This window comes from Nocardioides sp. ChNu-99, assembly GCF_029493445.1.
Lineage (GTDB): Bacteria > Actinomycetota > Actinomycetes > Propionibacteriales > Nocardioidaceae > Nocardioides.
Genome location: NZ_JAHWBL010000010.1, coordinates 1 through 57,671, shown reverse-complemented (window position 1 = coordinate 57,671; position 57,671 = coordinate 1). Strand labels below are relative to the sequence as shown.

At 74.3% G+C, this 57,671-nt stretch carries 50 protein-coding genes and 1 tRNA gene (1 of these 51 running past the window's edge); 29 read left to right on the top strand and 22 right to left on the bottom strand.

Annotation, left to right across the window (positions count from 1 at the left end; translation table 11 throughout):
- Both KK617_RS05610 and pyk read left to right on the top strand, forming a co-directional pair.
- Positions 1-799 carry the 3' portion of a glutamate synthase subunit beta gene (locus tag KK617_RS05610; protein ID WP_277498627.1) on the top strand. It extends 668 nt beyond the left edge of the window, so the window shows 799 of its 1,467 coding nt (coding positions 669-1,467); its start codon lies beyond the left edge, outside the window; the stop codon is at positions 797-799.
- Between the two features lie 130 nt (positions 800-929).
- The gene (gene pyk / locus KK617_RS05605) at positions 930-2,384 is read left to right on the top strand and encodes a pyruvate kinase (protein WP_277498626.1); all 1,455 of its coding nucleotides are present in this window, start codon (positions 930-932) and stop codon (positions 2,382-2,384) included.
- A gap of 72 nt (positions 2,385-2,456) precedes the next feature.
- Here the strand turns inward: pyk and KK617_RS05600 are convergent, their stop codons facing one another.
- Together KK617_RS05600 and KK617_RS05595 are read right to left on the bottom strand one after the other, a co-directional pair.
- Entirely contained in the window at positions 2,457-3,233 is a 777-nt protein-coding gene (locus KK617_RS05600; protein WP_277498625.1) for a helix-turn-helix domain-containing protein, read from the bottom strand.
- Positions 3,234-3,281: 48 nt separating this feature from the next.
- Positions 3,282-3,367 (bottom strand) — tRNA-Leu (locus KK617_RS05595).
- A gap of 92 nt (positions 3,368-3,459) precedes the next feature.
- On the opposite strand from KK617_RS05595, the gene KK617_RS05590 reads away from it, so the two are divergent.
- From KK617_RS05590 to KK617_RS05570, 5 genes are all read left to right on the top strand, one after another.
- Positions 3,460-4,068: a response regulator gene (locus tag KK617_RS05590; protein ID WP_277498623.1), complete on the top strand. Its 609-nt coding sequence runs from the start codon at positions 3,460-3,462 to the stop codon at positions 4,066-4,068.
- A gap of 169 nt (positions 4,069-4,237) precedes the next feature.
- Positions 4,238-5,584 carry a hypothetical protein gene (locus tag KK617_RS05585; RefSeq protein WP_277498622.1) on the top strand — a complete coding sequence of 449 codons (1,347 nt, stop codon included), beginning with the start codon at positions 4,238-4,240 and terminating at the stop codon, positions 5,582-5,584.
- A 55-nt stretch (positions 5,585-5,639) separates the two neighbouring features.
- Positions 5,640-6,926, top strand: a complete 1,287-nt coding sequence (locus KK617_RS05580; protein ID WP_277498621.1) for a DUF4190 domain-containing protein — start codon at positions 5,640-5,642, stop codon at positions 6,924-6,926.
- Entirely contained in the window at positions 6,916-7,851 is a 936-nt protein-coding gene (locus KK617_RS05575) for an ABC transporter ATP-binding protein (RefSeq protein WP_277498620.1), read from the top strand. The genes KK617_RS05580 and KK617_RS05575 overlap by 11 nt, the downstream gene beginning before the upstream one ends.
- A complete protein-coding gene (locus KK617_RS05570) occupies positions 7,851-8,654 on the top strand; it encodes an ABC transporter ATP-binding protein (protein WP_277498618.1) in 804 nt (267 codons plus the stop codon). The genes KK617_RS05575 and KK617_RS05570 overlap by 1 nt, the downstream gene beginning before the upstream one ends.
- Positions 8,655-9,288: 634 nt before the next feature.
- On the opposite strand, the gene KK617_RS05565 is transcribed toward KK617_RS05570, so the two are convergent.
- Together KK617_RS05565 and KK617_RS05560 are read right to left on the bottom strand one after the other, a co-directional pair.
- Positions 9,289-10,590: an ABC transporter substrate-binding protein gene (locus KK617_RS05565; RefSeq protein ID WP_277498617.1), complete on the bottom strand. Its 1,302-nt coding sequence runs from the start codon at positions 10,588-10,590 to the stop codon at positions 9,289-9,291.
- A 217-nt stretch (positions 10,591-10,807) separates the two neighbouring features.
- Positions 10,808-11,581, bottom strand: a complete 774-nt coding sequence (locus KK617_RS05560; protein WP_277498616.1) for a DUF554 domain-containing protein — start codon at positions 11,579-11,581, stop codon at positions 10,808-10,810.
- 203 nt (positions 11,582-11,784) lie between these two features.
- Between KK617_RS05560 and KK617_RS05555 the strand changes: the two genes are divergently transcribed.
- Complete coding sequence (locus tag KK617_RS05555) at positions 11,785-12,354, top strand: GNAT family N-acetyltransferase (protein WP_277498615.1); 570 nt, start codon at positions 11,785-11,787, stop codon at positions 12,352-12,354.
- Between the two features lie 63 nt (positions 12,355-12,417).
- Here the strand turns inward: KK617_RS05555 and KK617_RS05550 are convergent, their stop codons facing one another.
- Entirely contained in the window at positions 12,418-12,864 is a 447-nt protein-coding gene (locus KK617_RS05550; protein ID WP_277498614.1) for a hotdog fold thioesterase, read from the bottom strand.
- Positions 12,865-12,959: 95 nt separating this feature from the next.
- On the opposite strand from KK617_RS05550, the gene polA reads away from it, so the two are divergent.
- Positions 12,960-15,662: a DNA polymerase I gene (polA, locus tag KK617_RS05545; protein ID WP_277498653.1), complete on the top strand. Its 2,703-nt coding sequence runs from the start codon at positions 12,960-12,962 to the stop codon at positions 15,660-15,662.
- Here the strand turns inward: polA and KK617_RS05540 are convergent.
- Positions 15,600-16,922: a polysaccharide biosynthesis protein gene (locus KK617_RS05540; protein ID WP_277498613.1), complete on the bottom strand. Its 1,323-nt coding sequence runs from the start codon at positions 16,920-16,922 to the stop codon at positions 15,600-15,602. The genes polA and KK617_RS05540 overlap by 63 nt on opposite strands.
- Positions 16,923-16,960: 38 nt before the next feature.
- Here KK617_RS05540 and KK617_RS05535 point away from each other — a divergent pair, with 38 nt between their 5' ends.
- Together KK617_RS05535 and KK617_RS05530 are read left to right on the top strand one after the other, a co-directional pair.
- On the top strand, positions 16,961-18,778 hold the full coding sequence (locus KK617_RS05535; RefSeq protein WP_277498612.1) for a hypothetical protein: 1,818 nt from the start codon (positions 16,961-16,963) through the stop codon (positions 18,776-18,778).
- Between the two features lie 72 nt (positions 18,779-18,850).
- On the top strand, positions 18,851-19,015 hold the full coding sequence (locus KK617_RS05530; protein ID WP_277498611.1) for a hypothetical protein: 165 nt from the start codon (positions 18,851-18,853) through the stop codon (positions 19,013-19,015).
- On the opposite strand, the gene KK617_RS05525 is transcribed toward KK617_RS05530, so the two are convergent.
- Positions 18,993-20,111 (bottom strand): glycosyltransferase family 4 protein, encoded by a 1,119-nt coding sequence (locus KK617_RS05525; protein WP_277498609.1) that lies wholly within the window; start codon positions 20,109-20,111, stop codon positions 18,993-18,995. The genes KK617_RS05530 and KK617_RS05525 overlap by 23 nt on opposite strands.
- Before the next feature lie 97 nt (positions 20,112-20,208).
- Here KK617_RS05525 and KK617_RS05520 point away from each other — a divergent pair, with 97 nt between their 5' ends.
- Together KK617_RS05520 and KK617_RS05515 are read left to right on the top strand one after the other, a co-directional pair.
- Complete coding sequence (locus tag KK617_RS05520; RefSeq protein WP_277498608.1) at positions 20,209-20,958, top strand: class I SAM-dependent methyltransferase; 750 nt, start codon at positions 20,209-20,211, stop codon at positions 20,956-20,958.
- A complete protein-coding gene (locus KK617_RS05515) occupies positions 20,955-25,172 on the top strand; it encodes an alpha-(1->3)-arabinofuranosyltransferase (protein WP_277498607.1) in 4,218 nt (1,405 codons plus the stop codon). Before KK617_RS05520 ends, KK617_RS05515 begins: the two co-directional genes overlap by 4 nt.
- Here KK617_RS05515 and KK617_RS05510 read toward each other — a convergent pair.
- Positions 25,153-26,367: an acyltransferase gene (locus KK617_RS05510; RefSeq protein WP_277498606.1), complete on the bottom strand. Its 1,215-nt coding sequence runs from the start codon at positions 26,365-26,367 to the stop codon at positions 25,153-25,155. The two genes, KK617_RS05515 and KK617_RS05510, sit on opposite strands and share 20 nt — an antisense overlap.
- A gap of 14 nt (positions 26,368-26,381) precedes the next feature.
- Positions 26,382-28,229 (bottom strand): hypothetical protein, encoded by a 1,848-nt coding sequence (locus KK617_RS05505; RefSeq protein ID WP_277498605.1) that lies wholly within the window; start codon positions 28,227-28,229, stop codon positions 26,382-26,384.
- Positions 28,230-28,346: 117 nt separating this feature from the next.
- Here KK617_RS05505 and KK617_RS05500 point away from each other — a divergent pair, with 117 nt between their 5' ends.
- A complete protein-coding gene (locus tag KK617_RS05500; protein ID WP_277498604.1) occupies positions 28,347-29,309 on the top strand; it encodes a DUF3068 domain-containing protein in 963 nt (320 codons plus the stop codon).
- 82 nt (positions 29,310-29,391) lie between these two features.
- Here KK617_RS05500 and KK617_RS05495 read toward each other — a convergent pair whose 3' ends face one another.
- On the bottom strand, positions 29,392-30,237 hold the full coding sequence (locus tag KK617_RS05495; RefSeq protein ID WP_277498603.1) for a class I SAM-dependent methyltransferase: 846 nt from the start codon (positions 30,235-30,237) through the stop codon (positions 29,392-29,394).
- A gap of 232 nt (positions 30,238-30,469) precedes the next feature.
- Here KK617_RS05495 and rpsA point away from each other — a divergent pair, with 232 nt between their 5' ends.
- Positions 30,470-31,948: a 30S ribosomal protein S1 gene (gene rpsA, locus KK617_RS05490; protein WP_277498602.1), complete on the top strand. Its 1,479-nt coding sequence runs from the start codon at positions 30,470-30,472 to the stop codon at positions 31,946-31,948.
- A gap of 116 nt (positions 31,949-32,064) precedes the next feature.
- Here rpsA and KK617_RS05485 read toward each other — a convergent pair whose 3' ends face one another.
- Positions 32,065-32,208: a hypothetical protein gene (locus tag KK617_RS05485; RefSeq protein WP_277498601.1), complete on the bottom strand. Its 144-nt coding sequence runs from the start codon at positions 32,206-32,208 to the stop codon at positions 32,065-32,067.
- Positions 32,209-32,302: 94 nt separating this feature from the next.
- On the opposite strand from KK617_RS05485, the gene KK617_RS05480 reads away from it, so the two are divergent.
- Positions 32,303-33,277 (top strand): helix-turn-helix domain-containing protein, encoded by a 975-nt coding sequence (locus tag KK617_RS05480; RefSeq protein WP_277498600.1) that lies wholly within the window; start codon positions 32,303-32,305, stop codon positions 33,275-33,277.
- A gap of 3 nt (positions 33,278-33,280) precedes the next feature.
- Here the strand turns inward: KK617_RS05480 and KK617_RS05475 are convergent, their stop codons facing one another.
- Entirely contained in the window at positions 33,281-34,018 is a 738-nt protein-coding gene (locus KK617_RS05475; protein ID WP_277498599.1) for a TetR/AcrR family transcriptional regulator, read from the bottom strand.
- Between the two features lie 138 nt (positions 34,019-34,156).
- On the opposite strand from KK617_RS05475, the gene KK617_RS05470 reads away from it, so the two are divergent.
- Genes KK617_RS05470 through coaE form a run of 3 tightly spaced genes read left to right on the top strand, consistent with a single transcriptional unit; the run spans position 34,157 to position 36,369 of the window.
- A complete protein-coding gene (locus tag KK617_RS05470) occupies positions 34,157-35,086 on the top strand; it encodes an NAD-dependent epimerase/dehydratase family protein (RefSeq protein WP_277498598.1) in 930 nt (309 codons plus the stop codon).
- Positions 35,087-35,096: 10 nt separating this feature from the next.
- Entirely contained in the window at positions 35,097-35,762 is a 666-nt protein-coding gene (locus tag KK617_RS05465; protein ID WP_277498597.1) for an SIMPL domain-containing protein, read from the top strand.
- A 10-nt stretch (positions 35,763-35,772) separates the two neighbouring features.
- Positions 35,773-36,369, top strand: a complete 597-nt coding sequence (coaE, locus tag KK617_RS05460) for a dephospho-CoA kinase (protein WP_277498596.1) — start codon at positions 35,773-35,775, stop codon at positions 36,367-36,369.
- Positions 36,370-36,393: 24 nt separating this feature from the next.
- Here the strand turns inward: coaE and KK617_RS05455 are convergent, their stop codons facing one another.
- The 3 genes from KK617_RS05455 to KK617_RS05445 form a co-directional block, all read right to left on the bottom strand.
- Complete coding sequence (locus tag KK617_RS05455; protein WP_277498595.1) at positions 36,394-37,365, bottom strand: sigma-70 family RNA polymerase sigma factor; 972 nt, start codon at positions 37,363-37,365, stop codon at positions 36,394-36,396.
- A 194-nt stretch (positions 37,366-37,559) separates the two neighbouring features.
- The gene (locus KK617_RS05450) at positions 37,560-39,737 is read right to left on the bottom strand and encodes a S9 family peptidase (RefSeq protein WP_277498594.1); all 2,178 of its coding nucleotides are present in this window, start codon (positions 39,735-39,737) and stop codon (positions 37,560-37,562) included.
- Between the two features lie 10 nt (positions 39,738-39,747).
- Positions 39,748-41,253, bottom strand: a complete 1,506-nt coding sequence (locus tag KK617_RS05445; protein ID WP_277498593.1) for a DNA polymerase IV — start codon at positions 41,251-41,253, stop codon at positions 39,748-39,750.
- A 109-nt stretch (positions 41,254-41,362) separates the two neighbouring features.
- On the opposite strand from KK617_RS05445, the gene KK617_RS05440 reads away from it, so the two are divergent.
- Both KK617_RS05440 and KK617_RS05435 read left to right on the top strand, forming a co-directional pair.
- Positions 41,363-42,421 carry a DUF4192 domain-containing protein gene (locus KK617_RS05440; protein ID WP_277498592.1) on the top strand — a complete coding sequence of 353 codons (1,059 nt, stop codon included), beginning with the start codon at positions 41,363-41,365 and terminating at the stop codon, positions 42,419-42,421.
- A 41-nt stretch (positions 42,422-42,462) separates the two neighbouring features.
- The gene (locus KK617_RS05435) at positions 42,463-43,950 is read left to right on the top strand and encodes a glutamate--cysteine ligase (RefSeq protein ID WP_277498591.1); all 1,488 of its coding nucleotides are present in this window, start codon (positions 42,463-42,465) and stop codon (positions 43,948-43,950) included.
- A gap of 24 nt (positions 43,951-43,974) precedes the next feature.
- Here the strand turns inward: KK617_RS05435 and KK617_RS05430 are convergent, their stop codons facing one another.
- Positions 43,975-44,418: a hypothetical protein gene (locus KK617_RS05430; protein ID WP_277498590.1), complete on the bottom strand. Its 444-nt coding sequence runs from the start codon at positions 44,416-44,418 to the stop codon at positions 43,975-43,977.
- Positions 44,419-44,559: 141 nt separating this feature from the next.
- On the opposite strand from KK617_RS05430, the gene KK617_RS05425 reads away from it, so the two are divergent.
- From KK617_RS05425 to KK617_RS05400, 6 genes are all read left to right on the top strand, one after another.
- A complete protein-coding gene (locus tag KK617_RS05425) occupies positions 44,560-44,943 on the top strand; it encodes a universal stress protein (RefSeq protein WP_277498589.1) in 384 nt (127 codons plus the stop codon).
- Between the two features lie 47 nt (positions 44,944-44,990).
- Entirely contained in the window at positions 44,991-45,551 is a 561-nt protein-coding gene (locus KK617_RS05420) for an HhH-GPD-type base excision DNA repair protein (protein WP_277498588.1), read from the top strand.
- A gap of 52 nt (positions 45,552-45,603) precedes the next feature.
- Positions 45,604-47,205, top strand: coding sequence for a RecQ family ATP-dependent DNA helicase (locus KK617_RS05415; RefSeq protein ID WP_277498587.1), 1,602 nt, complete (start codon positions 45,604-45,606; stop codon positions 47,203-47,205).
- A 99-nt stretch (positions 47,206-47,304) separates the two neighbouring features.
- Positions 47,305-47,766, top strand: coding sequence for a PGPGW domain-containing protein (locus KK617_RS05410; RefSeq protein ID WP_277498586.1), 462 nt, complete (start codon positions 47,305-47,307; stop codon positions 47,764-47,766).
- A 39-nt stretch (positions 47,767-47,805) separates the two neighbouring features.
- Complete coding sequence (locus KK617_RS05405; RefSeq protein ID WP_277498585.1) at positions 47,806-48,222, top strand: YjbQ family protein; 417 nt, start codon at positions 47,806-47,808, stop codon at positions 48,220-48,222.
- 316 nt (positions 48,223-48,538) lie between these two features.
- Positions 48,539-49,921, top strand: coding sequence for an RNA polymerase sigma factor (locus KK617_RS05400; protein WP_277498652.1), 1,383 nt, complete (start codon positions 48,539-48,541; stop codon positions 49,919-49,921).
- A 96-nt stretch (positions 49,922-50,017) separates the two neighbouring features.
- On the opposite strand, the gene KK617_RS05395 is transcribed toward KK617_RS05400, so the two are convergent.
- From KK617_RS05395 to KK617_RS05385, 3 genes are all read right to left on the bottom strand, one after another.
- Positions 50,018-50,485 (bottom strand): hypothetical protein, encoded by a 468-nt coding sequence (locus tag KK617_RS05395; RefSeq protein WP_277498583.1) that lies wholly within the window; start codon positions 50,483-50,485, stop codon positions 50,018-50,020.
- A 27-nt stretch (positions 50,486-50,512) separates the two neighbouring features.
- Positions 50,513-50,986: a DUF456 domain-containing protein gene (locus tag KK617_RS05390; RefSeq protein ID WP_277498582.1), complete on the bottom strand. Its 474-nt coding sequence runs from the start codon at positions 50,984-50,986 to the stop codon at positions 50,513-50,515.
- Positions 50,987-51,096: 110 nt separating this feature from the next.
- Entirely contained in the window at positions 51,097-51,345 is a 249-nt protein-coding gene (locus tag KK617_RS05385; RefSeq protein WP_277498581.1) for a hypothetical protein, read from the bottom strand.
- Positions 51,346-51,670: 325 nt separating this feature from the next.
- Here KK617_RS05385 and KK617_RS05380 point away from each other — a divergent pair, with 325 nt between their 5' ends.
- Together KK617_RS05380 and KK617_RS05375 are read left to right on the top strand one after the other, a co-directional pair.
- On the top strand, positions 51,671-53,791 hold the full coding sequence (locus tag KK617_RS05380) for a DNA topoisomerase IV subunit B (protein ID WP_277498580.1): 2,121 nt from the start codon (positions 51,671-51,673) through the stop codon (positions 53,789-53,791).
- Between the two features lie 107 nt (positions 53,792-53,898).
- Positions 53,899-54,369 carry a hypothetical protein gene (locus tag KK617_RS05375; protein ID WP_277498579.1) on the top strand — a complete coding sequence of 157 codons (471 nt, stop codon included), beginning with the start codon at positions 53,899-53,901 and terminating at the stop codon, positions 54,367-54,369.
- 2 nt (positions 54,370-54,371) lie between these two features.
- On the opposite strand, the gene KK617_RS05370 is transcribed toward KK617_RS05375, so the two are convergent.
- The 3 genes from KK617_RS05370 to KK617_RS05360 all read right to left on the bottom strand — a co-directional run bounded on the left by KK617_RS05370 (position 54,372) and on the right by KK617_RS05360 (position 57,488).
- Complete coding sequence (locus KK617_RS05370; protein WP_277498578.1) at positions 54,372-54,866, bottom strand: carbonic anhydrase; 495 nt, start codon at positions 54,864-54,866, stop codon at positions 54,372-54,374.
- Between the two features lie 61 nt (positions 54,867-54,927).
- Positions 54,928-56,721, bottom strand: coding sequence for an MFS transporter (locus KK617_RS05365; RefSeq protein WP_277498577.1), 1,794 nt, complete (start codon positions 56,719-56,721; stop codon positions 54,928-54,930).
- Positions 56,718-57,488 (bottom strand): LppX_LprAFG lipoprotein, encoded by a 771-nt coding sequence (locus KK617_RS05360; RefSeq protein ID WP_277498576.1) that lies wholly within the window; start codon positions 57,486-57,488, stop codon positions 56,718-56,720. The genes KK617_RS05365 and KK617_RS05360 overlap by 4 nt, the downstream gene beginning before the upstream one ends.
- Between the last annotated feature and the right edge of the window lie 183 nt (positions 57,489-57,671).

Below are 57,671 nucleotides of genomic sequence, written 5' to 3'. Positions count from 1 at the left end.
CGTGACCGGTGACGACCTGCGGGCCCGCTACGACGCCGTCGTGCTGGCCACCGGGTCGACGATCCCGCGCGACCTGCCGGTCCCGGGGCGCGAGCTCGGCGGCATCCACCAGGCGATGGACTTCCTGCCGCAGGCCAACCGGGTCGCGGTCGGGGAGACCGTCGAGGGCCAGGTGCGCGCCGACGGCAAGAACGTCGTCATCATCGGCGGCGGCGACACGGGCGCGGACTGCCTCGGAACGTCCATCCGCCAGGGCGCCGCGTCCATCACGCAGCTCGAGATCATGCCGCAGCCGGGCGGCGACCGCCCGAGCGCGCAGCCGTGGCCGACGTATCCCGCGCTCTTCCGTGTCTCCTCGGCCCACGAGGAGGGCGGCGACCGGGTCTACGGCGTCTCCACCAAGGAGTTCCGCGGCGACGAGGACGGCAACGTACGTGCGCTCCTGCTCGTCGACGTCCGCTTCGAGGACGGCCGGTTCGTCGAGGTCGAGGGCTCCGAGCGAGAGATCCCTGCCGAGCTGGTGCTCTTTGCGATGGGCTTCACCGGACCGGAGACCGACTCGGTCGTCGCGCAGCTCGGGCTGGAGCTCGACGAGCGGCGCAACGTGAAGCGGGACCCGACGTACCGGACCTCGGTCGAGGGCGTGTTCGCGGCCGGTGACGCCGGCCGCGGCCAGTCACTCATCGTCTGGGCGATCGCCGAGGGGCGTGCGGCCGCGGCGGCGGTGGACGAGTACCTGACGGGCTCGACGTCGCTCCCGGCGCCCATCAAGTCGACGGAGCGACCGCTGGTCGTGTGAGCGAGCGCTGCACCCGCCCACGGGGCCGGGACCCCCTCCGGGGTCCCGGCCCCGTTGCGTTGCTGTGAAGTTCATTTGAACGATCCAGACCAGTGTCACCCGTGCGGGTGGTCGGCAGTACCGTTGCCTCGTGCGCAGAGCCAAGATCGTTTGTACGTTGGGTCCCGCGACCTCCTCCGCCCGCCGTGTCCAGGAGCTGGTGTACGCCGGCATGGACGTGGCGCGCCTGAACATGAGCCACGGTGCCTACGCGGATCACGAGCAGGTCTACCAGCACGTCCGCCAGGCGTCCGACGCCAGCGGCCGGGGGGTGGGCATCCTCGCCGACCTGCAGGGTCCGAAGATCCGCCTGGAGACGTTTTCCGACGGCCCGGTGCTGCTGCGCCGCGGTCAGAGCTGGACGATCACCACCCGCGACGTCGACGGCGACGCCTCGATCTGCGGCACGACGTACAAGGGTCTGCCCGGCGACGTGAAGCCGGGTGACGCGCTCCTCATCGACGACGGCAAGGTCCGCATGCGGGTCGTGTCGACCACCGAGACCGACGTCGAGGTCGAGGTGCTGGTCGGCGGCCGGGTCTCGAACCACAAGGGCATCAACCTGCCCGGCGTGGCCGTCTCGGTGCCGGCGCTGTCGGAGAAGGACGTGGCGGACCTGCGCTGGGCGCTGCGGATCGGCGTGGACATGGTGGCGCTCAGCTTCGTGCGCTCCGCCGCGGACGCCGAGGACGTGCGCGCGATCATGGCCGAGGAGGGGCGCAGCGTCCCCATCATCGCCAAGATCGAGAAGCCGCAGGCGATCGACAACCTCGAGGAGATCATCGACGCGTTCGACGCCTTCATGGTGGCGCGCGGCGACCTCGGCGTGGAGTGCCCGCTGGAGGACGTGCCGTTCCACCAGAAGCGGATCGTCGACCTGGCCCGCCGCAACGCCAAGCCCGTCATCGTGGCGACGCAGATGCTCGAGTCGATGATCGGCGCCCCGGCCCCGACGCGTGCCGAGGCCTCCGACGTCGCCAACGCCGTGCTCGACGGCGCGGACGCCGTCATGCTGTCGGGGGAGACGAGCGTGGGGGAGTACCCCGTGACCGCCGTCGAGACCATGGCCCGCATCATCGAGAGCGCCGACCGCCACGCGGCCGCCGACATCCGCGCCATCGACTGGGACCCCCACACCAAGGGCGGCATCATCGCGCTCGCCGCGGCGCAGGTCGCGGAGCGCGTCGGCGCGAAGTACCTCGTGGCGTTCACGCAGAGCGGCGACTCGGCCCGGCGCCTGGCCCGCTACCGCGGTCCCATCCCCATCCTGGCGTTCACCCCGCTCGCGTCGACCCGCTCGCAGCTGGCCGCGACCTGGGGCGTGGAGACGTTCAAGACCGCGCAGGTCGAGCACACCGACGAGATGGTGCGGCAGGTCGACGAGGCGCTGCTGCGCATCGAGCGCGTCAAGGAGGGCGACCTGGTCGTCATCATCGCCGGCGCCCCGCCCGGCATCCCCGGCTCGACCAACGCGCTGCGCGTGCACCAGATGGGCGACGCGATCAACGAGGTCGCTCCGGCGTACCGCCGGTCCGCGCCCGCCTGATCCTCCACGCTCCCAGCGCGACGCAGCACGGCCCCGGGTGGTCCCCGGGGCCGTGCTGCGTCGCGGGTGCGCTCAGGCCTTCGGCCCGACGAGGTCGTCGAGGCGGGCGACGGCCTCGCGGCGGGACACGCTGATCGTGCGGGGCCCGGACGCCCGCCAGTCCACACCCACGAGGTCCAGCGCCCAGCAGCAGAGCGCGCGGATGTCGGCCGACGCGTTGACGAACTGCCAGCGCGGGTAGTCGTAGCGGCGCTGCTCGCCGGCCACGACCCGGGCCGCCCAGTTGCGCACCCGCGCGCCGTCGGAGTGCAGCAGACCCCGCAGGAAGTCGCTCGGGTGGCGCTCGACGACCTCCCGCTGCCACGCCTCGAGCACGATCGGGCGCTCGTGCTTCCGCCCCGGACCGTGCTGGGGGAGCAGGCAGGGCCAGTGCTTCCACGAGACGGTGGTGATGACCGACCCCGGTCGGTCCCGGGTGTGGGGTCGGCTCCCGGGCTTGACGGCCCGCATCAGGTCCTGGATCCGCGCGTTCGCGACCGGGTAGCTGAGGTCGTTGATCACGTGGAGCGCGTACACGTCGCGGCGTCCCCGGGAGACGTGACCGTCGCCGAGGTACCACCCCAACAGCTCGGCGTACGCAGCGCCGTCCAGCGGGACGGCGTCGCACCGCGGACACCGGGCGGTGAGGTGGGTCTGGCCGCGGGGACGCCCTTGCTCGAGGTAGAGGCGCCGCCACCGGCGGATCGTCCCCGGCGCCACGCCGTGCTTGCGCGCGTTCGCCGCGTCCGGGACTCCCGCGCGCATCGCTGCCAGCGCGGAGGCGACGGTGTCGGTCGGGCGAACGTGCACGGCACGAGTGTGTAGGCGACCGCCGACCGTCCGGGAGCGGGTGTCGCCTGGTGCCGGGTGTGGGACTCGAACCCACACGCCCTCTCGGACAATGGTGTTTGAGACCATCGCGTCTGCCGTTCCGCCAACCCGGCCAGGCAGACGCAGACCCTACCGCAGCGTGAGCCCCGCCTCTCCGCGAGACGTACGGTCTCGGACGCCGCTGCCGAGGGCTAGCCTTCACCCCGTGACCGATCAAGCCCCGGGTGCCCGCCGACGCGTCGTGATCGCCGAGGACGAGGCGCTCATCCGCATGGACCTCGCCGAGATGCTGGCCGACGAGGGGTACGAGGTCGTCGGCGAGGCCGGCGACGGGCAGAAGGCGATCGAGCTCGCCGAGGAGCTGCGCCCCGACCTGGTCGTGCTCGACGTCAAGATGCCCGTCCTCGACGGCATCGCGGCGGCGGAGCGGATCGCCGCGCAGCGCATCGCCCCGGTCGTCATCCTCACGGCGTTCTCCCAGCGGGAGCTCGTGGAGCGGGCGCGCGACGCCGGGGCGATGGCGTACCTCGTGAAGCCGTTCTCGGCCACCGACCTGGTGCCGGCGATCGAGATGGCCGTCAGCCGCTTCGCCGAGCTCAGCCAGCTCGAACAGGAGGTCGGCGACCTCACGGAGCGGCTCGAGACCCGCAAGGCCGTCGACCGCGCCAAGGGCGTGCTGCAGAAGGACCTCGGGCTCTCGGAGCCGGACGCGTTCCGGTGGATCCAGAAGACGGCGATGGACCTGCGCCTGTCGATGCGGCAGGTGGCCGAGGGCGTCGTCGCGCACGGCCCGGGGGCGTCCGGCACCGCGTAGCGGGCCCGCGGTGGCCGCGTCCGCCGTACCGATCACGGTCGGAGACTGAACTGTTACCTCCGGGGGTCCCAAACCCGCGTTGAGGCGTCGTCGGCGCCGTTAGGGTGTCCCGACCGACGAGCGCGCAGCGCGCTCCAACGACAGGAGTCACCGCGTGCGAATGCGTTTCATGGCGCTTCTCGCCCTGCTCGTGGTGCTGATGCTTCCGCTCAGCGCCGCCCATGCCGCCGAGGAGACGGACGCACCCACGCCGTCCCCCGGTGCCGGCGCCACGAGCGAGCCCGGATCCGTCGAGACCACGGCCCCGGCGGCCCAGCCGCCGGCCGACGGTCCGTACGTGCGGGTGCGCCTGCTCGACGAGGCCGCCGACGAGCCGGTCGCCGGGGTGACGCTGACGGTGGAGTCGGAGGGCGGCGAGGAGATCGGGTCGGCGCAGACCGACCCCGACGGCGTCGTCATCGTGCCGATCCCCGAGCTGGGCACCTACACCGTCACGCTCGACGAGGACTCCCTGCCCGACGGCATCGAGCTGGGCGACGACACGAAGTCCGAGATCACCATCATCGCCCGCATCAACGGCGCCAACGGCGGCCTGTTCCCGATCGGCGTGCAGGAGGTCGAGTCGGTCTCGTTCGCGGACCGGCTCACGACCAGCCTCGTCTCGGGCGTGAAGTTCGGGCTCATCGTGGCGCTGGCCGCCCTGGGCCTCTCGCTGATCTTCGGCACCACGGGTCTGACGAACTTCGCGCACGGTGAGCTCATCACGTTCGGGGCGCTCGCGACGTACGTCGCCAACCGCGGCCTCGGCATGCCGGTCGTGCTGGCCGGCGTGGTCGCGGTGGTCGTCTCCGCGGCGTTCGGCTGGGCGCAGGACCGGGGCCTGTGGCGCCCGCTGCGACGGCGGGGGACCGGTCTCATCGCCATGATGATCGTGTCCATCGGCCTCAGCCTGCTGCTGCGCAACCTCTACCAGTACTCGATCGGCAGCTCGCGCAAGTCGCTGAGCGAGTACGTGAGCCAGGCGCGCACCGACTACGGCATCGTCAGCCTGGCCGACAAGGAGATCGCGATCATCGGGATCTCGGTCGTCACCATCGTGGTCGTCTGCATCGCCCTGATGCGCACCCGGATGGGCAAGGCCATGCGGGCGGTCTCCGACAACCCCGCGCTGTCGGCGTCCTCGGGCCTCAAGGTCGACCGGGTCATCAGCTCGGTCTGGGTGCTCGGCACCGCCCTGACGGGCCTCGCCGGCGTGCTCCTCGCGATCAACAGCCAGATCAACTTCCTCATGGGCTTCAAGCTGCTGCTGCTGGTGTTCGCGGCGGTCACCCTCGGCGGCCTCGGCACCATCTGGGGCGCGCTGTTCGGCTCGATGGTCATCGGCATCATGGTCGAGGTCGGCCCGCTGTTCGGGGTGCCGTCGTCGATCAAGGAGGTCGGCGCGCTCGTCGTCCTCATCCTCGTCCTGCTGATCCGGCCGCAGGGCATCCTCGGTCGCCGCGAGCGGATCGGGTGACGGCCATGTCCACCTCGACCGTCCCCTCGCCCGCCGCCCACGATCGGAGCAACGCATGAGCGACACCTCGACCACGGCGAAGCCCGCTGCCCCGGTCGTGGCGCAGCAGAACAACCGCGGCGCCGTGACCTCCGTGGTCCTCGGCATCCTCGGCATCACCCTGGCCTTCGGCTTCACCTCGCCCTTCGCCTGGCTCGCCGGCCGCAAGGCCGTGCGCGAGATCGAGGCGTCCGACGGCAGGCAGGGCGGTCGCGGCCTCGCGATCGCCGGCCAGGTCCTCGGCGTCATCGGCACCGTCTACCTCGTGCTCTGGCTGATCATCGGCTTCACCGCCGGGATCTCCGACGTCGAGCTGACCGGGGTGTTCCGCACGGCCCTCAACCAGGCGTTCGGCCCCAACGCGATCGTCTACGCGCTCGCGGCCATCGGCCTCAACGTCCACTTCGGCTACACGGGCCTGCTGAACTTCGGCCAGGCCGGCTTCATGGCCGTGGGTGCCTACGGCCTCGCGGTCAGCGTCGTGACGTGGGACCTGCCGTTCTGGATGGGCGTCCTCATCGCCCTGCTCGCGCCCGTGGCCCTCGCGATCGTGCTCGGCCTGCCGACACTGAGGTTGCGGGCCGACTACCTCGCCATCGCCACCATCGCGACCGCCGAGATCCTGCGGCTCGTGTTCGGCGCGGTCGAGACCAAGGACGTGTTCGGCGGCTCGAACGGCCTCAACGGCTTCGCCGGCACCTACCAGGACATGAACCCGTTCAGCGAGCGGCTCGACCTCGGCATCGTCTCGTTCAGCGCCCGCGACCTGTGGTCCATGGTCGTCGGCTGGACGCTCGTCGCCCTGTGCTGCCTCCTCGTGTGGGCGCTCATGCGCAGCCCCTGGGGCCGCGTGCTCCGCTCCATCCGCGAGGACGAGGAGGCCGTGCGCTCGCTCGGCAAGAACGTCTTCGCCTACAAGATGCAGGCGCTGGTCCTCGGTGGCGTCTTCGGTGGTCTGGCGGGTCTCTTCCTGGCCCTCAAGCAGGCCTCGGTCGTGCCGAGCGACTACTCCACCAACATGACGTTCCTGGCGTTCACCGCGCTGCTGATCGGCGGGGCCGCGCGCGTGCTCGGCCCGGTCGTCGGCGCGATGATCCTCTGGTTCCTCATCGCCGGTCTCGGCGACTTCTTCGACCAGGCGACGTCGGGCCCCAGCCCGCTCATGCCGGACTGGTTCATGGACAACACCCAGGCGAGCCTCGTGCGCTTCATCGCGACGGGCCTCGGACTCATGCTGCTGATGATCTTCCGTCCCCAGGGGATCTTCGGTGACCGAAGGGAGATCGCGATCGATGGCCGCTGAACTCGCCAGCACCTCCGTCCAGCCGCGCCCGCGCCCCGACCTGTCGGGCGTCGGCAGCGAGCCGGGCTCGCCCAAGCCGGACCCGATCATCGTCGGGGACAGCATCACGCGTCAGTTCGGCGGCCTGAAGGCCGTCGACGTCGACCACATCGAGATCCAGCGCGGCGCGATCACGGCCCTCATCGGGCCCAACGGCGCGGGCAAGACGACGCTGTTCAACCTGCTCACCGGCTTCGACGTGCCCGACGAGGGCAAGTGGAGCTTCAACGGGCGCTCCCTGCAGCGCGTGGCGCCGTACAAGGTCGCGCGGCTCGGGATGGTGCGCACCTTCCAGCTCACGAAGGTGCTCGCCAAGCTGACCGTTATCGAGAACATGCGCCTCGGCGCGACGGGCCAGCGCGGTGAGCGCATGTGGCAGGCGGCGTTCCCCTTCCTGTGGAAGAAGCAGGAGGCGGAGAACACGGTGCGGGCCGACGACCTGCTGCGCCGGTTCAAGCTCGACGCCAAGCGCGAGGACTTCGCGGGCTCGCTCTCGGGCGGCCAGCGCAAGCTGCTCGAGATGGCCCGCGCCCTCATGGTCGACCCCGAGCTGATCATGCTCGACGAGCCCATGGCCGGCGTGAACCCGGCCCTCAAGCAGTCGCTGCTCGGCCACGTGAAGTCGCTGCGCGACGAGGGCCGCACCGTGCTGTTCGTCGAGCACGACATGGACATGGTCCGCGACATCTCCGACTGGGTCATCGTCATGGCGCAGGGCCGGATCGTCGCCGAGGGCACGCCCGACCGGGTCATGCAGAACCAGGCCGTGATCGACGCCTACCTCGGCGCCCACCACGACACCGACCTCAGCGAGATGGACGAGGCCGCGCTCGAGGCCGAGGCCAACGCGGAGATCGAGGCCGTCAACGAGGAGGAGAAGCACTGATGAGCGCTGCGACCACGACGCCGGAGCGCGAGGCGCACCTCGCCGCGGCGGGCGACGCGATCCTCCGCGCCGACGACCTCACCGGCGGCTACCTGCCGGGCGTCAACATCCTCAACGGGGCCGACCTCTACTGCAACAAGGGCGAGCTCGTCGGCATCATCGGCCCGAACGGCGCCGGCAAGTCGACGCTGCTCAAGGCGCTCTTCGGCCTGGTCAACGTGCGCAGCGGTTCCGTCACCCTCGAGGGCCGCGACATCACCAACAAGCGCGCCGACCAGCTCGTCACGGCGGGCATCGGCTTCGTCCCGCAGACGAACAACGTGTTCCCCAGCCTGACCATCGAGGAGAACCTCGAGATGGGCTGCTACCAGGCGCCGAAGAAGTTCACCGAGCGCTTCGACTTCGTGACCGACATCTTCCCGCGCCTCGGCGAGCGCCGGAAGCAGCGCGCCGGCTCCCTGTCGGGTGGCGAGCGCCAGATGGTGGCCATGGGCCGCGCGCTCATGATGGCCCCGTCGGTGCTGCTGCTCGACGAGCCGTCGGCCGGCCTCTCGCCGGTGCTGCAGGACGAGGTGTTCGTGCAGACGCGCAACATCAACCGCGCCGGCGTCTCCGTGATCATGGTCGAGCAGAACGCCCGCCGCTGCCTGCAGATCTGCGACCGCGGCTACGTGCTCGACCACGGCCGCAACGCCTACACGGGCACGGGCCGCTCGCTCGCGAACGACCCGAAGGTCATCCAGCTCTACCTGGGCACGCTCGGCGCCGCCGAGACGAAGGACGAGGGCACCACCCCCGCCTGACGCGACCCCGCACGACGAGGGCCCCGGACCGCACCAGCGGACCGGGGCCCTCCGTCGTACCTGGAGGTGGGGGAGCGGGTGTGGGGGCGCGGGGGTGGGGCGGCGGCGGGGGTAGGGCGGCGGCGGGGGAGCGCGCGGGGTGCGCGGGACGTCATGCGCATCGTGCGCCCTGGCCCACCCTCCGCATGACGTACGGCGTACGACGCCGCTGCAGGTCACGCGGCGTCGCGCTGGGTGCCGGGACGTCATGCAGACCGTGCGCCCGGGCCCACCCTCCGCATGACGCACGGCGCGGGCTGTCGGGTCGCGGGGTGGGCGCGAGACGTCATGCCGACCGTGCGCCCGGGCCCACCCTCCGCATGACGCACGGCGCGGGCTGTCGGGTCGCGGGGTGGGCGCGAGACGTCATGCCGACCGTGCGCCCGGGCCCACCCTCCGCATGACGTACGGCGCGGGGCGCCGCCGCGGGGCACGCGGCGTCTCGCCGGGCGCCGGGACGTCATGCGGACCGTGCGCCCGGGCCCACGCTCCGCAGGACGCACGGCGCGGGGCCTGCGGGCGCAGACGCAGAACGGGCCCGGGACCAGCTGGTCCCGGGCCCGCTCAGGGGTGTGGTGCGTGGTGTCGAACCGGCTCAGATCTCGCCGGCGATGTAGTCGACGGGGGCGTTGCGGTTCTCGGCGTCGTACTCGTAGATGCCGATCGAGGCAGCGGTCGGGCTGCCCGTCTCACCGAGCTCGATGGGGCCGGAGGCACCGTCGTAGTCGATGTCCTCGCCGGACGCGAGGAGCTCGGCGCACTCGGCGAAGGTCATGCACTTCGTGCCCTCCTTCGTCACGTCGACGAGCGCGTCGGCGATGGCCTCACCGGCGTCGCTCTCCGCGGCGATGGCGGCGAGCGCCGAGGTGATGACCGCGTCGTAGGACTCGGCGGCGTACGCGAACGACGTCAGCTCCGGGTCGATCGCCAGCAGGCGCTCCTGGAACTCGCCCGCGGTGTCCGCGCCGGGGATGGTGCCCTTCGTGCCGGTGAGCACGCCCGGGGGGAGCGACGGGTCGGAGTCGGCGGAGTAGTCGGCCGTGTTGCCGTCGACGAAGTACGTCGGCAGGTCCTGCGGGCCGGCGCCGGCGGTGATCAGCTGCGGGATGATCGTGGCCGTCTCCTCGAAGCCGATGAGCAGGAGCGCGTCGCCGCCGGCGGCCGCGATCTCCTCGACCTGCGAGTCGAACGACTGGGCGTTCTCGCCGTAGAACACGGTCGCGGCGACGGAGCTGCCGGCGTTCTCGAGGTTGGTCTGGACCTGCTCGGCCAGCGTCTCGCCGTACGCGTCCTGGCGGGCCAGGATCGCGACGTTCGAGCGGCCGTCCTCGATGAGGAGGTTGGCCATGACCGCACCCTGGAGGATGTCGGAGGGGGCGGTGCGGAAGTAGAGGTCCGGCTCCGCGTAGTCGCCCTCGTCGAAGTCGGTCGAGGTGTTGGCCGGGGAGTACATGACCGCGCCGGCGTCCATGATCTGGTCGATGACCGTCATGGAGACGCCCGAGGAGGCCGCACCCACGATGACGTCGGAGTTGGCCGACAGCAGCGAGTCGACCTCGGCGGGCGCGATGCCCGAGTCGGCGTCGCCCGAGTCGCCGCGGACGTGCACGACGTCCTGGCCGAGCACGCCGCCGGCCTCGTTGATCTCCTGGACAGCCAGGTCGACGCCGGCGAACTCCGGCGGGCCGAGGAACGCGAGGCTGCCGGTCTCGGGCAGCAGGGACCCGAAGGTCAGGGTGCCGTCGCCCTCGGCGGCGGGCGACTCCGAGGAGTTGTCCCCGCCGTTCGAGCTGCCCTCGTCGGCGTTCTCCTCGTCGCTGCCGCCGCATGCGGACAGGGCGAGCACGCCGGCGGACACGACCGCGGCGAGGCGGAAGGTGGTGGACCTGCTCTTCATCAATCCTCCGTGGATTCTCGGGATCCGCCCGGCGGGAACCGCCGGGGTCTGGAGGGAAGGTAGCCCTCGGCACCGGCCCGCGGGGGGGAGTCCGCGACGTCCCGTCATTTGTGGCCGTTTCGTGACCATCCGGCGGCCTGCGGGCGACGAAGCGGACCAGACCGGCCGGCCGGGCGGCGGCAGGAAGGGCGGACCGGTACGGCGGACCGGTACGGCGTCAGCGCAGCCGCACGACCAGCTCGACCAGGGCGGGGGCCACCACGAGCGCGGGCAGCAGCGAGGCCACCGCGACCTGCTTGACGTCGAGCAGGCGCAGGGCGACGCCGATGAGCAGCACCCCGCCCACCGCGCCGAGGGCCGCCACGTGCGCGGCGGGCAGGACGTCGCCGGCGACCACGCCGACGAGCGTCAGGCCGCCCTGGACGACGAGGACGGTGAGGGCGCTGGCCGCGACGCCCCAGCCGAACGTCGCCGCGAACGCGATCGCGGCGAACCCGTCCAGGACGGCCTTGAGGTAGAGCTGGTCCGCGCCGGCCCCGAGCCCGTCGTTGAGGGAGCCGAGCACGGTGAGCGGCCCCGTGCAGAACAGGATCGAGGCGGCGACGAACCCCGCCGCGAACCGGTCCGCGTCCTCCGGGGCGTCGGCAGGCCCGCCGGCCGGGGGAGCGGTACGACGGGTGAGCCGGCGCTGCGCGAGGTGGCCGAGCGCCAGGAGGCGGCCGTCGAGGTCGAGCGCCGCCCCGACGATCCCGCCCACGAGGACGGCGCCGAGCACGACGAGCATCGGCGCACCGCTGCCCGTGGCCGCGCTCAGGTCGGGGTCGAGCACGTCGACGGCGGCCGTCCCCGCGACCAGCAGCGTGACCAGCCCGAGACCGTCGGTGACCACGCGGCGTACCCGCTCGGGGAGGCGGTGGCCCAGGGCGACGCCGATACCCGACCCCACGAGGACCGTGACGATGTTGACCGCCGTGCCGCTGCCGGTGAACACGGCGCCTCCTCCGGGATGGGACCGTGGGCGGTCCGTGGGGGTTCCTGCGTCTGACCGGCCGCCCTGACGGGCGGCCACGGGCGAGCGTAGGGTGGCCCCGGCGTCCGGCTCGCGACGGGTGCCGCGCGAGGATGCGCGCACGTCACCGCCCGCGCCGCGGGCCGGATCGCTGGGAGGCACTGGATGGCTTGGGTGATCGCGTGATGGCCGCACCGCTCCTGCTCCGCGCCGCCGGTCCGGACGACGTGCCGCTCCTGCTCGAGCTGTGGGGCGACGCCGTGCGGCCCGAGGACGGCCAGGTCGACCTCGGCGAGGTGGTCGAGCGTTCCCTGGCGGGCGGTCCCACCCGCGTCGTGGTGGCCGAGCACGACGGCGACTTCGCCGGTGCCGTGCTGCTGCAGCTGACGACCATCTCGCCGCTCAACCTCACGCCGGTCGTGCACATCGTGTCGCCGACGGTGCGCGAGGAGTTCCGCCGCCGCGGGGTCGGCCGCTCGCTCATCGAGGCCGGGGTCGCGTTCGCGGAGGAGAACGACGTCCCGCAGGTCTCGACCGCCTCGCTCAGCACCTCCCGCGACGCGAACCGCTTCATGGCCCGCCTCGGGCTCGCCACGCGCGCCTCGCTGCGCCTCGCGCCGACCACGGCGGTGCGCGCCCGCATCAACGCGATGCGCCCCACGATGACCCGGCCCGCCGGGCGTCAGCAGCTGACGCACGTGCTCGCCGCCCGGCGCTCCGCGCGCCGTCAGGCCCCCACGCCGCGCGCCGGCTGACCGGGCCGCCGGACAGGACCGGCGGACAGGACCGGCGGCCGGGGGGCTCCCGCCGTACCCGGGTCAGTGACCGAGCCGGTCGGCCGGGATCAGCGCGCAGGTGATGCGCGCCGTGCAGACCCGGCGGTCGCGCTCGTCGGTGACGACGACCTCGAAGCAGGTGGACGTGCGCCCCAGGTGGGCGGGCGTCGCGACGGCGGTGACGGTGCCGCTGCTGGCCGAGCGGTGGTGCGTGGCGTTGATGTCGACGCCGACGGCCAGGCGGTCGGGGTAGGCGTGCAGCGCGGAGCCGATGGAGCCGAGCGTCTCGGCGAGCACGACCGACGCGCCGCCGTGCAGCAGGCCGTAGGGCTGCGTGTTCCCCTCGACCGGCATGGTGGCGACGATGCGGTCGGCGGCGACCTCCACCAGCTCGATGCCCATCTTCTCGTTGAGGCTCCCCATGCCGTGCGGCATGGCGGCGAGGATGTCCTCGGCGGGCGTGGCGGGGGTCGTGGCGTCGTCGCTCATGGGTTCATCATGCCGGTGCTCCGGCGCCCGCCCGCGTGGGGTGGTCGGCGCGCGGCGGTAGGGTCGCGGGCGTGCCCGAGCCGAGCAGCGCCCCCGTGTCCGCGTCCGCCACGACCGCCGGCGGCGGGCGCAGGCGCCTGCTGCTGCTGGACGGCCACTCGCTCGCCTACCGCGCGTTCTTCGCGCTGCCGGTGGAGAACTTCTCGACGACCACGGGGCAGCACACGAACGCCGTCTACGGCTTCACCTCGATGCTCGTCAACGTGCTGCGCGACGAGCAGCCGACGCACGTGGGCGTCGCGTTCGACCTGTCCCGCCAGACGTTCCGCCTGGAGCAGTACGCGGAGTACAAGGCGAAGCGCAACAAGACGCCGGGGGAGTTCTCCAGCCAGCTGCCCCTCATCCAGCAGGTGCTGGGGGCGATGGGCATCCGGTTTGCGACCAAGGAGGGCTACGAGGCCGACGACATCATCGCCACCTGGGTGACGCGCGCGCTCGCGGAGGACCCGGAGATGGACGTGCTGATCCTCACCGGCGACCGCGACTCGCTGCAGCTGGTCTCCGACCGCTCCACGGTGCTCTACCCCATGCGCGGCGTCTCCGACCTCGCGCGGATGACCCCGGCGGCGGTCCAGGAGAAGTACGGCGTGCCCCCGCACCGCTACCCCGAGCTCGCGGCGATCGTCGGGGAGACCTCCGACAACCTGCCCGGCGTGCCGGGCGTCGGACAGGGCTTCGCAGCCAAGTGGATCAACGCGTACGACGGGCTCGACAACGTCATCGCGAACGCCGACAAGATCACCGGCAAGAAGGGCGAGGCGCTGCGCGAGCACCTCGGCGACGTCATCCGCAACCGCCAGCTCAACGCGCTCGTGCGCGACCTCGACCTCGAGCTGGCGCCGGAGGACCTGCTGCTGGCCCCGTGGGACCGGGCGGCCGCGCTGACCCTCTTCGACGAGCTCGAGTTCCGGGGCGAGCTGCGGCAGCGCACGATCGACACCCTGAGCGTCGAGGAGGAGGTCCTGGTCGAGGAGGGCGGCTTCCAGCTCACGGGCCGCCAGCTCGCGGCCGGCGAGGTCGCCGCGTTCCTCGGGGGGCTGGGCGGACAGCACGTCGGCGTCCACGTCCGCGGCACCTGGGGCTCCGGCACCGGTGTCGTCGACGGCATCGCCCTCGCCGACGCGACCGGGCTCGCGGCGTACGTCGACGTGCCGAGCCTCACCGCCGAGGACGAGGCCGCGCTCGCCGCCTGGCTCGCGGACCCCGACCGCCCGAAGGTGCTGCACGACGCGAAGGGGCCGCAGCACGCCCTCGCCGCCCACGGGTGGACCCTGGCCGGCCTCGTCAGCGACACCGCCCTGGCGGCGTACCTCGTGCAGCCGGACCAGCGCTCCTACGTGCTGGGCGACCTGACGCTGCGCTACCTGCGCCGGGAGCTGCGCAGCGAGAGCGACGACGCGCAGGAGGCACTGTTCGACGCCGGCGACGAGGTGGCCGACACGGCGATGCTCCACGCCCGGGCGGTCATCGACCTCGCCGAGGCGCTCGACGGCGAGGTCGAGGCCGTCGGGGGCGCGCAGCTGCTCGCCGAGGTCGAGCTCCCGCTCATCCAGCTGCTCGGCCGGATCGAGCGCACCGGGGTCGCGGTCGACACCGGGCGGCTCGAGGAGCTCGAGGCCCACTTCGCCGACGAGGTGCGCCGCGCGGCCGACGACGCGTTCGCCGTGATCGGCAAGGAGATCAACCTGGGCTCGCCGAAGCAGCTCCAGGTTGTCCTGTTCGACGAGCTGGGGATGCCGAAGACCAAGCGCACCAAGACGGGCTACACCACGGACGCGGACGCGCTGCAGGCCCTCTACGTCAAGACCGAGCACCCGTTCCTGCTGCACCTGCTGCGCCACCGCGACGTGGCGCGGCTGCGCCAGACCATCGAGGGCCTGCTCAAGACGGTCCAGCCCGACGGCCGCATCCACACCACGTTCAACCAGATGATCGCGGCGACGGGCCGGCTCTCGAGCACCGACCCGAACCTCCAGAACATCCCGGTGCGCACCGAGGAGGGCCGCCGCATCCGCGAGGCCTTCGTCGTCGGCCCCGGGGGCGAGTCGCTGATGACGGCCGACTACAGCCAGATCGAGATGCGGATCATGGCCCACCTCTCCGAGGACGAGGGCCTGACCGAGGCGTTCCGCTCGGGCCAGGACTTCCACTCCACCACCGCTGCGCGCGTGTTCGACGTGGAGCCCGACGCGGTGACCAGCGAGATGCGGGCCAAGATCAAGGCGATGAACTACGGGCTCGCCTACGGGCTCTCGGCGTTCGGCCTCTCCCAGCAGCTGCGCATCACCCCGGGCGAGGCCCAGGGCCTGATGGACGAGTACTTCGAGACGTTCGGCGGCATCCGCGACTACCTGGCGGGCGTCGTCGTCGAGGCCCGCAAGAGCGGCTACACCGAGACCATCATGGGTCGGCGCCGCCAGCTGCCCGACCTGACGAGCGACAACCGGATGCGCCGCGAGGCGGCCGAGCGGATGGCGCTGAACGCGCCCATCCAGGGCTCGGCGGCGGACCTCATCAAGGTCGCGATGCTCGAGGTGCAGCGGGCGATCGAGGCCGAGGGCCTGACCTCGCAGCTGCTGCTGCAGGTCCACGACGAGCTCGTGCTCGAGGTCGCGCCGGGCGAGGCGGAGGCGCTCGAGCAGCTGGTCCGCACCCGGATGGGCGCGGCGGCCGACCTACGGGTGCCGCTCGACGTCTCGGTCGGCACCGGCGTCAGCTGGCACGCCGCCGCCCACTGAGCCCGGCGCGGCTGCGTCCGGCGCGGCTGCGTCCCCGTCCGCTGCTGCGTCCCCGTCCGCGGGGCGCAGCAGCGCGACGGCGAGCAGGGCCAACAGCACGACGACGTTGACGGCGAGCACGATCTCGAGCAGCGCCGTGCCGTGCTCGGCCAGGGGCGCGAGCCCGCCCAGCACGAGCAGGCCCGCCCACACGACGTACACGGCGCGGCGGTGCTGGCGGGCGACGACCTCGTAGACCATCACCTGCGTCATCGCCAGCACGGTGCCGAGCGCCGCGAAGATCCAGACGGTCGAGCGGATCTCGGCGTACTCGGCGCCGCCGACGAACGTCACGGCCAGGCCGTCGAGCACGAAGGCGCCGGCGGTGGCGAGCACGCCCATGACGAAGACCAGCCCGATGCCCTTGAGGTACATCCGGCGCGCGCCCTCGGCGGCCATCGACGGGAACGCGATGACGACGACGAACTGCGGCAGGAACAGCACGGCCTTGGTGAGGATGAGGCCACCGGCGTACAGGCCGGCCTCGTGGGAGTCGAGGGTGACGCGGGCGAGCACGACGTCGGCGTTGGTGAGGGCGAAGAAGGCCAGCAGGGCGTGGGAGTTGTGCGAGACCTCGCGCAGCACCGAGCGCACGTCGGCCGGGCCCGGCCGCGCGCCGCGCCGACGGCGCAGCGCCCACCCGCCGACGAGCACCGGGACGACGGCGCCGACGAGCACGCCGGCCATGGCGCCGGTGGCGTCCGGCTGCACGAGCAGCCCGAGGCAGCCGAACACGAGGCGGCCGAGCCCCATGCCGAGGTAGATCCCGGCGAGCGGCGCCCACTCCTTCTCGCCCTGGAAGATGCCGGCCTGCCCGCCCATCTTGGTCAGCGGCACCGCCGTGAGGGCCACGAGCACGGCGGGCAGCCACGAGTCGAGGTCGAGCAGCACGGTCGCCACCGGGCTCAGCAGCAGGCACACGGCCCCGAGCGCCCACGCGGAACGGTCGGTGGTGCGCAGCACGCGGTTCTCGATGGTGGCGCGGTCGTCGGGGGAGGCGGCCACCTGCCGGGCCCCCGTGGCCTGCAGGCCGACGGACAGCACGTTGACGATGAGCAGGATGCCCATGAGGGCGGCGACGGCGCTGTACTCCCGCGGGCCGAGCACGCGGGCGGCGACGAGCGTGAACCCGTACGTGCCGACGTTCATCACCGCCATGGCGATCGCCACGCCGGCGCCGGTGCGCAGCAGCTCCCGTAGCGTGCCCCTCGATCCGCTCACCCGGCGGAGCCTAGAGGACGAGGTGGAGGTGCGGGCACGTGGCGCTGCGCGGAGCGGGGCGAGGACGTGCGGCACCTCCCGCCGCCGTGCTGCTCGACACCGTCGTGCTCGCGCTCGCGCTGCTGGCGCTGGGGCCCGCGCTCGCCCCGGGGTTCGTCCTCTCCTACGACATGGTCTGGATGCCCGACCTCGCGGTGACCTCCGCGGGGTGGGGGTGGGTGGAGGGCGTGCCGCGGGCCGTGCCGTCGGACCAGGTGGTGGCGCTGCTCGACGAGCTGGTGCCCGGGGCCGTGCTGCAGCGCGTCGTGCTGCTGGGTGCGCTCGTCGCCGCGGGCGCGGGTGCGCACCGGCTGGCGCGCGACGCCCCCCTGGCCGCCCGGCTGCTGGTCGCCGGAGTCGCCACCTGGAACCCCTTCGTCGCCGAGCGCCTGCTGGTCGGGCACTGGCCCGTGCTGCTCGGGTACGGCGTGCTGCCCTGGCTGCTGCTCGCCGGTCGGCGCCTGCGCGCGGAGGGCGGTGGCCTGCCGCCCCACGTGGCCGCCCTGGCGGCGGTCGGGTCGCTGAGCGCGTCGGCCGGGCTGGGTACGGCGGTCGCCCTCGCCCTCCTCGTGGGGGTGGCGGGCCGCGCCGGTCGACGGGCGTGGGCGGGGCTGGTCGCGGTGGTCGTCGCGGCCAACGCGCCGTGGGTGGTCGCGGGGGGGCTCGCCGGCGGGGTGACGCGCAGCGACCCGGTCGCGGCGCGCGTCGCGGCGGAGGTCTTCGCCGCCCGCGGTGACGACGTGCCGACACCCCTGGCCGTGGCCGGCCTGGGCGGCATCTGGAACACCGCCGTCGTCCCGCAGGGCCTGGGCCTCGTGGCCTCGGTGCTGTGGGCCGCCGTGGTGCTCGGGGGCGTGGCCGTGGTGCTCGCCGGACGGGCCGGTGTCCCGGCCGCGGAGCGCTGGGCCCTGGTCGGCGCAGCCGGCGTGGCGTGGGCCGTCGCGCTCGTGTCGTGGGCGGCGCCGGGGGTGAACGCGTGGCTGGCGACGCACGTGCCGGGCGGCGGTGTCGCCCGGGACGGGGCCCGGCTGCTCGGGCTCGTCGTGCCGGCGGCGGTGGTGGGTCTCGCGGCCGCCGCGGGCGAGGGGCTCGCGCGGGTGCGTCCCGCCGTACCGGGTCGGGTGGCGCTGACGGTCGCTGCGGCGCTCCTGCCCGTCGCGCTGCTGCCGGGGCTGGCCGGGGGAGCGACCGGGGACCTGCGCGGCCAGCGCTACCCCGCGGCGTACCCCGCGGCGGCGCAGGCCTGGCGCACCGACGCGGCCGCCCGCGACCTGGAGGACGGGCTCGTCGTCAGCCTGCCGTTCGCCGCCTTCCGGGCCCCCGCGTGGAACGGCGGGCGCACCGTGCTGGACCCGGTCCCCCGGGTGGTGGGGGGCGCCGACGTCGTCACCGACGACGCGCTCGTGGTGGGCGGGCGGACGGTCGCGGGGGAGGACCCCCGGGCGGCCCGGGTGGCGGCGGCCCTGGCGCTCGACGGCGCCGCGCACCGGACCACCGCCCTGCGGGAGCTCGGCGTCGCCTACGTCCTGCGCGCCCGCGGGCCCGACGTCGACGCCGCGCCCGAGCGCCTGGCGCCGACGCTGGAGGAGACCGTGGTCGCCGCCGGTGACGAGCTGGTGCTGGCGCGGCTCGACGGCGCGGTGGCCGCGCGGCCCGACGACGCACCGGGGCCGGTGGCGACGGCCGCGCTCGCGGTGGCCTGGACCGCCTTCGGTGCGCTGCCGCTGCTCGCCGCCGGGGCCGGGGCGCGCGCCGCGGCACGGGCCGTCCGAGACCGGCGCGACGAGCGCCCCGCGGTCCGGCCCCGCGACGTGTGACGAACCTCGCTGAGGATCAGGACGCGCGCTCTACTCGCTGGTACAGTCCCCGACGGACGAGGGAGGTCTCACATGGGTACGGGAATCATCGGCACGATCGTGTCGCTCGTGGTCGGCGGTTCGGTGGCAGCAGTCACGGTCGTCGGCGTGGTCAACTCGCAGACGGCGGCGCCGGAGGACTCTCCGGTCGACTCGCAGGCTCCGACCAGCTCGATCATCGAGTACGGCGACAACTGATCTCACCGGCGAGCACGCGCGCGAACGTCGACTGCGCGTGCTCCCAGGTGAACTCGCCGGCGCGCAGGCGCGCGCCGGCGCCCAGCCGTCCCCGCAGCTGCTCGTCCGTCAGCACCCGGCGTAGCGCCTCGGTGAACTCGTCGAAGGTGTCGACGAGCAGGCCCGACTCGCCGTCCAGCACGGACTCCCGCGTGCCCCCCGCGGCCGCGTAGGCCACCGTCGGCACCCCGTGCGACCCGGCCTCGACGATGACGAGGCCCCAGCCCTCCTTGAGCGAGGGCACCGCCATGACCCACGACGACGCGTAGAGCTCGTGCTTGCGCTGCTCGTCGACCTGGCCCTCGAACACGACCGCGTCGGCGACGCCACGGGCCTCCGCGTGGTCGACCAGCTCGTCGCTCCACCAGCCGGAGCCGACGACGACCAGGCGCAGGTCGGGCAGGGCGGCCCGCAGCAGGGCGACCGCGTCGATGGCGTGCTCCACCTGCTTGTGCGGCACGAGCCGGCCCACGACGCAGATCGTGGGGACGTCCGCGCGCTGCACCTCGGTCGGCGGGGCCGTGTCGGTGCCGTTGTGCACCACCGTCACCCGCTCGCGGTCGACGCCCAGCTGGGCGAGCTCGTCGCGGGTGGCCTCGGAGACGGCGACGTAGCGGGAGCGGCGGTAGACCCGCGGCGCGAGCCAGCGCTCGACCCACCACCCGAAGCGCCCCGTCACGCCGGGGTAGACGACCGGCCACTGCTCGCGGTGCACGTGGTGCACCAGCACGACGACCGGGCAGCGCACCGCGAGGCGGGTGAGGAACGGCAGCCCGTTCTGCACGTCGACGACCACGTCGGGACGACCGAGCCGGCCCGTGAGCAGGAGCCAGAAGCCCCACAGGTAGACCGTGGTCTTCGTGCCCGCGTGCACGTGGTGCACGCCGTCGCGGACCTCGCGCCGCGGGGCGCCGGGGTAGGCGGCGCTGAACACCGTCACCCGCGCCCCCTGGGCGGCGAGACCGGTCGCCACCTGCTCCAGGTAGCGCTCGGCGCCGCCCCCCTCCGGGTTGAGCGTGTCCCGCCAGCTGGTGAACACGACGTGCCGTCCGCGCACTGCACTCCCTCGTCTCTCAGCGACCCTCCCCGGCCGCCGCGCGAGGTTATCCCAACCGGTCGGTAACGTGCGGGCCGTCACGGGTAGTCTCCGGCGGGTGCCCAGGCCCCCGCACCGCCCCGGTCCCCGTCGCGCGACGCTGCGGCGCTCGGTGCGGCTGCTGCGCGAGTTCCGCTACGAGCAGCCCGACCCGGCCCGCTTCTACACCGCGCTGGCGGAGGACTCGGTGGCCCAGCTCGCCGAGCACGCCGACCTCGACGGTGCCGTGCTGCTCGACGTCGGCGGCGGGCCCGGCTACTTCCGCCGGGCCTTCGAGGGGGCGGGAGCGACGTACGTCGCCCTCGACGCCGACGTCGGCGAGCTGGCCGGCGCGGGTGACATCCACCCCCGCACGGTGATCGGCAGCGGGATGGACCTGCCGTTCGGCGACGGCGTCGTCGACGTCTGCTACTCCTCCAACGTGCTCGAGCACGTGCCGGAGCCGTGGACGATGGCCGACGAGATGCTGCGCGTGACGCGCCCCGGCGGGGTCGTCTTCCTGTCGTGGACGGTGTGGTGGGGCCCCTGGGGCGGCCACGAGACCGCGCCGTGGCACTACCTCGGCGGCACCCGGGCGCGGCGGCGCTACCGCCGTACCCACGGCCACGAGCCCAAGAACAAGTACGGCGAGTCGCTCTTCGCCGTGACCGTCGCGCAGGGCCTGCGGTGGGCGGCGCGCCAGGAGGCCGGCGAGGTCCTCGCGATCCTGCCGCGCTACCACCCGTGGTGGGCCCGCTGGATCGTCCGCGTGCCCGTGCTGCGGGAGGTGGTCACGTGGAACCTCGTGATCGTGCTGCGCAAGCGGTGAGCACCGCCGTACCGGGGGAGGCGGGCCCCGCAGGGCGCGCCGGTTCCCGCCTGCGGCTGCGGCTCGTCGCCGCCTGCGTGCTGCTCACGGGTCTCGCGTTCGTGCAGTCACCGGGGCTGCTGGTCTCGGACACCAAGTTCGACCTCGTCGCGGACCCGGGCGGGTTCCTCGCCCGGGCGCTGCACCTGTGGGACGCGGAGGGCACGTTCGGGCAGCTGCAGAACCAGGCCTACGGCTACCTGTGGCCGATGGGCCCCTTCTTCTGGCTGGGCGACGCGATCGGTCTCGACGGCTGGGTCGTGCAGCGCCTGTGGTGGGCGCTCGTGCTGTGCACCGCCCTGGTCGGTACGGCGCTCCTGCTGCGCGCGCTGGGGGTCCGCTCGGACCTCGCGGTGCTCCTCGGTGCGACGGCGTACGCCCTGTCCCCGCGCCTGCTCACCGTGCTCGGGCCCATCTCCATCGAGGGCTGGCCGAGCGCGCTCGCGCCCTGGGTGCTGCTCGCGCTGGTGGTCGGCAGCGAGCGCGGCAGCCCCCGCCGGGCCGCGGCGCTGGCCGCCCTCGGGGTGGCGATGGTCGGCGGCGTCAACGCCGCGGCGACCTTCGCGGTCATCCCGCTCGGCGCGCTCTGGCTGCTCACCCGGGCGCCGGGACCGCGTCGTCGCGCGCTCATGCTCTGGTGGCCGCTGTTCACCCTGCTCGGCACGCTGTGGTGGCTGGTGCCGCTCTTCCTCATGGGCGCCTACAGCCCGCCGTTCCTCGACTTCATCGAGACGAGCGGCGCGACCACGTTCCCGACGACCGTCTTCGACGCGTTGCGCGGCACCTCCAACTGGGTGCCCTACCTCGACGTCCGGTCCCGGGCGGGCAACGACCTCGTGACCACGTCCTACCTCGCGCTCAACAGCGGCGTGGTGCTGCTCGTGGGCGCCGCCGGCCTCCTCGACCGGCGCACGCCGCACCGCACGTTCCTGGCGAGCGGGCTGGCGCTGGGCCTCCTCATGGTCACCGCCGGCCACGCCGGCGCGGTGTCGGGCTGGTTCGCCGGCGACCTCGCCCAGGCCCTCGACGGCGCCCTCGCGCCCCTGCGCAACGTGCACAAGTTCGACCCGCTCGTCCGCCTCCCGCTGGTCGTCGGCCTGGCGTTCCTCCTCGACCACGCGGTACGCCGCGCCCCCCGCTCGGCGGGCTCCGGCCGGGTCGTCGAGCGGAGCGCGGTGCTGGTGACCACGGTGGTCGTGGTCCTCGGTGCGGCCATGCCGGCCCTGCTGGGCCGGCTCGCACCGACGGGGGAGACGTTCGGGGTCCCCGACTACTGGGGGGAGGCCGCCGCCTGGCTCGCCGAGCAGGACGACGGCTCCGGCCCGGACGGCGGTGCGGTGGCCCTGCTGGCGCCGGGGTCCCGCTTCGCCGACTACGACTGGGGCAGCCCGCGCGACGAGCCACTGCAGTTCCAGGCCGACTCGCGGTGGGCGGTGCGCAACGTCATCCCGCTGACCCCGCCGGGCACGATCCGCATGCTCGACGGCGTCGAGCAGCGCCTGGCCCAGGGTGAGGGCGGCGCCGGACTGACGGCGTACCTGCAGCGGGCCGGCGTGCGCCACGTGGTCGTGCGCAACGACCTGGTGCCCGACGGCGACCAGCCGCCGACCGCGCTGGTGCACCAGGCCCTCGAGTCGTCGCCCGGTCTCGAGGTGGTCGCGACGTTCGGACCCGACCGCGGCGGTGAGACGGTGCTCGAGGCCGACGACGGCGACCGGCTCGTCCTCGACCGGGGCTGGCGGGAGTTCCACCCGGCCATCGAGGTGTTCGAGGTCCCCGACGTCGCCACCACCCTCACCAGTGCTGCGGCGCCCGACGTGGTCGTCGGTGGCCCGGAGGACCTGCCGGACCTCCTCGACCTGGGAGTCGTCGGCGACCGCCCCACCGTGCTGGCGGCCGACGTGCCGCAGGAGACCGAGCAGGAGCTGGACGGCGCGCTCGCCGGCTCCCGCGTCGTGCTGACCGACGGCCTGCGGGCCCGGGAGCGCGACTTCGCGCGCATCGACGACGCCTCGTCGCCCGTGCTGACGGGGGACGAGCCGCGCACCACCACGAGCCCGACCCGCGACTACGTCCTCGACACCGACGACCGCTGGTCGACGACCGCGTCCCTCACCGGGGCGGCCCGCGTGTCGGCGTCGTCGTCCGTCTCCGACGCGGGCGGGTTCGGGGCGGCGCGGCGCGGCGCGCTGCCCTTCGCGGCGCTCGACGGTGATCCGGGGTCGTCGTGGACGGCGGACGCGGGCACCGCGGGCCGTGCGTGGTGGCAGGTCGACCTCGAGGAGCCGCTGTCGACGTCCCGGGTCGCCGAGGTGCGCCTGACCGGCGGGGCCGACGCCGCGCCCGAGCAGGTCGTGCGCCTGCGGTGGCCGGGCGGGGCGTCGGAGGAGATCCCCCTGCCCCCGGGCGACAGCGTCGACGTGCGGGTCGACGCCGACGGTCCCGTCGGCTGGCTGCGCGTCGAGGACGCCTCGCCGGCGGGGGAGCAGGACATCTCGCTGGCGGAGGTCGTGGTGCCCGGCACGGTCGTCGAGCGGTGGTACGAGCTGCCCGAGCTCCCCGGCGCCTGGGGTGCCCCCGACCAGGTGGCGCTGCGCGCCGACCGGGACGCCCGCGACGGCTGCGCCGAGGTCGGCAGCGCCGTGCGGTGTGCTGCCGAGGCCGTCGTGGCCGACGAGGAGCCCGGTGCCGTGCGCCGGGTCGTCACCGTCCCCACGACCGACGAGTACGTGCCGCGTCTCACCGTCCGCCCCCGGGCCGGCGACGTCCTGGGTGCGCTGACGCGCGACGACGGCACGGTCCAGGTCTCCGCGTCCTCGCTGGCGGTCCCGGACCCCCGGGCGTCGGCGCTCGCCGCCGTCGACGGCCTCCGCGGCACCACCTGGCTGGCCGACCCCGAGGACCTCCGCCCGGAGCTCGACCTGACCTTCCTCGGCCCGCGCGTCGTCACGGAGGTCGAGGTGCGCCTCGACGACGGTGTCGCGGCCCGGGCGCCGACGGAGCTGGCGCTCACGTGGCCCGGCGGACGCACCACGGTCGAGCTCCGTGACGGACGGGCCACGTTCCCGCCTGTCTCGGCCGAGCGGCTGACCGTCGCCGTCGTCCGGGCCGAGAGCGACGTCAGCGCCCCGGGGGCGGGGGACGACGGCCCGTCCATCGGCATCAGCGAGCTGCGGCTGGAGGGTGCCCCCGACCTGCCCGTCGCACTGCCCACGACCCCCCGGGCACTGGGCTGCGGCACCGGCCCGACCCTCGTCGTCGGCGACGTGCGCGTCCCGACCGAGGTCGTCACGTCGGGGGCGGACGCCGCCGGCGCCCGGACCGCCGAGGCGCTGCCCTGCGGCGACGACGCGCGGGTGGTCCTCACCGCCGGCCGCAACGAGGTGGTCGTCGAGGACGGTGCGGCCTTCGCCGTCGACGGCGTGGTGCTGACGCGGGTCGGCGCCCGCACCGCCTCCACCAGCCCCGTCCCGTCAGCCGGGGGGATCAGCGCGGACTCCGCGACGCGCACCCTCGACGTCCGGGACGGCGACCGCCTGGCGGTCGTCCGGGAGAACGTCAACCCGGGGTGGTCGGCCACGCAGGGCGGCGATGCGCTGGAGCCCGTCGTCGTCGACGGCTGGCAGCAGGGCTGGGCGTTGCCCGAGGACGGCTCCGGTGCCGTCGTGGTCCGCTACGCCCCCGACACGACCTACCGCGCCGGCATGGCGGTGGGCGGCGTCGCACTGCTGGTGCTGGTGGGGATCGTCGTCCTGGGCTCCCTCCCGGCCTGGCGCCGGCGGGCCGGGCGCGCGTCCCGGACGTCGTCGGCACCCCTGCGCCCGCGCGGCCACCACCGGTGGGCGGCGGCCGCCCTGGTGCTCCTCCTGCTCGGTGTCGTGGCCGGCACCGGCGCCGTCCTGGTCGGCGCGGCCGTCGGCGTCGCGCTCGCCGTCGCTGCCGTCGTGCTGCGGGAGCAGGCGGACGAGGTGGTCCCGTGGGTCCTGGCCCTCCCGCTGTTCGCGGACGCCGTCGGCTACGCGCTGCAGCCCTGGGGCTCGGCCTCCGGGTGGGCCGGGGCCTCGGCGTGGCCCCAGCACGCCGCCCTCGTCACCCTGGCCGGGATCCTCCTGCGCACGGCGTTGGAGCCGGACGCACCCGCGGACGACGAGCCCGTCAGGACCCGGGCGACCTGACGGGCCGCCCGTGCCCGATCCGCTGGGCCGGCACCTCGATCCACCGGTACGCCGCCTCGGAGGCCACCCAGGTGAGCCCGGCCGTCAACACCCAGACGGCGAGGAACCGCCCACCGAAGAACTCCCAGCCCGTCGCGAAGAAGACGAGGTGGATGACGGGCAGGTGGAGGCAGAACACGGCGTAGGAGATGGCGCCGAGCCGGCGCGGCGCCGCGTGGCCCATCGCGGCGGCGTAGCGGGTCGTGGTCGGGAAGACGCCGGTGAGGACGACGAGGCCGGCCGCGACGGCGTAGAGCACGACCTTCACCACGTGCTGCTCCGGGTCGACGGGGGCCAGCGTGGCGGGACCGGCGATCGGGGTCGACGACAGCAGGAGCAGGCCGCCGGCCACGGTCCAGCAGGCGCCGGGCTGGAGGGCGAGCGTCCGCAGCCCATTGAGCACCCGGCCGTCCGCCCCGGCCGTGGCCGCCTCGCGCGCGGCGGCCAGGGCGATGCCCACGGCGAACCAGGCGAGGTAGCCGGGGAGCCAGGTCGAGGGCACCCCCACGCCCTCGAGCGCCGGGACGGCCAGGGCGAACCACACGACGGAGAGCGCGAGGCTGCCGACGAGGAGCGCCACCACCCGCCCGACCCGCAGCGCCCGTCGGCCGCGGCCCACCACGAGCACCATGAGGGCGGGGAGCGCGACGTAGAACGTGATCTCGGTGGCCAGGCTCCACAGGTGGGTCAGGCCCGCGGGGAACGAGGAGCGCAGGTAGGTGCTGGTCAGCGTGAGGGCGCTCAGCCGGTCGTACCAGGAGGCGCCGCGGTTCGTCTCGAGGAGAGCGAGGGCGAGGACCACCGTCACGACCGCAAGGGGCAGCACGCGCCAGACGCGCCGGCGGGCGTAGCGCGCGAGGGACGGCGCGGGTCGACCCGCGACGGCGGTGGCGAGGTAGGGGCGCGAGAGCAGGAACCCGGAGAGCACGAAGAACAGGGCGACGCCCACGTCGAGGCGGGCCAGCAGCCATCCGTCGTACCCCTGCCCGCCGTACGAGCCCGTCAGGAACGCGACGTGCGTCGTCATGACCGCGACGGCGCCGACGGCCCGCAGCGTGTCGAGCAGCGGGAACCAGTCGCGGCCGGGCGTGGTCGTCGTCGGGTCGGGTGCCGCGGCCGCCGTCGTCGTGACGGGGTCGGTGCTGCTCGTCGTCATGGGGGTCCTCCTGCTCACTCCGCGTCCCCGACGTCCAGGCCGACCACGCAGGTGGCGGGCCCGCCCTCGCGGGTGACGGGGTCGAGCACGACCGTACGGACGTCGCCCTCGACCCGAACGTAGACGGTCTTGGCGCCGGACCGCATGGACACCTGGGCCTCGGTGTCGCCGGCGCGGACGACGAGGGTGCGGTTCGCGCCGGACAGGTAGCCGATCGCCACCCAGTGCGTGCCCGGGCCCGTGGCCTCCGGGAGCCGCACCCGCACCGGTGCGTCGGCGACCAGGGACCCGCAGGTGCCCGTCAGCACGGGGTACGCCGCGACGCCGACGACTCGGGCGGGCCGGAGCACCCCGTCCTCGGTGACGACCACGAGGTTCGACGTGGTCGCCGCCTCGCGGACGTTGTCGGTGACCAGGTCGAGCACGGTGGCCGTCCGCAACGGCCCGTCGCCGGCGGGGACGTCGACGAACGGGGGGACAGGGGCGTCGGCGAGGTCGACGACGGGACGCTCCTCGGCCACCTGGCGGGCGGTGCGCGCCCAGTCCACGGCCTCGTCGTCGGCGAGCCGGGCGTGCACCGACGCCACGGAGGACAGGAGGGCCGCGACGACGAGGAGGGTGGCGACGGCGGGCACGACGTACGGCGCGAGGGGGCGCAGCTCCTCGAGGTGGCTGAGCAGGTGGCGGCCACGGGGGTCCGGCCGGGGGTCCGGCCGGGGGTCCGGCCGGAGGTGCGGGGCGGTGACCGGGTGCCGAGCCGGCCGGGCGCCGAGGAGCGCCCCGACCGTCAGGAGCGTCGGGGGCACGAGGACGGCGACGAGCTGGGCGGGCACCTCGATCCGCGCGGTCGCCGTGGGGGCGCCCAGGAAGGTGCCGACCACCGCCACGGCGACCACCCAGCCGATCAGCAGGATGACGGCGGCGCGGCGCCCGGGCCGGCGCAGCAGCCCAGCGACGACCGCGGCGACGAGCGACGCCGCGACGACGACCACCGCCACCGGCGGGTCGGGCACGCGGGTGGCGGCGGCGCCGCTCCAGGTCCACGGACCGCCCAGGAGCCCGGGCAGCCAGGCGTGCGCCACGGCCGTCAGCGCCACCCGCCCCGCGGCCCCGGTCGGCGCGCCCAGGGCGCTGCCGGGGACGAGGAGGACGTGGGCCACCGCGGTCGCGACGGCGACGAGCAGCCCGGCCGCGGCCGCCAGGCCCGTACGACGCCACCCGCCGTCGGTCCCGCCGCCGGTCCCGTCCGTTCCGCCGGGGGGTCGCGGGGCGACCAGGGCCAGGCCGCCCAGCAGCACGGGGAGGGCGAGCGCGGCGGGGGAGCAGAGGACGGCCACCACCGCGCACGCCGCCGCGACGAGGTCCCAACGGCGCCGGCCCGAGCGCAGCGCGCGCCAACGCGCGGCCAGGGCCGCAGCCACGAGGGCGACGAGGACGGACGTCGTGAGCGCCGCGGCCCACCACGGTCCCGTGCCCCAGGTGAGGGGGGACGCGAGGTAGAGGGCGAGGAGCACGACCACCCGGGGGCGGCGACCGCAGACCGCGAGCAGCATCCCGAGCACGGCGAGCGAGGCGAGCAGCTGGGCGCCGACGAGGAGACCGGCGGCCAGCGGCCACCGCACGGGGTCCTCCCGTGCGACCAGCTCGGCCGCGCCACGCAGGAGGGGCGACAGACGCCCGTCGACCGGGTCGAGCACACCGACCCCGGCGCGCGCGTCGGCCAGGAGCCGGTAGTCCGGACCGTGCCACCAGGAGCGGCGCAGCACCCAGGTCAGGACCGCCAGGTGGGCGGCGACGAGCACGAGGGAAAGCCGCGCGACGGTGCGAGGTCTAGCCCACGGGAGGTACGACGCGCCGGGCACGACGGGGAGTCTCCCACGCTCGGAGAGGCCGTGGTCTACTTCACAAGTTGGAGGTGACCGGTGCGTAACTTGCTGCTAGCCTTCGGCGGCCATCGTGGCTCCTGTGGGAGGGAAGAGATGCGGAAGTTCGGTTCGTGGGCACTGCTGGGACTGGGTGCTTTCTTGGTCATCGCCGCCTTGGTGGCACGTCTGTGGGGCCTGCCGGCCGCCGAGCGGACGCCGCTCGACACCGACAGCCGCACCACGCTGTCCGGGGAGGCCAGCGGCGCGGTCGTGCAGGTCGGCGACGGTGAGCCGCAGCCCGTCAAGGCCCTCAACGTCACGAAGGCCGACTCCGAGCGCTCGGACGACGACGTCATCGTCTTCGCGGCCTACACCTGCCTCGCGGTCGACCAGGACCTCGACGAGGACGAGTACTGCCTGACGGGCGAGGACGAGCGCATCGTCACCATCGGTGAGCCCGACGTGTTCGCGACCGACCGCAGCGACGCCGTCGCGGTCGAGAACGGCGAGTACGTCCCGGGCGACTACGAGCAGAAGGAGGGCCTCGTCAACAAGTGGCCCTTCCGCGTGGAGCAGAAGGACTACGACGTCTGGGACGACGTCCTCGGCGAGGCCGTGACGGCGGAGTACGTCGGCACCGAGTCGGTCGAGGGCCTGCGCACCTACAAGTTCGAGTACTCGGTGCAGGACCGCGAGACCGAGATCGCCGACGGTGTCGACGGCACCTACAGCCAGACCAAGGTCTACTGGATCGACCCGACCACGGGCGCGATCATCAAGCAGACGCAGGACGAGACCCGCACGACGGAGACCGGGGCCGTGGCCCTCGACATCGAGCTGGCCTACACCGACGAGACGGTGGAGAAGAACGTCGCCAGCGCCGAGGACAACGCCGGCACGCTGAAGCTGCTCGGCACGTGGATCCCGCTCGTGGGCGGCATCCTCGGCCTGATCCTGCTGCTGGCCGGCGCGTTCCTGCTCGTCACCGCCCGCGGGGGCGGTCGCCGTACCCGCGACGGGCACGACGGCACGACCGGCACCACCGGGCACACCGGGGGCGCCTCGCTGGTCAAGTGACCACCTGAGCAGGAGGAGGGCGGCACCGGCGACGGTGCCGCCCTCCTGTGCGTCCGGCGCCGGGCCGGCGGCGGCGGGCGCCTCAGCCGCGCCCGGCGACGAGCGTCACGAAGATCGCGGTGCCGGGCAGCACCCGGCCGCGCAGCGGCGACCAGCCGGCCCAGGTCGCGTCGTTCGTCGCGGGCCAGGTCGGCTCGACGAGGTCGACGAGGGCCAGCCCGCTCGCGTGCAGCAGGCGCACCCACGTGCCGAGCGTGCGGTGGTGCTCGACGTACCCGACCTCCCCGCTGGCCTCGTCCACCTCGACGTACGGCGTCTCGTCCCAGTAGTCCTGTGAGGCGACGAGCCCCGCGGGCCCCGGCACGTCGGGGAACGCCCACCGCACGGGGTGGGTGAGGGAGAAGACGAAGCGCCCGCCCGGGCGTACCACCCGCGCCACCTCGGCGAGCGCGCGTCCGGCGTCGGCGACGAACGGCAGCGCGCCGTAGGAGGCGAAGGCCACGTCGAAGCTGCGGTCGGCGAACGGCAGGTCGGTGGCCCCGGCCTGCACGAGCGGTACGGCGGAGCCGAACGCCGCGTCGATGCGCCGCGCGTGCTGCAGCTGGCGGAAGGAGAGGTCCACGGCGACGGGGCGGCCGCCGCGGGCGGCGACCCACCGGGAGCACTGCGCCGCCCCGGCGCCGATCTCGAGGACGTCGCGGTCGACCACGTCGCCCAGCAGCGCCAGCTCGTCCTCGGTGCGGCCCTCCGGACCCCAGACGAAGCCGTCGTCGCCGAGGAACGCCCCGTGCTCGGCCTGGTAGTCGTCGGCGGAGCGGTCCCAGTCCGCGCGGTTGGCGCGTCGGCTGGTCGCGTCGTCGACGGGGCGGCGGTGGGCGAGGGTCACGACCGCGTCGTGGTCGGGCTCGTGGGGGTCCTGGTCGGGCACCGTCCCACCCTAGGCAGCGCTGCGGACCCGGTTGGACGCCGCGGGGAGCCCGGGCGTAGGCTCTTCCGAGCGCCAGAGGTCTGCCTGCGTCCCGGACGGAGTGGACCCGTGCTCGCTACTCGTCCCCGCGGTGGTCGTAGCCGCCCCGGGGGCAGTCATCACCGGTAGTGACGACTGACCGCTGTGCGTGCCCGACCGACCAACTGTCCACCGCAAAGGTTCCCCCTTCCACATGACGAGCAGCATCTCCACTCTTCCCGGTTCCGAGGCCCCGCAGGTCGCGATCAACGACATCGGTTCCGAAGAGGACTTCCTGGCCGCGATCGACGCGACCATCAAGTACTTCAACGACGGCGACATCGTCGACGGCACGATCGTGAAGGTCGACCGGGACGAGGTCCTGCTCGACATCGGCTACAAGACCGAGGGCGTCATCCCCTCGCGCGAGCTGTCGATCAAGCACGACATCGACCCGTCCGAGGTCGTCAAGGTCGGCGACCAGGTCGAGGCCCTGGTCCTCCAGAAGGAGGACAAGGAGGGTCGCCTGATCCTGTCCAAGAAGCGCGCGCAGTACGAGCGCGCCTGGGGCACGATCGAGAAGGTCAAGGAGGACGGCGTCGTCGAGGGCACCGTCATCGAGGTCGTCAAGGGCGGCCTCATCCTCGACATCGGCCTCCGCGGCTTCCTCCCCGCCTCGCTGGTGGAGATGCGTCGCGTCCGCGACCTGCAGCCGTACGTCGGCCAGACGCTCGAGGCGAAGATCATCGAGCTCGACAAGAACCGCAACAACGTGGTCCTGTCGCGCCGCGCCTGGCTCGAGCAGACGCAGTCGGAGGTCCGCCAGGGCTTCCTGACGCAGCTGCAGAAGGGCCAGATCCGCAAGGGCGTCGTCTCCTCGATCGTCAACTTCGGTGCGTTCGTGGACCTCGGCGGCGTCGACGGTCTCGTCCACGTCTCCGAGCTGTCGTGGAAGCACATCGACCACCCCTCCGAGGTCGTCACCGTCGGCGACGAGGTCACGGTCGAGGTGCTCGACGTCGACATGGACCGCGAGCGGGTCTCGCTGTCGCTCAAGGCGACGCAGGAGGACCCCTGGCAGCACTTCGCCCGCACCCACCAGATCGGCCAGATCGTGCCGGGCAAGGTCACCAAGCTGGTGCCCTTCGGCTCGTTCGTGCGGGTCGAGGAGGGCATCGAGGGCCTGGTGCACATCTCCGAGCTGGCCGAGCGCCACGTGGAGATCCCGGAGCAGGTCGTCCAGGTCAACGACGACGTCATGGTCAAGATCATCGACATCGACCTCGAGCGTCGCCGCATCTCGCTCTCGCTGAAGCAGGCGAACGAGACGGCTGCCGCGGCCGACGCCGACGACTTCGACCCGACGCTCTACGGCATGACCGCGTCGTACGACGAGCAGGGCAACTACATCTACCCGGAGGGCTTCGACTCCGAGACGGGTGAGTGGCTCGAGGGCTTCGACGAGCAGCGCGCGACCTGGGAGGAGCAGTACGCCAAGGCGCACGCTCGCTGGGAGGCCCACGTCAAGCAGCAGGCCGAGGCCAAGCAGGCCGACGCCGAGGCCGGCGAGGCGACGTCGTACTCCAGCGGCGGCGACGTCGTCGAGGGCGCGACCGAGGGCACCGGCGGCGGTTCGCTCGCCTCCGACGAGGCGCTCCAGGCGCTCCGCGAGAAGCTGACCGGCGGCGCGTGAGCCCGAGGTAGGGCCCGCGCCACCGGCGCACCGAACGACGCGAAGGGCGTCCACCCCCACGGGGGTGGACGCCCTTCGTCCGTCTCGGGGCGCGCTCGGCGCGGTGCGCGGGTGCGTCAGCGCCACCTCCCGGGCCCCGTGGGGTCGAAGACGTCCGCAGGGTGCGAGCGGGGGGCGCAGCCGCGGTCGTGCGCGACGGTGCGTCCCAGGGCGACGGCGAGCAGGATCAGCAGGGCGAGGGCGATGAGTGCGATGGTCATGGCAGGAATCGTGCTACCGACACTATCGCGCCACGAGTGGCAGTCATGCCGGGTTAGCGTGATTTCCTGCCACGCCGTGTGGCACGATGCCGGAGTGTTGACGAACGTGGCCGTGCTGGCCTACGACGGGCTCGCCCCCTTCGAGCTGGGCCTGCTGTGCGAGGCCTTCGGGGTCGACCGCACCGACGACGGGCTGCCGCCGATCGACTTCGCCGTGTGCGGTCCCCGCACCGGCCCCCTGGCGACCACCGTGCCCGGACTGTCCGTGACGGTCGACCACGGGCTGGAGCGGCTCGCCACCGCCGACCTCGTCGCCGTCCCCGCGCTCCCGCGCGACGAGCCGCCGGGGGAGGCCGTGCTGGAGGCGCTGCGCGCCGCCCACGACCGCGGCGCCCGCCTGCTGTCCGTCTGCTCCGGTGCGTTCGTCCTCGGGGCAGCGGGTCTGCTCGACGGCCGCGAGTGCACGACGCACTGGATGTACACCGACGAGCTGGCGTCCCGGTTCCCCCGGGCCAGGGTCGTCCCGGAGGTCCTGTACGTCGACGCGGGCCAGGTGGTCACGAGCGCCGGTACGGCGGCCGGTCTCGACGCCTGCCTGCACGTGTGGCGCCAGGAGCTCGGGTCGGCCGTGGCCGGCGTCGTCGCGCGCCGCATGGTCGTCCCGCCGCAGCGCGAGGGCGGGCAGGCGCAGTTCATCGCCCGCGCGGTGCCGGAGTGCACCGCGGAGACCCTGGGGCCGCTCCTCGCCTGGGTGGCCGAGAACCTGGACGCCGACCTCGGGGTCGAGGAGCTCGCCCGGCGGGCCCACATGTCGCCGCGGACCTTCGCGCGCCGCTTCCGCGACGAGACGGGCACGACGCCGCACGCGTGGGTGACCGCGCAGCGGGTGCGGCTGGCCGAGGAGCTGCTGGAGCGCACGAACCTGCCGGTCGAGCGGATCGCCGCCGACGTGGGCTTCGTCAACGCGGCCACCCTGCGCCACCACTTCACCCGCGTGCGCGGGGTCAGCCCGCAGCGCTACCGCCGCACGTTCGCGTGCGACGAGGGCGAGCGGGCCGCGACCGCCTGAGGCTCAGGCGCCGAGGTCGGTCACGACCTGCCGCAGCACGTGCTCGAAGTGGGCGTCGTGGTCGAGCACCGCGCGGTGCAGGTGCCCGAACAGCTCCAGCGAGACGGCGCCGACGAGCGTCGCCCAGGCGTGCAGCGACCGGGCGACGCTCTCCGGTGCCAGCGGCCGGTCCGTCAGGGTCGCCACGGGGGCGATGGCCGCCGCGGTGACCGCGTCGAGGTGCGCCGCGGGATCGGCGGGGCGGTCGGCCGCTCCCGGCACGGAGGCCGCGATGTCGAGCAGCACCCGGGTGATCCGGGTGGCGGGCGCCACGGTGTCGGCGGGTGCGACGTACCCCGGGACGGGGCTGCCGTAGAGCAGCGCGTACTCGTGCGGGTGCGCCCGCGCCCAGGCGCGGAAGGCGCGCCCGACGGCGACGAGGCGCGTGCCGGGGTCGACCCCCGGGCCGGCGTCGGCCTCCTCGGCGGCGGCGCCCAGGTCGTCGTACGTCCGCACGAGGAGCGCGGTCAGCAGCGTGTCCCGGTTCGCGAAGTAGCGGTAGACGGCCGAGGAGGCCATGTCGAGGTCGCGCGCCACCGCCCGCAGCGACAGGCCGGCCGGCCCCACCTCGGCGAGCTGGTGACGCGCGCTGTCGAGGATGGCGCGGGTCAGCTCGGCCCGGGCGAGGGCGCGGGCGGTGCGGCCGGCCGAGGGCGCGGGCCGGTCGCTCTGCTCGGACTGGTCGGTGGGGAGCGGGGGCACCCCGGCAGCGTAGCGGTCCTCGGAGCGCCCGACCACGACGAGAGCACTGCTCTTGCGCGAGGTCGCCGACCGTGGGACCGTTCCAGTGAGGGCAGAGCACTGCTCTCGACCTGGATCGGTGATCACGGAGGTGGGACGGTGGCGGGACACGTGGTGGTGGGCGCCGGGGCGGTCGGGCGCGCGGTCGCGGCGCAGCTGGCGGCGCGGGGCGAGGAGGTCCGGCTCGTCAGCCGGTCGGGGACCGGACCCGAGGTGCCGGGGGCGTGTCGCGTCGCGCTCGACGTCGCGGACGGGGAGGCGCTCGTGCGCGAGACCGACGGCGCCGTCGCCCTCTACAACTGCATCAACCCCCCGTCGTACGACGTGTGGTCGACGTGGTGGCCCCCTGCGGCCGCGGCGTTCCTGCGGGCGGCCGAGGAGACGGGCGCGGTGCTGGCGGTGACCGGCAACCTCTACCCGTACGGGGAGGTCGACGCCCCGATGGTCGAGGGGATGCCCGACGCGGCGACGGGCGCCAAGGGCGCGCTGCGGGCCCGGATGTGGGCCGACGTCCGCGAGGCGCACGAGACCGGCCGGCTGCGCGGGTTCGAGGTGCGGGGGTCCGACTACGTCGGGCCCGGCGTCGGCACGGCGCACGTCGCCCAGGTGGCGCCCCGGGCGCTGGCGGGCCGGCCGGTGCGCGTCTTCGGCCGCACGGACGTGCCCCACTCCATGACGGACGTGCGCGACGTCGCGCGCACGCTGGTGGCCGTCGTCGACCAGCCCGAGGCCCAGGGTCGCGTCTGGCACGTGCCGACCAACCCGGCGCGCACGCAGGCCGAGACCATCGCCGACCTGTGCCGGGCAGTGGGCCGCCCGCCCGTGCGCGTGCGGCCGTGGCCGCGCGCGCTCCTCACCGTCGGTGGCACCGTCGTGCCGCTGCTCCGCGAGCTGCGCGAGACGGTCCACCAGTTCGAGCGTCCCTACGTGCTGGACTCGACCGCCGCCGAGACCGAGCTGGGGCTGGCGCCCACGCCCTGGGACGAGGTGTGCCGCGCGAGCGCGGAGGCGGCCCTGGCCGGCCAGTAGGGTCGGCGGCGTGACGCAGGTCGAGATCACCGTCGAGGGCGTGGCGCACGCCGCGGTCCCGCCCGACCGGGCCACGGTGCACGCCCGGGTCCGCCGTACCGGCCCCGACGGCGCGCAGGTGCACGCCGAGGTCGCGCGAGCGGCGGAGCAGGTCGTGGCTCTCCTGCCGGCGGACGGGCCCGTCCGGTCGCGCTCGGTCGACGCCGTCGTGTCCGGCCGGGAGGACCGCTGGGAGCGCGAGGGTCGCGGTGCGGGCGACGCGCCGGTGCGCTACGCCCTCGTCGCGATCCGCGTCGAGCTGGACGACGCGGCCGCTCTCGCCCGGTGGGTCGCGCGGGCCTCCGACGTCGACGGGTTCGAGGTCGCCCACGTCGCGTGGACCCTGGTGCCGGAGCACCGGGCGGAGGTCCTGGCCCGGTTGCGGCGCGCCGCGGTCGCCGACGCCCGCGACCGCGCCGAGGGGTACGCCGCCGCGGCCGGCCTCGGCACGCCCCGGTTCGCCGCGCTCGCCGACGCGGGACTGCTGGACCAGGCGGGTGAGCGCGGTGCGTGGCGGGCCATGAGCAGCGTCCCCGGCGCGGGCCCGGGCTTCGCGCAGGCGCCCGTCTCCCCGGCCCCCGTCGAGCTCACCGTCCGCGTGCACGCGCGGTTCACCGCCACCGAGGAGGACGCATGAGGGAGGACGCATGAGGATCGGGCTGACCGGGGGAGTCGCCTCCGGCAAGAGCACCGTGGCCGCCGTGCTGCGCGAGCTGGGGGCGGTGGTCGTGGACTCCGACCTGCTCGCCCGCCAGGTCGTCGAGCCGGGTACGCCGGGGCTCGCCGCCGTCGTCGAGGAGTTCGGCCCGTCCGTGCTCGCCGACGACGGCACGCTGGACCGGGCCGCGCTGGGCGCGATCGTCTTCGCCGATCCCGACCGGCGGGTCGCCCTCGAGGGGATCCTGCACCCGCTCATCCGGGCGGCCGCCGCCGAGGTCGAGGCCGCGGCCGGGCCGGGGACGCTCGTCGTGCACGACATCCCGCTCCTGGTGGAGACGGGGCAGCAGGGTCGCTTCGACGCCGTGGTCGTGGTCGACGTCCCCGTCGAGGTGCAGGTCAGGCGGATGACGGGCGACCGGGGCTGGACGGAGGCCGACGCCCGCGCCCGCATCGCCGCGCAGGCGACGCGGGAGGAGCGGCTCGCGGTCGCCACCCACGTCATCGACAACACCGGGACGCGCGACGACCTCCACCAGCGTGTGGTGGAGGTCGTCGGCGAGCTGGGGCGGGTGCCCGGGTCTTGAGGACCCGGGCGGACCGGGCCGGGGTCAGGCAGCCAGGTCGGGGTCCGCGAAGCCGCGCAGCTTCTGCAGGGCCTCCCGCTCGAGCTGGCGCACGCGCTCGGCCGAGATGCCGTGCTTGGTGCCGATGTCGGCCAGCTTGTGCTGGCGGCCGTCGGCCAGGCCGTAGCGCGAGCGGATGATGTCGGCGGAGCGGTCGTCGAGCAGCGCGACCAGCGTGTTGAGCCGGTCGCGGGACTCCACGTCGAGCACCGTCAGGTCGGGGCCGGGCGAGGTCTCCTGCGCCATGAGGTCGCCGAGCGAGGTGTCGCCGTCCTCGTCGACGGGGGAGTCGAGGCTCACGTGCTCGCGGCCCCACGAGAGCAGGTCGGTGACGCGCTCCATCGTCATGCCGAGCTCGGTGGCGATCTCCTCGGGCTCGGGGTCGCGGCCCAGCTGGCGCTCCAGGGTGCGGCGGGCGCCGCTGACCTGGTTGAGCTCCTCGACCACGTGCACGGGCAGCCGCACGACACGGGCCTGCTGCGCGATGCCGCGGGTGATGGCCTGGCGCACCCACCAGGTGGCGTAGGTGGAGAACTTGAAGCCCTTCGCGTAGTCGAACTTCTCGACCGCGCGGATCAGGCCCGTGTTGCCCTCCTGGATCAGGTCGAGCATCGGCATCTGCGAGCGGCCGTACTTGCGGGCGATCGAGACGACCAGGCGCAGGTTGGCCTGGATGAACGTGTCGATGGCGCGCTGGCCCTCGGCCGCGAGCCACTCGAGCTCCTCGCGGTTGGCGGACTTCGGTGCGCCGCCGCCGCGGCGGCCGACCCGGCCGATCGCCAGCAGGTGCTCGGCGTACAGGCCCGCCTCGATCGTCTTGGCCAGCTCGACCTCGGTGATCGCGTCGAGCAGCGGCGTACGGGCGATCTCGTCCAGGTACAGGCCGACGCTGTCGCGACCCTCGATGTCGCGGTCCCCGGTCGCGCGTCCTGCTGCCTTCGTGGTGCGTGTGGACATCTGACCCGCCTCCTCGTCGGTGCGGCGTCGGGTGGTACGCCGCACGTGTGGTGTAACTGCTTCGGCGCGGCGGGGATTCCCGATGGGATGGGGTCCCCCCGCCGCGCGTCTCACCAGTACCCGACGAGCGGGAATCCCTGCGAGTTGCACAGAACCAGTAATCTCAGGGACTTCTCAGTCCTCGCGGGGAGGTCTCAGTCTTCGAGGGGAGCACGCTCCGCGAGGCCCATCCGGTCGAGGATCCAGGCCAGGCTGAAGGCCCGGTCGTGCCACGACTTGTAGCGGCCCGAGACCCCGCCGTGGCCGGCCGACATCTCGGTGCGCAGGAGGAAGTCGCGGCGGCCCACGGCGGTCGCCCGCAGGCGGGCGACCCACTTCGCGGGCTCGACGTACAGCACCCGCGTGTCGTTGAGCGACGTCTCCGCGAGGATCGGCGGGTAGTCGACGGCGGCGACGTTGTCGTACGGGGCGTAGCCCGCCATCCGGGCGTAGGCCTCCGGGTCGTCCTCCGGGTTGCCCCACTCCTCGTACTCGCCCACGGTCAGGGGCAGCGACGAGTCGAGCATGGAGGTGAGCGCGTCGACGAACGGCACGTCGGCCACGATCCCGGCCCACAGCTCGGGCGCCTGGTTGGCGACCGCGCCCATGAGCAGCCCGCCGGCGCTGCCGCCCTCGGCGACCATCCGGTCGGGGGTCGTCCAGCCCTCGGCGACCAGGTGGCGGCCGCAGGCGATGAAGTCGGTGAAGGTGTTCTGCTTGTGCTCCATCTTCCCGGCGTCGTACCACCGCCGGCCCATCTCGCCGCCGCCGCGCACGTGCGCGATGGCGAAGACCGCGCCGCGGTCGAGCACCGAGAGGCGCGCCACCGAGAAGTACGGGTCCACTGACACCTCGTAGGAGCCGTACCCGTAGAGGTGCAGCGGCGCGGGCGTGCCCGCGGCGACGGCGTCGGCGACCTCGCGCCGCGCCACCAGCGAGATCGGCACCTGCTCGCCGTCGTCGGAGGTGGCCCACAGGCGCTGCTCGACGTAGTCGGACGGGTCGTAGCCGCCGAGCACCGGGGTGCGGCGCAGCAGGTGCCGCTCGCGGGTGCGGACGTCGTAGTCGTAGACCGACGCCGGCACGGCCAACGTCGTGTAGCCCAGCCGCACCACCGGCTGGTCGAACGCCGGGTTGCTGCCCGTGTCGATGGTGTGGACCGCCTCGTCGAACGCGACGAGGTAGTCGTCCCCGACGCCGCTCGGCGCGGCGTCGTCGAGCTCGAGGATGCGCAGCTGGGTGAGGCCCTCGCTGCGCTGGTGGACGACGAGATGCCCGGCGAAGGCCTCGACGGCCTCGAGCCGCACCGCCGCGTCGTGGGCGAGCAGCGGGCGCCACGCGGCGCGCGGGGTCGGCGCCACCGGCGCGGTCGCGACCGCGAAGTCGGGCCCGTCGGCGTTGTGCAGCACCAGGAACACGTCCTCGCCGCGCAGGCGGGCGTGCTCCACGCCGTACTCGACACCCTCGACGCGGGGGGCGAACAGCTGGAGACCGGCCGCGGGGTCGTCGAAGTCGAGGAAGCGCACCTCGCTCGTCGTCTTCGACCCGGTGAAGACGAGGAGGAACCGGTCGGTGCGGGAGCGGCCGATGCCGGTCCAGTAGCGGGCGTCGGTCTCGTGGAAGACCAGCTCGTCGTCGGCCTGGTCGGTGCCCAGCACGTGGCGCCAGACCTTGTCGGGGCGCCAGGTGTCGTCGACCGTCGTGTAGTAGAAGGCGTCGGAGTCCCGGTTCCAGGTGACGCCGCCCAGCACGCCGGTCAGCTCGTCGGCGAGCAGGTCGCCGGTCGCGAGGTCCTTGACCCGCACCGTGTAGCGCTCGTCGCCCACCGTGTCGGTGGCGTGGGCGAGCAGCGTCGTGCTGGGGCTGATCGAGGAGCCGCCGAGGGAGAAGAACTCGTGGCCCTCCGCCAGCTCGTCGAGGTCGAGCAGCAGCTCCTCGCCGGGCAGCGCGGGCTGGTCGGGAGCGCTGTCGGCCGCCGGCTGCGGGGGTGTCCAGTCGTCGGGGTCCGTGACCGCGACACGGCAGCTCGCGCCGTACTCCTTGCCCTCGAAGGAGCGCGAGTAGTACCAGTAGCCGCGGTTGCGGGTCGGCACCGACAGGTCGGTCTCCCGGGTGCGGGCCTTGATCTCCTCGAAGATCGTCGCCCGCAGGTCGGCGAGGTGCGCGGTGCGGGCCTCGGTCCACGCGTTCTCGGCCTCGAGGTGGGCGAGGACCTCCGGGTCGTCCTTGGCCCGCAGCCAGTCGTACTCGTCCCTGCGCTCGTGGCCGTGGTGGGTGGTCGTCACGGGCCGGGGCTCGGCGACGGGCGGGTGCTCGGGGACGCTCGAGGTCATGGGCCCGAGGCTAGTCGCGGGGTACGACGGCGCCGCCGCCGTCCTCCCCGCCGTCCTCCGCGTCCCGGTCGCGGGCGGGGGACGTCGGCCGCACCCAGGGCCGCAGCGCCGGGTCGTCGACGCGGAACGAGCGGACGGGCCCGGGCGGCGTCGCGGCGGTCTCGAAACGCACGGTGACGACGCCGCGGCCCGAGCCCCACACCCAGCCCCGGCCGTGCTCGTCGTGCTCCACGTCGGTGCCGGGCGCGTACGTCGTGTCGCTGCGGGCGCCCGCGCCGGCGGGGTCGTCGGCCGGGCCGGCCCCCGCCTCCGGGTCCGCGCCAGGGGCGGCGTGGGGGTCGGCGGCCGCGGCCGGCTCGTCGGGGTCGTCGGGGCCGGGCAGCAGGGTGCCGAAGAGGTCCTCCTGCACCCAGTCGGCCAGTCCCGAGACGCCGACGCCGAGCAGGCGCACGCCGTCGCGCAGGTCGGTGGTGGTCGCGAGCTCGGCCAGCAGCCGACGGGCGACGCGCGCGATGCTCGCGGCGTCGTCGACCGGCGACGGCAGGGTCGCGGAGCGGTTGAGCGTGGTGAAGTCGTGCAGGCGCACCTTGATCGTCACGGTGCGCCCCGACAGCCCCGCGTCGGCCAGGCGGCGCGCGACGCCGCCGGCCTGCCGGGCGAGGAGGTCGGCCATGACGGCGGTGTCACGCAGGTCGGTCTCGTAGGTGCCCTCGGCGCTCACCGACTTCGCCTCCCGCTCGGCGACGACCGGCCGCGGGTCGTGGGCGCGGGCCAGGTCGTGCAGCGAGCGGCCGTGGGCGTTGCCGACCTGGCGCACCAGCTCGTCGAGGCCGAGCCCCTCGAGGTCGGCGACGGTGCGCACGCCCGCGCGGCGCAGACGCTCGGCGGTGGCGGGCCCGACGCCGGGGATGACGGAGACGGGCATGGGACGCAGCAGCTCCTGCTCGGTCCCCGGCGCCACGACGACGAGGCCGTCGGGCTTGTCGAGGTCGCTCGCGACCTTGGCGACGAACTTGGAGGTGCCGAGACCGACCGACGCCGTCAGCCCGCCGGTGGCCTCCCGCACCCGGGTGCGCAGCTCCTCGGCGAACTCCGTGACGGCCGGCGTCGACAGGTCCCGCAGCGCGGGGTCCGTGGCGGCGGCGAGGTCGACGAACGCCTCGTCCATCGACAGGGGCTCGACGAGCGGGGAGACCTCGCGCAGCAGTCCCATGACGACGCCGCTGGCCTCGCGGTAGGCGTCGAAGCGCCCCCGGAGGTACGCCGCGTGCGGGCACCGGGCGCGCGCCTCCCGGGTCGACATGGCCGACCGCACGCCGAACACGCGGGCCTCGTACGACGCGGTGGCCACGACGCCGCGCCCGCCGGTGCCGCCCACGACGACGGGCTTGCCGCGCAGGGAGGGCTTGTCCCGCTGCTCGACGGCGGCGAAGAAGGCGTCGAGGTCGAGGTGCAGCACCGACGCGTGGGGCCGTCGGACGACGGGCCCGGGCGGAGGCGGCACGGACGGCGACACGCAGGGCACGCTAGCCGTTCCTCGTCCACAGCCCGGCGTCAGCCGCCGCTCCTCCACAGGCCGACGATCCCCGGGGTGGGCGTCCCGCGGGCCGGGGACCCCGGGAGGCATGACCGAACAACGCCGTACCGGCCCCCGACCCCTCCGCTCCGTCCCCGCGAGCGCCAGCCCGCCCGCCACCGACCCGCCCGTCGTACGCCTGCGCACGCCCGCCGACGTCCTGGCCGCCGTGCCGGTCGTGCTCGGCTTCGAGCCCGCCGACTCGCTGGCCGTGCTGACCTTCGGGGCGGACGGCGCGTCCGGGCGCCCGGGTGCGCCGGGCCGCAGTGGCATGCACCTGCGCATCGACCTGCCGGCCGACCCCCGCGACGCCAACCTCGTCGTCGACGCGGTCGTCGCTCCCTGCGTGCGGCACGGTGTCGGTGTGCTCGCCGCCGTCCTCTACACCGACGACGCCCCGCTCGCCACCGCCGTCGCCGACGCGCTGCGCGACCGCTGCTGGCAGGAGGGGCTGGGTCTCGCGGTCGCCGTCCGGGCGGACGGGCGGCGCTGGTACGACGCGGGCGCCGGGTCCGTCCCCACCGGGGCGGGCACGCCGTACCGCAACGACACCCACCCGGTGCGGACCCGGGCCGTGGTCGACGGCCGGGTCGTGCATCGCTCCCGGGCGGCGATGGCGGCGCAGCTGGCCCCGCTGCCCCCCGACCGGCGACGTGACGTCGCCGCCGCGGTCGTGCGCGAGCGCCGCCGGGTGCGTCGCGGCGAGGAGGCGGCGTGGGTACGGCGCACCGTGCTGCGGGCGCTGGAGTCGGGGGTCGAGCCGGCTGCGGCCGACCTGGCCCGGCTGCTCGTCGCCCTGGACGTCGGGGTGAACCGCGACGCCGCGTGGGCGGGGATGACCCGCCCGGACGCCCTGGCGCACCTCGACCTCTGGGTGCCCGCCCTGCGCCGCGCGCCGGAGGGGGCTCGGTCGGGCGTGGCGGCCCTCGTGGGGCTGTGCGCCTGGCTGCACGGTGACGGCGCCCTGGCCTGGTGCGCGGTCGACGTGTGCCTGGCCGAGGTGGCCGACCACGGCCTCGGCTGCCTCGTGCGGGACCTGCTGCTCACGGCGACGCCGCCGGACTGGTGGGAGGAGGTCGGCGCGGGGGAGCTGCCCTCGCCCGCCTGAGTGCAGGTGCCCCTGCGCGGGCGCCCACTACGCTCGCGGCCATGGGCGACGAGGTCGATCACCAGCAGTTCACCCGTGCCGACCGCACGCGGCACCGCGAGAAGGTCCGGCACTCCCTCGACGCGCTCGCCCGCATGCTCCGCGAGGACGCGTTCGAGGCCGACGACCCGCGCACCGGGCTCGAGGTGGAGCTGAACCTCGTGGACGCCGAGGAGCGCCCCGCGCTGCGGAACGCCGAGGTCCTCGAGGCCATCGCGCACCCCGACTTCCAGACCGAGCTGGGCCAGTTCAACATCGAGATCAACGTGCCGCCCGCCCGGCTCGCGCCCGAGGTCGCCGGGGGCCCCGGCGGGTTGACCACGTTCGAGGAGGGGCTGCGCCGCAGCCTCAACGACGCCGAGGCGGCCAGCGCGGCCGTGGGTGCCCACCTGGTGATGGTCGGCATCCTGCCGACGCTCGGCGAGGGCCACATGCGACCCGCCTCCTTGAGCCCGAACCCGCGCTACGCCCTGCTGTCGGAGCAGATCCTCGCGGCCCGCGGCGAGGACATCGAGATCGACGTGCGCGGCGTGGAGCGGGTGCGCAGCCGCACCGACTCGATCGTGCCGGAGGCCGCCTGCACGAGCACGCAGCTGCACGTGCAGACCGCGCCGGAGGACTTCGCGGCGTACTGGAACGCCTCCCAGGCCATCGCCGGGGTGCAGGTCGCGGTGGGGGCGAACGCGCCGTACCTGTTCGGGAAGGAGGCGTGGCGCGAGACCCGCATCCCGCTCTTCGAGCAGGCCACCGACACCCGCAGCGAGGAGCTCAAGGTGCAGGGCGTGCGGCCGCGGGTGTGGTTCGGCGAGCGGTGGGTGACGTCGGTGTTCGACCTGTTCGAGGAGAACGTCCGTTACTTCCCGGCCCTCCTGCCCGTCACCGAGGGGGAGGACCCGCTGGCCGTGCTGGAAGACGGCGGGGTGCCGGAGCTCACCGAGCTGCGGCTGCACAACGGCACCGTCTACCGGTGGAACCGGCCGGTCTACGACATCGCCGACGGCCGGCCGCACCTGCGGGTCGAGAACCGGGTGCTGGCCGCCGGGCCCACGGTGGTCGACACCATCGCCAACGCGGCGTTCTACTTCGGGCTCGTGCGCGAGCTCGCCACCGACGAGCGGCCGCTGTGGTCGCAGATGTCGTTCAGCGCGGCGGAGGAGAACTTCCACACCGCCGCCCAGCACGGCATCGACGCCCAGGTGTACTGGCCCGGCGTCGGCCAGGTGCCCGTCACCGAGCTGGTGCTGCGCCGCCTGCTGCCGCAGGCCCGCAGCGGCCTGCTCGCCTGGGGCGTGGGCACCGACGAGATCGACCGGCTCCTCGGGGTGGTGGAGCAGCGCTGCCTGCGCGGCACCAACGGTGCCGACTGGCTCGTGCGGCGGGTGCGGGCGGAGGGTGACGGCGTGCCCCGCGAGGAGGCGCTGCGCCGGGCGTCCGGCGACTACCGCCAGCGGATGCACACCAACGAGCCCGTGCACACCTGGGACGTCTGAGCCCCGAGGAGCGCCGGCCGTCGCTCACCGCAGCCGGCGCCACGTGCGGCTCTGCCCGCCCAGCGGGTCCCACCACCCGTGCCGGGTGACGACGGCGAAGGCCAGCGGCAGGCCGAGCTCGCCCGACGCCGCCCGGGTGGCGCGCAGCCACGACAGGTCGAGGTCCGCCACCTCCGGCGCGCCCGCCCCTCCCGGCCGGGTGACCCACACGAGGGGCGGCACGGTCGCGCCCAGGGCCTCGACCATCACGGTCAGCACGTCGGCCCGCAGCGCCTGGTCGTCGTACGGCGTGGCCTCCACGCTGTGCGTCGTGCCGCCCGGCCGCCCCGCGTGCACCCGCGGCGCGAAGCGGGTGCGACGCCCCTCGGCCAGGAGGGCCCGGACGGCGGCGCGCAGCTCGTCGTACGACGTGCCGGCCGGCGGGCCGTCGCCGACCGGGTGCGCGGGGCAGGGGACCGGGATCGTCACGACCGCCAGCCTGGCCCGTGGCACCGTCCGGGGCGAGCGGCTCTCCACAGAGCGCGCCGGGCGGACGCATCGGCTAGCGTGCCCGGGAGGGCCCGCCGTGACCGGTGCGGCCGGAGCGGCTGGGGCAGCGAGGGGGAGAGCGTGACGACGATCGTCGTGGGATACGTGACCAAGCCGGAGGGTGAGGCGGCCCTGCACAAGGCGATCGAGGAGGCCCGGCTGCGCGAGGCCCGCGTCGTGCTGGTGAGTGCGACCCGCGGCGAGGACACCGTCGAGGGGCTCGAGCCGGCCCGCGAGCTGCTCGCCGCCGCCGGCCTGCCCCACGAGGTGCGCGTGACGACCGGCGCGTTCGACCCGGCCGAGGACCTGCTGGCGGTCGCCGACGAGCTCGACGCCGACCTCATCGTCATCGGGCTGCGGCGCCGCACCCCGGTCGGCAAGCTGCTGCTCGGCAGCAACGCGCAGCGGATCCTGCTCGACGCCCGCACCCCCGTGCTCGCCGTCAAGGTGCCCGCGGCCGGCTGAGCGCGCTGCCGGGCGCTGCGGGGCGCCTGCTGCGGCAGGATGGGCCCATGGCCATCCAGATCACCGGTGACGCGGCCGCCGACGCCGTTCTCGAGTCCGACCCCTTCGCGCTCCTCGTCGGCATGATGCTCGACCAGCAGTACCCGATGGAGCACGCGTTCCGCGGCCCCGCGAAGGTGCTCGACCGGTTCGGCACGTTGGACCCGGCGCGCATCGCCGCGGCCGACCCGGAGGAGTTCGCCGCCCTGTGCGCCACGCCGCCGGCCATCCACCGCTTCCCCGGCTCGATGGCCGCGCGGCTGCAGGAGCTGGCCCGCATCGTCGTCGACGAGCACGACGGGGACGCCGCCCGGCTGTGGACCGAGGCGACGAGCGGGAAGGACCTGCTGAAGCGGGTCATGGCCCTGCCGGGCTTCGGCAAGCAGAAGGCCCAGATCTTCGTGGCCCTGCTGGCCAAGCAGCGCAACGTGCGCCCCGACGGCTGGGAGCTGGCGGTCGGCGACTACGCCGAGCCCGGCTACCGCTCGGTCGCCGACGTCGTCGACGGCGCGTCGCTGCAGAAGGTGCGCGACTACAAGAAGATGAAGAAGGCCGCGGCGAAGAAGTAGGGCGCTGTGCCGGCCGGGCGACGCGCTTGGAGGGCGCTGCCAGTCTCTGCGCATGGCGGAGCAGACGACGGACGAGCGCATCGACGCGGCAGCCGCCGTCTTCGGTGTCGACGACATGACCGACTGGCAGCGGGAGGCGCTGCGCTCGGTGGTCGAGGGCACGGACACCGTGGTGCTCGCGCCGACCGGCTCGGGCAAGTCGCTGGTCTACCTGGCGGCCGGGCGCCTCGTCGACGGGTGGACGCTCGTCGTCTCACCGCTGCTCGCCCTCCAGCGCGACCAGGTCGCCCACCTCGAGGAGACCGACGTACGGGTCGAGCGGCTCGACTCGACGCTGGCCAAGGGGCGCCGCGCCGAGGTGCTCGCGGCGGTCGGCCGGGGCGAGGTCGACCTCGTGTTCCTGGCCCCCGAGCAGCTGGCCAACGCCGAGGTCGCCGAGGCGCTCGCCGCCTGCCCGCCCGGGCTCGTGGCCGTCGACGAGGCGCACTGCGTCTCGGAGTGGGGCCACGACTTCCGCCCCGACTATCTGCGTCTGGGGTCCCTGCTCGACCGGCTCGACCAGACGAGCGGTCGCGCGCGGCGCGTGGCGACGACCGCCACCGCGGCCGCCCCGGTGCTCGCGTCCCTCACCTCCCGCCTGGGTCTCGAGGACCCCGCAGTGGTCACCGCCGACCTGTCCCGCCCCAACCTGCGGCTCGCGGTGGAGCAGGTGCCCGACGGCGACCGGCTCGACGAGCGCGTGCTCGACCTGGCCGACCGCTCCGCCGACGACGCTGCGGGGACCGGGATGTCACTGGTCTACGTGCGTACCCGCAAGCACGCCGAGCAGCTGGCGGGCGATCTCGCCGCCCGCGGCCGCCGCAGCGCGGCGTACCACGCCGGCCTGCGTCGCGCGGACCGCGAGGAGGTGCACACCCGGTTCGACGCGGGCGACCTCGACGTGCTGGTGGCGACGTCGGCGTTCGGGATGGGCATCGACAAGCCCGACGTGCGTCTCGTCGTCCACGCCGGCGCACCGGCGTCGGTCGACGACTACTTCCAGGAGATCGGCCGCGCCGGGCGCGACGGCGACCCGGCCGACGTCGTGCTCGTGCACCGGCCGGAGGACCGTGCCCTCGGCCGCTTCTTCTCCGCCGGGGTGCCGCGCCGCGGCACCGTCCGCTCGGTGCTGGACGCCGCCCGGCGGCACGGCGACGGTGCCCCCGAGGAGCCGCGCGCGGTCGCCGAGGCGGCCGGTGTCGGTACGGCGGCCGCCACCCGCGTGCTCAACCTGGCCGAGCTCGCGGGCCCCGACGCGGACGTCGACGCCGTGCTGGAGGTCGCGCGCGAGCGTCGCCGTCTGGAGCAGTCGCGCGTGGAGATGATGCGGGAGTACGCCGAGACGGGTCGCTGCCGCGCCGCGTGGTTGCTGGGCTACTACGGCCAGTCCGCCGACGTCTGCGGGCTCTGCGACAACTGCCGCTCGGGCCGGGCCGAGGAGGCGCCCGAGGTCGACGACGAGCGCCGGGGCGAGCGCGTGGTGCACGCCGAGTTCGGCACCGGGGTGGTCGTCGCGGCCGACGAGCACCAGGTGACGGTGCTGTTCGAGGAGAACGGTTACAAGACCCTGGCGACCCGGCTGGTCGACGAGCAGGGCCTGCTCGAGCCGGCCTGAGCGCGGCGGCCGGATCTCGACGGCCGGATCCGGACGGCCGGTGGCTCTCGTGGTCGCGCGTTCACCTGCCGGTCGCGGAGGGCGGTCACCCTCGTCCGCATGCGTCGGCTGGGGGCGATCACGGTCGGCTGGGTGCTGCTGCTCCTCGGGGTCGCGCTGTTCCCCCTGCCGGGCCCGGGACTGCTCGTCGGCGTCATCGGCCTCGGCATCCTGGCGCGCCACCAGGACTGGGCGGCCCGTCGCGTCGACCGGCTGCGCGCGCAGGTCGAGCTCGCGGCCGCCCGCGGCGTGCGCACCCACCCCCAGGCATGGGCCTCGATCGTCGGTACGACGCTGCTCGCCGCCTCGGGCGTCCTCTGGATCTGGGCGCCGGACCAGCCGTCGTGGTGGGTGCTCCCCGGCTGGACCTGGCTGCCCGGCGGCCTGACCGCGGGCCTGAGCCAGGTGCTCTCCGGGCTCGTCAGCCTCGCCCTCGTCGTCCACAGCTACCGGCGCTACCACGGACGCCCCGACGAGCTCGCGCGCATGGAGGCGGCGGTCCGGGACGCGGGTCGTGCCTAGGGGCGGGTGCGACGCGGGCCCGCCTGGCACGATCGCAGGATGGACAGCCAGACCCGGACCTACCGCACCGGCGACCGCGAGGTCGTGCTCGACCTGACCGAGGACTGCCGGGAGTACGCCGCGGGGCGCGGCGACGGCCTGCTCCACGTGTTCGTGCCCCACGCGACGGCGGGCATCGCCATCCTGGAGACCGGCGCGGGCAGCGACGACGACCTGCTGGCCGCGCTCGGGGACCTGCTGCCCGCGGACGACCGGTGGCGCCACCGGCACGGCAGCCGGGGGCACGGGCGCTCCCACGTGATGCCGGCGCTCGTCCCGCCGTACGCCACCGTGCCGGTGCTGGGCGGCCGGCTCGCGCTCGGCACCTGGCAGAGCATCTGCCTCGTCGACCTCAACGTGGACAACACCGAGCGCGAGGTGCGGCTCAGCTTCCTGGGCGACGCCGCCGGAGCGTGACGCGGGACGAGACGCGGGGCGTCACGCGGGTCAGGTCGGCGACGGCTGGGGGCCCGTGGCATCATGGTGCACGCGGCTCTTGACAGTACCTGGCTCTGCCGCGCCCTGATGTAGTTGACGAGAGGTGTTCGTGGCTTCGATCGCACGCAAGAAGCTCCCCGCCGAGGTGCTCGCGCACCCCGCCCTGGCCGCTCTGGTGGAGCACGGCTCGGCGGCCGGCGTGGTCACCCCCGACCAGGTCCGGCAGGCGAGCGAGGACGCGGCCATCGAGCCCGTCCACCTCAAGGCCCTGCTCGTGCACCTGAGCACCCTCGGCATCACCGTCGACATCGCCGCGGGCGCCACCCGCGCCGTCGCGGCGTCGGCCACCCGTCGTACGACGACGGCCAGCGCCGGCACGGCGAAGAAGACCGCGGCCAAGAAGGCCCCCGCCAAGGCGGCGGCGAAGAAGGCCGCCCCGGCGAAGAAGGCGGCGGCGAAGGCCGCCCCCGACGCCCCGGACGCCCCCGAGGTGGACGGCGTGGACGTCGAGGACGTGGTCGACCTCGAGGGCATCGAGGTGGTCGAGGACGTGATCGAGGTCGAGGTCGAGGAGGCCGGCGGCGCGGAGACCCCCGCGGTCGAGGTCGGTCCCGACGGCAAGAAGATCCTGCCCGACATCCCGGACGAGGTGTTCGAGAAGGACGTCAAGGCCGACCCCACGATCAAGCAGGACGAGAAGGAGGCCTCCTTCGTCGTCTCGGCGGCCGACGATACGGACGAGCCCGAGCAGCAGGTCATGGTGGCCGGCGCGACGGCCGACCCGGTCAAGGACTACCTGAAGCAGATCGGCAAGGTTCCCCTCCTCAACGCGGAGATGGAGGTCGAGCTCGCCAAGCGCATCGAGGCCGGCCTCTTCGCCGACGAGAAGCTCGCCAAGGGCGGCAAGATCACGCCCAAGGTGCTCGAGGAGCTCGAGTGGATCGCCGACGACGGGCGCCGCGCGAAGAACCACCTGCTCGAGGCCAACCTGCGGCTCGTCGTCTCGCTCGCGAAGCGGTACACGGGTCGCGGCATGCTCTTCCTGGACCTGATCCAGGAGGGCAATCTCGGCCTCATCCGTGCGGTCGAGAAGTTCGACTACACCAAGGGCTACAAGTTCTCGACCTACGCGACGTGGTGGATCCGTCAGGCCATCACCCGCGCGATGGCCGACCAGGCCCGCACCATCCGCATCCCGGTGCACATGGTCGAGGTCATCAACAAGCTGGCCCGCGTCCAGCGCCAGATGCTCCAGGACCTGGGCCGCGAGCCCACCCCGGAGGAGCTGGCCAAGGAGCTGGACATGACGCCCGAGAAGGTCGTCGAGGTCCAGAAGTACGGCCGCGAGCCCATCTCGCTGCACACGCCGCTGGGCGAGGACGGCGACTCGGAGTTCGGTGACCTCATCGAGGACTCCGAGGCGATCGTGCCCGCCGACGCCGTGTCGTTCACGCTGCTCCAGGAGCAGCTGCACGCGGTCCTCGACACGCTGTCGGAGCGCGAGGCCGGCGTCGTCTCGATGCGCTTCGGCCTGACCGACGGCCAGCCCAAGACCCTCGACGAGATCGGCAAGGTGTACGGCGTGACGCGCGAGCGCATCCGCCAGATCGAGTCGAAGACGATGAGTAAGCTGCGCCACCCGTCGCGCTCGCAGGTGCTGCGCGACTACCTGGACTGAGCGCCCGCGTCACCACGACGGCCCGTCACCGAGATCCTCGGTGGCGGGCCGTCGTCGTACCGGCTGCGGGAGCCGGCTGTCGTGCCGGGCGCGCGGTCAGCCCGTGCAGTCCGCGAGCGCGGCGGCGTACTCGGGGCTGGCGGGGTCGGGCTCGTCGAGCCCGGCGGGGGTCGGGGTGGCGGTCTCGCCCGCGAAGCCGAAGCCGGACGGTCCGGTGAGCAGCTGGCGGCCGTCCGCGCACTCGGTGGTCTCGGCGACCTCGAGGCTCCCGTCCTCGGCGAGGCAGCCCGCGTAGTCGGCGGGGATGCTGCCGCCGGCGACCCACACCTCGGTGCAGGCCGGCGCGTCGGCGGGGGCGCCGGACGCGTCGGAGCTCGCCCCCGAGTCCGCGCTGCCGGAGGAGGTGGAGCTCGCCGACGGCGAGCCGCTCTCGGTCATGCCGGTGCCCACGCTCGAGCTGGCCTCGGGCGCGACGTTGTCGGGGGACTCCTCGTCGCTCGCCGAGCAGGCGGCGAGGGCGGGGAGCAGGAGCAGGGCGGGTACGGCGAGCAGGTGGCGGCGCATGTGCCCCCGGTACCCCGGTGGCCGGCCTCAGAGCTGGAGGACGGCCACGAACCACACGAGGGAGGCGACGACCGCCGCGGTGGCCTCGATGGCGATGCTCATCGCGACCGCCTTGAGCGCCGCGACGGTCGACGGCCGGGCGGCGACGGACCCGACGCGCTGCACCTCCGCGGCGTACACGCCCGCCACGAACCCGACGAACAGGCCGACGAAGGGGATCACGAAGAACCCGACGACACCGGCGAGGCCTCCCAGCAGGAGCGTGCGGCCGGGCACGCCGGCGGCCTTGAGGCGCTGCCCGGGGAGCGCGTACTGCACGACGGTGCCCACGACGAGGATGGTGGCGATGGCGGCGAACCACCCCCAGGCGGCGCCGCCGGTGAGCGCGGCCCAGCCGAGGAAGGTCGCCCCGATGAGCAGGGTGCCGGGGAGCACCGGCACGACGATGCCGACGATGCCGACGGCCACGAGCAGCGCCACGAGGGCGTCGGTCCAGGTCACGGCCGTCATCCTCGCAGGTCGCGGAGGGACGGGACGCACGACGGCCCCGGACCTGGTGGTCCGGGGCCGTCGTGGTCGGTCGTCGGGGGGCGCGGTGCGCGCCCTGGGCGTTACTCGGCGGATCCCGCGCCGGGCGTGCCCTGGAGTCGGTGGGTCTCGTCCTGGACGTTGCTCGCGACGGATCGGAGGGCGTCCCCGTGCTGACGCGCGTGGTGCGCGCAGAACAGGAGCTCGCCGCCGCTGGCCAGCTCGACACGCAGGTAGGCCTGGGCGCCGCAGCGGTCGCAGCGGTCCGTCGCGGTCAGTGCCGCGGAGTTGGGGGCAACTGCAGTGGTCACATCGGCCTCATTTCTCTTCATCGGTGCCACCTCCAACCTAGCCCCGGGGGAAAACATTCCCCTGGGGCTGTGGCCGGGGTGACACCTGGATCCCATCACGACCCGCTCTACCCGCCGACGGTGCGCCCCACTCCTGAGACGGGGGAGGTGCTCCGCGGACGTGCACACGGTGGTGCCGTGCTGGCTGTCGCCCCCTCGCCGTCGAGGGGGCGACGCCATCCTCCCGCCTGGGCGGGTCGCCGGGGGGCATTTCGTCGTACGTCGCCCGCGGGCGTGTCCGGCGCGGGCCGCTCCCTCGACGCGGGGCGGCACCGGGTCCCCGGGACCGTCGGCGCCCGCCGGTAGATTGCGGCTCGCGCGACGTCGTACGACGCCGCCGGCAGCACGCAGAGGGAGCACCGTCATCGACGCCACGTACAACGCAGCCAACCTCCTCGTCCTCGAGGGCCTGGAGGCGGTCCGCAAGCGCCCGGGCATGTACATCGGGTCCACCGACACCCGGGGCCTCATGCACTGCGTGTGGGAGATCATCGACAACGGCGTGGACGAGGCGCTGGGCGGGCACGCGAGCCGCATCGAGGTGACGCTGCACGCCGACGACTCCGTCGAGGTCCACGACGACGGGCGGGGCATCCCGGTCGACGTCGAGCCGCGCACGGGGCTGCCGGGCGTCGAGGTCGTGTTCACCAAGCTGCACGCGGGCGGCAAGTTCGGCGGCGGCTCCTACGCTGCGAGCGGCGGCCTGCACGGCGTCGGCGCCTCCGTGGTCAACGCCCTGTCCTCGCGGCTCGACGTCGACATCGACCGGCCGCCGGCCCGGCAGGGCATCTCGTTCCGCCGCGGCGTGCCGGGGGTGTACGACGGGGACGGCCCCGGCGCCGGCTTCGAGGTCCGCTCGGGCCTGACCCGCAAGGGTCCGCGGGTGACGGCGAAGGGAGCCACCGGCACCCGGGTGCGCTTCTGGCCCGACCGCCAGATCTTCACCTCGGACGCGGCCTTCGTGTGGGACGACCTCGTGACGCGGGCGCGGCAGACCGCGTTCATCGTCCCCGGGCTGCAGCTCGTCATCCGCGACCTGCGCGGCGAGGTGGCCCGCGAGGAGGAGTTCAAGTTCGACGGCGGCATCGCGGAGTACGTCGAGCACCTCGCCCACGACGAGGCGGTCACCGACATCCTGCGCCTGCAGGGCAGCGACACCTTCACCGAGACGGTGCCCGTCCTCGACGCGGCCGGCCACATGACGCCGCAGGACGTCGAGCGCGAGCTCGTCGTCGACGTGGCGGCGCGCTGGGGCCACGGCTACGAGACCGAGCTGCGCTCGTACGTGAACGTCATCGCCACCCCCAAGGGCGGCACCCACGTGAACGGCTTCGAGCAGGCCCTGACCCGCACGTTCAACGACGTGCTGCGCGCCACCAAGACGCTCAAGCAGGCCGACGCCGACGTGCTCAAGGACGACGTGCTCGAGGGCCTCACCGCCGTCGTCACCGTGAGCCTCGCCGAGCCGCAGTTCGAGGGCCAGACCAAGGAGATCCTGGGTACGCCGGCCGCCCGCACCGTCGTGCGCAAGGTCGTCGCCCGCGAGCTCAAGGAGTTCCTGACCAGCACGAAGAAGGTCGAGAAGGCCCAGGCCCGCCTCGTCATGGACAAGGTCGTGGGCGCGGCGAGGACCCGGCTCGCGGCCCGCCAGCACAAGGAGAACCAGCGCCGCAAGACCGCGCTGGAGTCCTCCGCCCTGCCCGCCAAGCTGGCCGACTGCCGCTCCACCGACGCCGAGCGCTCGGAGCTGTTCATCGTCGAGGGCGACTCCGCGCTGGGCACGGCCAAGCTCGCGCGCAACTCCGAGTTCCAGGCCCTCCTGCCGATCCGCGGCAAGATCCTGAACGTGCAGAAGGCCTCGATGGCCGACATGCTGAAGAACGCCGAGTGCGCCTCGATCATCCAGGTGGTCGGCGCGGGCTCGGGGCGCACCTTCGACCTCGACTCCGCCCGCTACGGCCGGATCATCTTCATGGCCGACGCCGACTCCGACGGCGCCCACATCCGCTGCCTGCTCGCGACGCTCTTCTTCCGCTACATGCCGGGGCTCATCGAGGCCGGACGGGTCTTCTCGGCCGTGCCGCCGCTGCACCGCATCGAGCTCTCCAACCCCCGCAAGGGCCAGGAGAAATACGTCTACACCTACTCCGACGCCGAGCTGCAGCGGAAGCTGGTCGAGCTGAAGCGGAAGAACATCCGCTGGCGCGACCCGGTGCAGCGCTACAAGGGCCTGGGGGAGATGGACGCCCAGCAGCTGGCCGAGACCACGATGGACCCCCGCCACCGCACCCTGCGCCGCATGACGATCGACGACGCCCAGGGCGCCGCCGACGTCTTCGAGCTGCTCATGGGCTCCGAGGTCGCGCCGCGCAAGGAGTTCATCGTGGCCGGCAGCTACAGCGTGGACCGCGACGCCATCGACGTCTGAGGCCCGGCGGGGGCCCGGCGGGGCCGGGCGGGCCGGGTACGGCGTGGCCCGGGCCACGCCGCCGTCGCCTCGGGCACGCCCGGCGGGTGTGCGAAGGTGGACGGGCTATGCGAGGAGATGACACGTCGCTGTTCGAGGACCTGTTGACCCACGACCACCCCGCCGGCGATCGCGCCGCGGCGGAGGCGGACGGGGCCGCGACCGCTCCGGTGGCGCCGGCCGGCCGGCGCCAGTGGCTGGTGCTCGTGGGCGCGGTCGTGCTGCTGCTGGGCTCCCTGGCCGGCGGGGTGGCGGCCGTGCGCGCCGCCGTCGGCGGGGAGGACCCCGGCACCCCGGTCGCCTGGCGCGACGCGGTGGTGGACGGCAGCTCCGTCACCGTGACCTGGGACGCCAGCCCGTGCGCCGACGAGGGCGTCACGTCCGTCGAGGAGAGCGCCGACGAGGTCGTGCTCGTCGTGCGCGAGGTGCCCCGTCCCGCGTTGTGCTCGTCGCCCGGACAGGTGCGGCAGACGACGGTCGAGCTCGACGAGCCGGTCGGCGACCGGACCCTCGTCGACGGCTCGACCGCCGCCCGCTGAGGTCAGGCCACCGGCTCCAGCAGGCCGGAGTCCACGTCGTACACGAACCCGCCGATCTTGACGGACTCCGGCACGAGCGGGTGCGAGCGCACCTTGTGCACGTCGGCGGCCAGCGTCGCGCGCTGGTCGCGCACCACGTTGAACGTCTGCCAGGTGGAGTCGACGCCGGCCGAGGCGGTGACCCGCTCGTGCAGCTCCTCCTCGGTGCTCGACGCCACCGCGCAGCGGGTGTGGGGCACCACGAGGATGCGGTCCACGTTGAGCAGGTGCACGCCCAGCACGAGGGCCTCGAGGGCCTGGGGGGTCACCCGGCCGCCCGGGTTGCGGAAGATCTTGGCGTCACCCGGCTTCAGCCCGACCATCCCGAGGGGGTCGATGCGGCTGTCCATGCAGGTGACGATGGCGACGCCCGCGCGGGCGATGCCGTCGAAGCCACCGAACTCGAACGTCTCGGAGAACGTGCGGTTCGCTTCCAGGAGGTCGTCGAAGTCGCTCACGGACGGCAAGGTAGCGGACGGGACCGGCGGCGCGCCGCACGGGTCCGACCCCCGGGAGGGCTCAGCCCACCAGCAGGCCGGGCCGCTGGGCGCCGCGGGTGTCGGCACCGCGGAACAGGGCGAGCGCCAGCAGCGCCGCGATCGCGGCGCACACGGCTGCCCCCGCGAAGACCACCTGCTCCTGGGTGAGGGCGGCGTCGCGCAGGAGGTCCTTGTACGCGTCGCAGGTGCCGACGCGACCGCAGACCTCGTCGATGGCCGGCAGTGCGTCCCGCTCGGCGTAGAAGGCGCGCAGGCCGAGGGTCGTGAGCGCCGAGATGCCGACGAGCATGCCGACCATCCGAGCGACGACCACCATGGCGGAGGCCAGGCCGTGCACCGTGTCGTCGGTCGACGCGAGCACGACGGCGTTGACGGGGGCCAGCGCGAGGCCGAAGCCCAGACCGGTCAGCAGGAGGGGCACGTTGGCGCCCCAGCCCTCCAGCGCCGAGGCGTCCCACCGGGCCATCACGACGAAGCCCACCGCGGCGGCCGCCATCCCGGCGCCGGCCACCACGCCCGCCGGCACGTGCCGCAGCAGCAGGCCTCCCAGCACGGCGCCGACCGGGAGGGCGGCGAGCAGCCGCACCAGCACCAGCGAGGCGAGCAGCTGGGAGTCGGGGTAGACCGTCGTGCGGGCGAAGATCGGCAGCGCGACCACGGCCGCGATGAGGGCGGCGCCGACGAAGAGGCTCACCAGCAGCCCGCCCCAGGCGCCCCGGGCGGCCAGCGCCCCGCGCGGGACGAGGGGCCGGGCCGACCGGCGCAGGTGCACCACGAGCCACCCGAGGGCGATGGCGGAGCCGAGCAGGTACCAGTGGCCCTGGTCGGAGAACACCTGGATCTCGGGGTCACCCGTGCCGAAGGCCAGGATCACGCCGCCGAGCGCGACGGCGAGCAGCAGCGCTCCCGGGAGGTCGGCCGCGACGAGCGCCCGCCCCCAGCGCCGCAGGTCGAGCAGCGGCGCCGGGGCGAGCAGCGACCACGCGAGCAGGGCGACGAGGCCCAGCACCGCGAGCAGACCGACGGGAGCGAGCCAGCGGCTCTCCCCGACGTACGGCGCGAACAGCTCGCCCCACACGACGTGGCGCACCAGCCCGGAGGGCTGCAGCGCGGTGAGGGCCCCGGCCACCGCGACGAGCAGCGCGAGCATGACGGAGACGGCGTCGAGGTGGCGTCGTGGCGGGGCCGGGCCGGCGGCGACCGGAGCCGCGTCGCCGGCAGCGGTGCGCGCGTCCGCCATGGCCGAGCGGCGGGCCAGCCGTTGGGTGGCCAGCAGCAGGACGACACCGGCGGCGAGGTTGAGGGCGAAGATCCCACGCCACGTGGCGACGGCGAGCACCGCGGCGCCCAGCACCGGGCCGAGGACGCTGCCCAGCTCCTGCACCGCGGACACGAGGCCCAGGGGCAGCCCGCGGCGGTGCACCGGGTAGAGGTCGGCGACCAGGGCCATCGTCGCCGGCACGAGCCCGCCGCCGCCGACGCCCTGCAGGAAGCGCCCGGCGACCATGCCGGGCAGGTCGTAGGCGAGCGCCGTGACGCCGGAGCCGACCGCGAAGACGGCCAGGGAGAGGACGAGCACGGGCACCCGGCCCTCGAGGTCGGCGACGCGCCCGATGAGGGGCAGCATCGCGACGTACCCCAGCAGGAAGCCCGAGATGATCGGCGCCGCCCGCTGCAGGTCGATCGCCTCGATGCCGGCCGCGGCGCTCATCTCGGGCAGCGCCAGCACCACCACGTAGGTGTCGGCGGCGGCGATCGCGACCGCGACCGCCGCCACGACCAGCAGGGCCCGGTCAGCCGCCCGCAGCGTCACGGCGCGGTGATCTCGATCGTCTCGCCGTAGTTGCTGAACCCGATCTCGTAGGTCAGCGAGACGTCGGTGTAGAACTCGCCGGTGAGGTCGGCCCGACACAGGAAGCCGCCCTCGTCGACGAGGTACACCGCGTCGAAGTCGCCGTCGGCGCCCGGGATGATGTTGCGCACGGTCTCGGCGGGGACGGTGCCGGTGTAGCGGGTGGCCGTGGCCTCGCCGCAGCGCTCCTCGCCGTCCTCGACCGGGTCCTGCGTGGCGGTGAGGATGCCGGAGACGCCGGCGTCCGGGTCGAGCAGCGTGCCGGGGTCCGGCGCGTTGTAGTCCTCGGGCTCGACCTCGCGCCAGCCGGGCCCGAGCAGCGCCGCTCGGGCGTACGTCGTGCCCTCCGTCGCCACGATGTCCACGTCGACCGGCAGGCTGAACGCCCGCAGCGCGAACGCGCCGGAGAACCCGTCGGGACGCACGGCCGTGCCCTGGGCGCTGACCAGGGCCGTCGAGACGTCGTCGGTGAGACCCTGCGAGGTCAGCGCGATCTCCACGCCCTCGGTCTCGTCGAGCTTCTCCTTCGCCTCCTTCAGCACGTCCTCCGGCGTCGTGTCGGGACGGGAGAAGTCCAGGCCGTCGTCGTCGTCACCGAAGAGGAGCGCCGGCACGAGCGTGGCCACCAGCAGGACCACCACGATGATGCCGCCGATGATCCATCCGCGCCGGCTCGGGCGCGGCCGCTCGCCACCGTCGCCGGCGGGGGAGGTCGAGGGGGAGTCCATGCGACTCAGCCTTCCACATCGGGTCGCGTCGGGAGCGGGTCCGCGCCGAGCCCGACCTGGGTGACGAGGACCGGGGCGCCGCAGCCCGCGACGGGCTGCGCGACCGCGACGCCGGAGCCGTCGCGGCGCCCGGTGGCGGGCGGGAGGTCCACGGGCGCGCCCGAGGCGGCGGCGGCCCGGGCC

Coding starts and splice junctions, on each gene's coding strand:
- KK617_RS05585 (WP_277498622.1), top strand. CDS start 4,238: ATGGCGCTTCTCGCCCTGCTCGTGGTGCTGATGCTTCCGCTCAGCGCC.
- KK617_RS05580 (WP_277498621.1), top strand. CDS start 5,640: ATGAGCGACACCTCGACCACGGCGAAGCCCGCTGCCCCGGTCGTGGCG.
- KK617_RS05575 (WP_277498620.1), top strand. CDS start 6,916: ATGGCCGCTGAACTCGCCAGCACCTCCGTCCAGCCGCGCCCGCGCCCC.
- KK617_RS05570 (WP_277498618.1), top strand. CDS start 7,851: ATGAGCGCTGCGACCACGACGCCGGAGCGCGAGGCGCACCTCGCCGCG.
- KK617_RS05565 (WP_277498617.1), bottom strand. CDS start 10,590: ATGAAGAGCAGGTCCACCACCTTCCGCCTCGCCGCGGTCGTGTCCGCC.
- KK617_RS05555 (WP_277498615.1), top strand. CDS start 11,785: ATGGCCGCACCGCTCCTGCTCCGCGCCGCCGGTCCGGACGACGTGCCG.
- KK617_RS05550 (WP_277498614.1), bottom strand. CDS start 12,864: ATGAGCGACGACGCCACGACCCCCGCCACGCCCGCCGAGGACATCCTC.
- KK617_RS05530 (WP_277498611.1), top strand. CDS start 18,851: ATGGGTACGGGAATCATCGGCACGATCGTGTCGCTCGTGGTCGGCGGT.
- KK617_RS05510 (WP_277498606.1), bottom strand. CDS start 26,367: ATGACGACGAGCAGCACCGACCCCGTCACGACGACGGCGGCCGCGGCA.
- KK617_RS05500 (WP_277498604.1), top strand. CDS start 28,347: ATGCGGAAGTTCGGTTCGTGGGCACTGCTGGGACTGGGTGCTTTCTTG.
- rpsA (WP_277498602.1), top strand. CDS start 30,470: ATGACGAGCAGCATCTCCACTCTTCCCGGTTCCGAGGCCCCGCAGGTC.
- KK617_RS05485 (WP_277498601.1), bottom strand. CDS start 32,208: ATGACCATCGCACTCATCGCCCTCGCCCTGCTGATCCTGCTCGCCGTC.
- coaE (WP_277498596.1), top strand. CDS start 35,773: ATGAGGATCGGGCTGACCGGGGGAGTCGCCTCCGGCAAGAGCACCGTG.
- KK617_RS05455 (WP_277498595.1), bottom strand. CDS start 37,365: ATGTCCACACGCACCACGAAGGCAGCAGGACGCGCGACCGGGGACCGC.
- KK617_RS05450 (WP_277498594.1), bottom strand. CDS start 39,737: ATGACCTCGAGCGTCCCCGAGCACCCGCCCGTCGCCGAGCCCCGGCCC.
- KK617_RS05440 (WP_277498592.1), top strand. CDS start 41,363: ATGACCGAACAACGCCGTACCGGCCCCCGACCCCTCCGCTCCGTCCCC.
- KK617_RS05435 (WP_277498591.1), top strand. CDS start 42,463: ATGGGCGACGAGGTCGATCACCAGCAGTTCACCCGTGCCGACCGCACG.
- KK617_RS05420 (WP_277498588.1), top strand. CDS start 44,991: ATGGCCATCCAGATCACCGGTGACGCGGCCGCCGACGCCGTTCTCGAG.
- KK617_RS05415 (WP_277498587.1), top strand. CDS start 45,604: ATGGCGGAGCAGACGACGGACGAGCGCATCGACGCGGCAGCCGCCGTC.
- KK617_RS05410 (WP_277498586.1), top strand. CDS start 47,305: ATGCGTCGGCTGGGGGCGATCACGGTCGGCTGGGTGCTGCTGCTCCTC.
- KK617_RS05405 (WP_277498585.1), top strand. CDS start 47,806: ATGGACAGCCAGACCCGGACCTACCGCACCGGCGACCGCGAGGTCGTG.
- KK617_RS05395 (WP_277498583.1), bottom strand. CDS start 50,485: ATGCGCCGCCACCTGCTCGCCGTACCCGCCCTGCTCCTGCTCCCCGCC.
- KK617_RS05385 (WP_277498581.1), bottom strand. CDS start 51,345: ATGAAGAGAAATGAGGCCGATGTGACCACTGCAGTTGCCCCCAACTCC.
- KK617_RS05375 (WP_277498579.1), top strand. CDS start 53,899: ATGCGAGGAGATGACACGTCGCTGTTCGAGGACCTGTTGACCCACGAC.
- KK617_RS05360 (WP_277498576.1), bottom strand. CDS start 57,488: ATGGACTCCCCCTCGACCTCCCCCGCCGGCGACGGTGGCGAGCGGCCG.